The sequence below is a fragment of the Pedobacter sp. AK017 genome (genome assembly GCF_014200825.1).
Lineage (GTDB): Bacteria > Bacteroidota > Bacteroidia > Sphingobacteriales > Sphingobacteriaceae > Pedobacter > Pedobacter heparinus.
The window spans coordinates 1-48,655 of the sequence record NZ_JACHCW010000025.1 but is presented as its reverse complement, the minus strand read 5'-3'; the positions used below and the strand labels follow the sequence as shown (position 1 = coordinate 48,655).

The 48,655-nt window shown below is 41.5% G+C and carries 34 protein-coding genes and 1 pseudogene; 12 read left to right on the top strand and 23 right to left on the bottom strand.

Annotation, left to right across the window (positions count from 1 at the left end; genetic code table 11):
- Positions 1-402: 402 nt before the first annotated feature.
- The 10 genes from uxaC to HDC92_RS23685 all read right to left on the bottom strand — a co-directional run bounded on the left by uxaC (position 403) and on the right by HDC92_RS23685 (position 17,552).
- Entirely contained in the window at positions 403-1,803 is a 1,401-nt protein-coding gene (gene uxaC, locus HDC92_RS23730; protein WP_012781324.1) for a glucuronate isomerase, read from the bottom strand.
- 31 nt (positions 1,804-1,834) lie between these two features.
- Positions 1,835-3,487 (bottom strand): UxaA family hydrolase, encoded by a 1,653-nt coding sequence (locus HDC92_RS23725; RefSeq protein WP_012781323.1) that lies wholly within the window; start codon positions 3,485-3,487, stop codon positions 1,835-1,837.
- Positions 3,484-5,001 (bottom strand): tagaturonate reductase, encoded by a 1,518-nt coding sequence (locus HDC92_RS23720; protein WP_183877372.1) that lies wholly within the window; start codon positions 4,999-5,001, stop codon positions 3,484-3,486. The genes HDC92_RS23725 and HDC92_RS23720 overlap by 4 nt, the downstream gene beginning before the upstream one ends.
- A gap of 179 nt (positions 5,002-5,180) precedes the next feature.
- Positions 5,181-6,245: a pectate lyase gene (gene pelA, locus HDC92_RS23715; protein ID WP_012781321.1), complete on the bottom strand. Its 1,065-nt coding sequence runs from the start codon at positions 6,243-6,245 to the stop codon at positions 5,181-5,183.
- A gap of 18 nt (positions 6,246-6,263) precedes the next feature.
- Positions 6,264-7,928 (bottom strand): glycoside hydrolase family 28 protein, encoded by a 1,665-nt coding sequence (locus tag HDC92_RS23710; protein WP_183877371.1) that lies wholly within the window; start codon positions 7,926-7,928, stop codon positions 6,264-6,266.
- A 114-nt stretch (positions 7,929-8,042) separates the two neighbouring features.
- On the bottom strand, positions 8,043-9,047 hold the full coding sequence (locus HDC92_RS23705) for a pectinesterase family protein (RefSeq protein WP_183877370.1): 1,005 nt from the start codon (positions 9,045-9,047) through the stop codon (positions 8,043-8,045).
- A gap of 5 nt (positions 9,048-9,052) precedes the next feature.
- Positions 9,053-10,597: a DUF4957 domain-containing protein gene (locus tag HDC92_RS23700; protein ID WP_036675628.1), complete on the bottom strand. Its 1,545-nt coding sequence runs from the start codon at positions 10,595-10,597 to the stop codon at positions 9,053-9,055.
- Between the two features lie 11 nt (positions 10,598-10,608).
- A complete protein-coding gene (locus HDC92_RS23695) occupies positions 10,609-12,387 on the bottom strand; it encodes a RagB/SusD family nutrient uptake outer membrane protein (RefSeq protein ID WP_183877369.1) in 1,779 nt (592 codons plus the stop codon).
- A gap of 21 nt (positions 12,388-12,408) precedes the next feature.
- The gene (locus HDC92_RS23690) at positions 12,409-15,600 is read right to left on the bottom strand and encodes a SusC/RagA family TonB-linked outer membrane protein (RefSeq protein WP_183877368.1); all 3,192 of its coding nucleotides are present in this window, start codon (positions 15,598-15,600) and stop codon (positions 12,409-12,411) included.
- A 263-nt stretch (positions 15,601-15,863) separates the two neighbouring features.
- Positions 15,864-17,552 carry a sodium/sugar symporter gene (locus HDC92_RS23685; RefSeq protein WP_183877367.1) on the bottom strand — a complete coding sequence of 563 codons (1,689 nt, stop codon included), beginning with the start codon at positions 17,550-17,552 and terminating at the stop codon, positions 15,864-15,866.
- A 133-nt stretch (positions 17,553-17,685) separates the two neighbouring features.
- Between HDC92_RS23685 and HDC92_RS23680 the strand changes: the two genes are divergently transcribed.
- Complete coding sequence (locus tag HDC92_RS23680; protein WP_183877366.1) at positions 17,686-18,720, top strand: LacI family DNA-binding transcriptional regulator; 1,035 nt, start codon at positions 17,686-17,688, stop codon at positions 18,718-18,720.
- Here the strand turns inward: HDC92_RS23680 and HDC92_RS23675 are convergent.
- Together HDC92_RS23675 and HDC92_RS23670 are read right to left on the bottom strand one after the other, a co-directional pair.
- A complete protein-coding gene (locus HDC92_RS23675; protein ID WP_183877365.1) occupies positions 18,703-20,385 on the bottom strand; it encodes a glycoside hydrolase 43 family protein in 1,683 nt (560 codons plus the stop codon). The two genes, HDC92_RS23680 and HDC92_RS23675, sit on opposite strands and share 18 nt — an antisense overlap.
- A gap of 13 nt (positions 20,386-20,398) precedes the next feature.
- Complete coding sequence (locus tag HDC92_RS23670; protein WP_183877364.1) at positions 20,399-21,436, bottom strand: pectinesterase family protein; 1,038 nt, start codon at positions 21,434-21,436, stop codon at positions 20,399-20,401.
- A 227-nt stretch (positions 21,437-21,663) separates the two neighbouring features.
- Between HDC92_RS23670 and HDC92_RS23665 the strand changes: the two genes are divergently transcribed.
- Positions 21,664-22,677, top strand: coding sequence for a LacI family DNA-binding transcriptional regulator (locus HDC92_RS23665; RefSeq protein ID WP_183877363.1), 1,014 nt, complete (start codon positions 21,664-21,666; stop codon positions 22,675-22,677).
- Positions 22,678-22,758: 81 nt separating this feature from the next.
- Here the strand turns inward: HDC92_RS23665 and HDC92_RS23660 are convergent, their stop codons facing one another.
- Positions 22,759-23,202 (bottom strand): SRPBCC family protein, encoded by a 444-nt coding sequence (locus HDC92_RS23660; protein WP_012781309.1) that lies wholly within the window; start codon positions 23,200-23,202, stop codon positions 22,759-22,761.
- Between the two features lie 326 nt (positions 23,203-23,528).
- Between HDC92_RS23660 and HDC92_RS23655 the strand changes: the two genes are divergently transcribed.
- The 10 genes from HDC92_RS23655 (at position 23,529) to HDC92_RS23610 (ending at position 34,048) form a co-directional block, all read left to right on the top strand.
- Positions 23,529-24,254, top strand: a complete 726-nt coding sequence (locus tag HDC92_RS23655; RefSeq protein ID WP_183877362.1) for a hypothetical protein — start codon at positions 23,529-23,531, stop codon at positions 24,252-24,254.
- 322 nt (positions 24,255-24,576) lie between these two features.
- Entirely contained in the window at positions 24,577-25,506 is a 930-nt protein-coding gene (locus HDC92_RS23650) for an outer membrane protein assembly factor BamD (protein WP_183877361.1), read from the top strand.
- Positions 25,503-25,832, top strand: coding sequence for a DNA-directed RNA polymerase subunit omega (locus HDC92_RS23645; RefSeq protein ID WP_012781306.1), 330 nt, complete (start codon positions 25,503-25,505; stop codon positions 25,830-25,832). Before HDC92_RS23650 ends, HDC92_RS23645 begins: the two co-directional genes overlap by 4 nt.
- A gap of 45 nt (positions 25,833-25,877) precedes the next feature.
- Entirely contained in the window at positions 25,878-27,077 is a 1,200-nt protein-coding gene (gene coaBC / locus HDC92_RS23640; RefSeq protein WP_183877360.1) for a bifunctional phosphopantothenoylcysteine decarboxylase/phosphopantothenate--cysteine ligase CoaBC, read from the top strand.
- Positions 27,074-27,985, top strand: a complete 912-nt coding sequence (locus HDC92_RS23635; protein WP_183877359.1) for a DUF4835 family protein — start codon at positions 27,074-27,076, stop codon at positions 27,983-27,985. The genes coaBC and HDC92_RS23635 overlap by 4 nt, the downstream gene beginning before the upstream one ends.
- Positions 27,986-28,075: 90 nt before the next feature.
- Positions 28,076-28,459, top strand: coding sequence for a BlaI/MecI/CopY family transcriptional regulator (locus HDC92_RS23630; RefSeq protein ID WP_012781303.1), 384 nt, complete (start codon positions 28,076-28,078; stop codon positions 28,457-28,459).
- A gap of 1 nt (position 28,460) precedes the next feature.
- Positions 28,461-30,257, top strand: coding sequence for a M56 family metallopeptidase (locus tag HDC92_RS23625; protein WP_183877358.1), 1,797 nt, complete (start codon positions 28,461-28,463; stop codon positions 30,255-30,257).
- 90 nt (positions 30,258-30,347) lie between these two features.
- Positions 30,348-32,009, top strand: coding sequence for a DNA repair protein RecN (gene recN / locus HDC92_RS23620; RefSeq protein ID WP_183877357.1), 1,662 nt, complete (start codon positions 30,348-30,350; stop codon positions 32,007-32,009).
- A gap of 56 nt (positions 32,010-32,065) precedes the next feature.
- Positions 32,066-32,884 carry an enoyl-ACP reductase gene (locus HDC92_RS23615; RefSeq protein WP_183877356.1) on the top strand — a complete coding sequence of 273 codons (819 nt, stop codon included), beginning with the start codon at positions 32,066-32,068 and terminating at the stop codon, positions 32,882-32,884.
- 90 nt (positions 32,885-32,974) lie between these two features.
- Complete coding sequence (locus HDC92_RS23610; RefSeq protein ID WP_183877355.1) at positions 32,975-34,048, top strand: PA0069 family radical SAM protein; 1,074 nt, start codon at positions 32,975-32,977, stop codon at positions 34,046-34,048.
- A gap of 14 nt (positions 34,049-34,062) precedes the next feature.
- Here HDC92_RS23610 and HDC92_RS23605 read toward each other — a convergent pair whose 3' ends face one another.
- From HDC92_RS23605 to HDC92_RS23560, 10 genes and pseudogenes are all read right to left on the bottom strand, one after another.
- Entirely contained in the window at positions 34,063-35,001 is a 939-nt protein-coding gene (locus tag HDC92_RS23605; protein ID WP_183877354.1) for a hydroxypyruvate isomerase family protein, read from the bottom strand.
- Between the two features lie 29 nt (positions 35,002-35,030).
- Complete coding sequence (locus HDC92_RS23600) at positions 35,031-35,996, bottom strand: FAD:protein FMN transferase (protein ID WP_183877353.1); 966 nt, start codon at positions 35,994-35,996, stop codon at positions 35,031-35,033.
- 51 nt (positions 35,997-36,047) lie between these two features.
- Positions 36,048-37,376, bottom strand: coding sequence for a Gfo/Idh/MocA family protein (locus tag HDC92_RS23595; RefSeq protein ID WP_012781296.1), 1,329 nt, complete (start codon positions 37,374-37,376; stop codon positions 36,048-36,050).
- A 38-nt stretch (positions 37,377-37,414) separates the two neighbouring features.
- On the bottom strand, positions 37,415-38,380 hold the full coding sequence (locus HDC92_RS23590; protein WP_183877352.1) for a formylglycine-generating enzyme family protein: 966 nt from the start codon (positions 38,378-38,380) through the stop codon (positions 37,415-37,417).
- 218 nt (positions 38,381-38,598) lie between these two features.
- The gene (locus tag HDC92_RS23585; protein ID WP_183877351.1) at positions 38,599-41,139 is read right to left on the bottom strand and encodes an ATP-dependent Clp protease ATP-binding subunit; all 2,541 of its coding nucleotides are present in this window, start codon (positions 41,137-41,139) and stop codon (positions 38,599-38,601) included.
- Positions 41,140-41,523: 384 nt separating this feature from the next.
- Positions 41,524-44,268 (bottom strand): MGH1-like glycoside hydrolase domain-containing protein, encoded by a 2,745-nt coding sequence (locus tag HDC92_RS23580; protein WP_183877350.1) that lies wholly within the window; start codon positions 44,266-44,268, stop codon positions 41,524-41,526.
- A 12-nt stretch (positions 44,269-44,280) separates the two neighbouring features.
- Complete coding sequence (locus tag HDC92_RS23575) at positions 44,281-45,003, bottom strand: DUF1080 domain-containing protein (RefSeq protein ID WP_183877349.1); 723 nt, start codon at positions 45,001-45,003, stop codon at positions 44,281-44,283.
- A 55-nt stretch (positions 45,004-45,058) separates the two neighbouring features.
- Complete coding sequence (locus HDC92_RS23570; protein WP_183877348.1) at positions 45,059-46,039, bottom strand: amidohydrolase family protein; 981 nt, start codon at positions 46,037-46,039, stop codon at positions 45,059-45,061.
- A 31-nt stretch (positions 46,040-46,070) separates the two neighbouring features.
- A complete protein-coding gene (locus HDC92_RS23565; protein WP_036675208.1) occupies positions 46,071-47,924 on the bottom strand; it encodes a RagB/SusD family nutrient uptake outer membrane protein in 1,854 nt (617 codons plus the stop codon).
- Positions 47,925-47,944: 20 nt separating this feature from the next.
- A pseudogene (locus HDC92_RS23560) lies at positions 47,945-48,655 on the bottom strand (TonB-dependent receptor); the annotation flags it as partial.

The following is a 48,655-nucleotide window of genomic DNA, read 5'->3' as shown; positions in this document are numbered from 1 at the left end:
CTCCGAAGCGGGTTGCAAAAGTAGGAAAATTATCAACCCAATCAAACTATATCACACCATTAAATCAACTTTTATCCTAACTGCCTTAATTACAATCAGAAAAATTTAAAAAAATGCTGCCTTTTTATTGTTTTAACGCTTATGCTCCCAAAAACAACATTCTATACCCGCCAAACCAGGCAATCCCTGAAGGCAAAGCCCGCTCCTGGTAAGGCCATGTCCTCACATCATCCACACATTCTACACACTTTCTTCACAAAAAGGTACCTGTTTGTGGGTTTGGTGTGAAGGAAGGGTGAACCAGGTGTGAAGAATCACACTTCTTGTGAACAACATGGCCTAAAAAAAAGCCCCTGCAGTATTGCTACTACAAGGGCATATCTAAAATTAAAACAAACGATGTTAGAAGTTAAAATACGTTTTGGCGTTGTTGTAACAGATATCCTGTATCACCTTTCCAAGCCATTCCTGGTCATTTGGCAGTTCACCATTCTCCACATCGGCTCCAAACAGGTTACACAGTATCCTTCTGAAGTACTCATGGCGGGGATAAGAAAGGAAACTTCTGGAATCTGTAAGCATCCCCACAAAGCGGCTCAGCAGTCCCATATTAGACAAAGTATTGAGTTGTTTGATCATGCCATCCTTCTGGTCCAGGAACCACCAGCCCGATCCCCATTGTACTTTACCAGCAACTGTACCATCATTGTAATTACCAATCATGGTGGCCATCAGCTCATTATCAGCAGGGTTCAGGTTATACAATATGGTTTTTGCCAAACGGTTCTGGCTGTCCAGGTTGTTTAAAAATTTCGAAAGCTGCTTCGCCTGGCTAAAATCACCTATAGAATCAAAGCCGGTATCTGGTCCAAGCTGGGTCAGTAACCTGTTGTTGTTGTTTCTTAATGCGCCCAGGTGGTATTGCTGTACCCAACCTTTTTCATGGTCCCACAGCGCAAATTCAAACAACAGGGCCGATTTAAACTTCAACACTTCATCCATACTTAAAGCAGCTTTCGTTCTGATCTTTACAAAAATGGATTTCACTTCCTCAGCAGTATAGTCTTCTGCATAGATCTGCTCCAATCCGTGGTCTGAAACCGAACAGCCATTGGCCGCAAAATAATCATGGCGTGCTTTTAAAGCCGAAAGGTAAGTATCCAGGTCATTGATCTCCGCTCCCGATAAAGCTGCCAGCTTATCTATATATTGGTTAAGCCCGGCAGTATCATCTGCATTCATGGCCTTATCCGGCCTGAAGGCAGGCAATATCTTGATATCTACCCCGTCATTTTTTAGTTTCTGGTGAAACTCCAGATTATCCAGCGGATCATCGGTAGTGCACAATGTTTTCACATTCATTTTGCGCAGCAGGTTCAGCACCGAATATTCGGGCGTCTGTAATTTAGCGGTACATTCATGATATATACGTTCTGCATTTTCGGCAGAAAGCACCTCATGCACATCAAAATACCTTTGCAGTTCCAGGTGTGTCCAGTGGTATAAAGGGTTTCTTAAGGTATAGGGAACGGTCTCTGCCCATTTTTTAAACTTCTCCAGATCGCTTGCCCCACCGGTGATGTAATGTTCATCGATACCATTTGCCCGCATGGCGCGCCATTTATAATGGTCGCCATATAACCAGGCCTGGGTAATGTTCTCAAAATTAATGTCATTTGCCATTTGATCGGGAATCAGATGGTTGTGATAGTCAATCACCGGCATTTGTTTGGCAAAGTTATGGTACAGCATTTCGGCTGTTTTGCTCTCTAATAAAAAGTTTTCGTCTAAAAATTTCTTCATGCAAATAAGTATATAATGTATTTACGCGTTTCTATAAGGAAACGCCTCTTTTCCATGGAATAAAATCGTCCTGAATGTGACGTACTGCACTCACGGTAGTATGACCGCTGGCCACGTCGATCACATAATTCAAGATCCTGCTGCCGGCATCTTTAATGGTCTCGTCGCCATCAATAATAGGACCTGTATCCAGGTCTATAATGTCGCTCATCTTATTAAACAGCTTGGTATTGCTTGATATTTTAATTACCGGGGCAATAGGGTTGCCTGTGGGGGTACCCAGGCCGGTAGTAAACAGCACTACATTTGCACCCGAGCCCACTTCGGCCGTGGTCGATTCCACGTCGTTACCCGGGGTACAGAGCAGGTTCAATCCTGGTTTAAATACTTTTTCGGGGTAGTCCAGTACAGCAACCACCGGAGAAGTGCCTCCTTTTTTAGCTGCTCCGGCAGATTTAATGGCATCCGTGATCAAACCATCTTTAATATTTCCTGGTGAAGGGTTCATGTCAAAGCCCGAACCGGCCTCAGTTGCCCTTTTGCTATAGGTTTTCATCAGGTATTCAAAACGTTCAGCATCTTCTTTGTCCACACACCGATCGCTCAGGTTCTGCTCTACACCACAGAGTTCAGGGAACTCGGCCAGGATCACCGATCCACCCAGCGCCACCAGCAGATCGGAGGCATACCCAATTGCGGGGTTTGCAGAGATACCTGAAAAGCCATCAGAACCACCACATTCCAGTCCTATGCACAGTTTGCTTAAAGGTGCCGGCTTTCTTTCATTGGCATTGGCCTGGATCAAACCTGCAAAGGTCTGCTTGATCGCCTGGCTCAACAGTTCCGATTCTTTTCCAACGGTTTGCTGATCCAGTATATATAAAGGCTTGTCGAAGTTTCTGCTCCGCTTTTCAATTTCTTCTTTAAGGATGCTTACCTGGGCATTCTGACAACCCAAACTTAACACTGTTGCTCCCGCTACATTGGGATGGGTAATGTATCCTGCCAGCAATCCGCATAAAGTTTCTGAATCCTGACGGGTTCCGCCGCAGCCCCCCGTATGTGTCAAAAATTTAATACCGTCTACATTCGGAAACATCCGGTTTTGCTTTTGTGCCTTTTCCGAATACGTAAGCTGGGCATTTAAAATGTCGTTTACACTGGCTCCTTTTTCGTAAAGGGCCATCAGTTCTTTGGCTTGCGACTGGTAGGTCTCGTTCCGGCCGTAGCCCAGGTTGTTCATCAGGGCTTCCTGTAAAACCTCCAGGTTTCTGTTCTCACAAAACACCATAGGGATCACCAGCCAGTAATTGGCGGTACCCACCTGACCATCGTTGCGGTGAAAGCCCTGAAAGGTTTTGTCTTTCCATTCTGTTACATCCGGTTTTTGCCAGTCGACATGTGCATCTGTAGTGTTAAACTCAGTAGCGGCATGTTTGATGTTACTGGTAGTTAAAATTGAACCTACCGGAATGTCCATCTGGGCCTTACCTACCAATACACCATACATGATCACTTTATCCCCCGCAGCCAGATCGGCAGTGGTAAATTTATGCTTGGCCGGCACATTGTCTGTCAGCAAATAAGATTCACCTTCATAAATCACTTCCTCTCCCTTTACCAGATCAGTAAGTGCAACCAACACATTATCCTTAGGATGAACCTTTAATATTCTTTGTTTCATTGTTTAATTTGTAATGTCTCTTCCAGCCTGGCCAAAGCGTCGGCCACACCATGTTTCAATATATTGTTATAGTTTTCTTTTACCGTTTCATTAAAGCCCTGCAATGACGAAAGGTCAGTACCCCATAATTTACTGTCTGCCAGTACTAAATTTACGTATTCCGATTCATTTTGCTGTGCGATATTGTAAAAATAAGCAGCTTCATCATCGGTTATTGCGTATTCATGACCTTTGTAATTGCCAAAGTACTGATCACCATCTTTTCTGGCCGATTTCATGAACAGCAGGAATGCGGCAAAACCAAAGGCAATATGAGCAGGTACTTTTTGATTGAGTTTATAATAATTGAGCAGGACAGGCAAAATCCTGATTTTCATTTTCATGGTATACTGGAAGGTAATGTTGATCCAGAGGTGCTGGATACTTGGGTTTGCAAAGCGGTCTATCACCGTATTTGCAAAAGCAATAGCTTCATCAGGCGCTACATCATAAGGTATGGCACCAACAATTTCCTGCATCATCAGCTCATTTACATAATTCCTGGTCAGGCTGTTGTTCATGGCTTTGGTTACCGTATCGATACCCAGCAAATAAGCAATGCCCGAGGTCAGGGTATGCGAACCATTCAGCAGGCGTACTTTCAGTTCTTTAAATATTTCAATATCGGGCCTCACAATTACGCCGTTATCAGCAGCTTCCAGACCAAGCAGTTCAGCAACCTTTTGTCCTCCTTCAATGGCCCAAAGGCGGTAAGGTTCGGCCATAATGATCAATTCATCTTTATACCCCAGTTCCGTTTCCAGGCTAGCCAGTGTGGCTGCATCAGGTTTTCCGGGAACAATACGGTCTACCAGCGAATTGCAGAAATGGACATGGGCTTTTAACCAGGTTAAAAATGCTTCGTCCAGCTTGTTAAATGCAGCTAGCTGCAATACAATGGCCTCCAGTTTTTTTCCGTTATCCGAAATAAGTTCAGTAGCAATTACAGCTATATCGGCGGCGGCAGCTGCTCCCAATGCCTTATAGCGTGCGTACAACACCGCGAGTAATTTTGCGGGGAAAGATTGCGGGGGGCTTTGGTCTATACTTTCCTCTACCAGCTGTATCCCCACTTCGGTAGTATTGGAAACGATCACCTTTAATAAAGGTGATGCCGCAATATCCAGAATAGTGTTCCAATCCTGATCGGCAGTAAGCACTCTGCTAATGGCCGCAGAAATGATATTCTCTTCTACAGGCTGTCCGTTTTCAATTCCCCTTACACAGATGGTATATAAACCGTTTTGATCATCAAATTCTTTGGTACCGCCTTTGCTGGTCGATTTGATTACAGCTACCCTACCATTGAACAATCCTTTTTTATTGGCCTTATCGATAAAAAAATCAGGCAATCCGCGCAGCAGCACACCCGTGCCAAATTGCAGCACTTTTTCCGGCAGGTTAAATATTTTTTCATCGGGAGCAACCACTTGATTTGGTTTAATGCTATTTAAGGTATCTTTTGATAAAGTCATTTTTACAATTTATATAAGGTCGTAAAACAAGTCTACATAATTATTACTAGTAAAAAACCCTGTTATACGGTAATTATTTACGCAAACGTTCTCGATAACGTTTTCGTTAGACCGCCAGGAACAGGATTTGGAAATGGCCCTATGCCCGCTGCTATATTGCGCAGCATTAAGGGGCTGGATTAAAGGGATTTTAACCAGGCTGGATATTTCTTTTGAAGCAAATTACTGGCCCAGTTACCGTACCATGCATAACCAATGCGCCTTTCCTGTTCTATTTCGGCAACGGTCTTTTTTGGCAGGCTATCCCTTCCAACAAATATGGGTTCATTGGTATCGATGTCATAAAAACGGGCCCATAAGACTGATCCGGGTTTCTCAATAAATATACGGTCTTTACCTTTGGGCTGTTTCGCATCCTCAATAAATACAAAATCGTGATCTGTTATTTTCGACCGTTCAAACCAGGCCATGGCTGCACTCAGGGCATCTTTAATTTCTGCACCAGGGTTTTTAATGCGCATCAGGAACTCGGCAATACCAACAGATTCCATCGCACTTAAAGAAGCAAGTTCAAATGCCCTTGCCTTGGCGGGCTTTAAGGTGTGTTCATCGTATTGAGCCGCCCAGACCGTTAGTTTGCCATTTACCCTTACCTGTGTTTTTAAAATGCAGGAAATTCCTTTTTTAACTGCGTTTTCGGCTTTAGGGCGAAAAGCAGCCGGGAGCTGATCAAAATTGTTCTTCCCTTCTGCAATGTCCTGCATAATGTTCAATACATTGACCATTGCATTGTCGTTATAAGTTATCTGTCCACGATACAGGCTATGGTCGGGGTGGTACTGGGCCCAGCCCCCATTGTCGTACTGGGCATTTAACAGGTAGTTTACCCCTTTTTCCACAGCTTTCAAATAGGCCGGGTTTTGTGTATGCTTATAGGCAGTAGCCAGGTAGCGGAGTTCTTTCGAAGTTGCTTTATTGTCGATGGTAGCATCGTTATGCATAGAATCAGCCCTTATCAGGCTTTTTTCGGCATCAGACAGCACTTTATTGTATAATTGATCTGTTATTACCTTACCCACGGCCTTTGGCCATCCGCCAACACTGCGCTGGTAAACCAACATATTTTCGGCAGCCGGATCTGTTGAATGATCAGTTTTGGCGGCAACCTGTGCCCTGGCACTTAAACATGTGAAACCCGCATTTAGCAAACAGATCAATACTGTTTTAATCATTCTTTCTGACATACCTTTTATGTTTTAAGGTTATTTTATTTCCAGTACATCTGCCTGTGCCCCATGACCAAATTCAGTTTTTACTGCTGCTTTTGAAGTAGCTGTACCGGTTAATTTTATATTGCTGTTTTTTGCCCCGTTAATTCTGAACAGCAGTTCGGCATTGGTATAACTGATATTGCTGAGGGTTACAGAGCTACCATTCTGGATATAGATCAGGGGCTTTGCATTTTTTATATCGAGGTGAACATTGGACAGGCTGATGTTTTTAGCTTCCTGTATATCCAGTCCTTCTTTTGCTTTAATGGTTAAATTGTCCAGAAAAATATCGCTGATGCTCATTTCAGGCAGTCCTCTTATAAATACAGCTTTGGCTGCACCGTCGCAAACTACATTACTGATATAGAACTTCCTGAAAACAGGTGTTTCTTCGGTAACGGGCAGTAATTCTACTTTAGGTGTTTCTCTTTTTTCGCCTGTTAGCGGAACCGGGTCTACTGCGGCATAGTACATGTCAAAAAGGATGGCCTCGCCCGGAATGTCTTTCATGTTGATGTTTCTGGCGTAGATGTTTTCCACTACACCACCTCTTCCTCTTGTGGTTTTAAAACGCAGACCGATATCGGTACCTATAAAGGTACAATCGGAAATAAAAATGTTTTTTGCGCCCCCCGACATTTCACTACCGATCACAAAGCCACCATGTGCGTGGTACACCGTGCTGTGGCGGATTACTACATTTTCGGTTGGCATTGCCCGCTTGCGGCCTTCTGCATCACGGCCCGATTTGATACAGATGCCATCATCGCCTACATCAAATGTACTGCCTTCTACCAGTACATTTTTACAGGACTCTATGTCAAGGCCATCACCGTTCTGGGCATACCATGGGTTTTTGGCATATACATTTCTTATGGTAATGTCTTCCGACATCAGTGGGTGCAGGTTCCATGCGGGTGAATTCTGAAAGGTTACGCCTTCCAGCAAAACCCGTTTGCAGCGATTAAGCACCAACAGGTTCGGGCGCAGGAAATCTTTGATCTCTGCATAAAACGCAGCATCTTTATCTTTAGTAATGACACCCGCATTTTTCATCTTTGCACCTTTCATGGACTTTGCTGAGGGGTACCAGGACTTGTTGTCTTCGCCTACTACGCCGCCTGAGGCAAGGAGACTTTTCCACTGGCTTTCGGTCAGTTTATCTTTCTTTACCATGCGCCAGGCCTCGCCACCACCATCCACAATACCGTAACCGGTGATGGCAATATTTTGCTGGTTACTGGCCCAAATGGGCGATTGGTTACGCATTTGAGGTAAGCCTTCCCAGTTGCCTTCTACCAAAGGATATTGATCCATATCTTTTGTAAACTGCAGCAGCGCATTTTTTTTAAGGTGCAGGTTTACATTGCTTTTCAGTTCAATCGGACCGGTAAGCCACAGACCTTCAGGGATCACCACTACACCGCCACCACGTTTATTACAATCCGTAATGGCCTGGTTGATGCTTTTTGTATTTAAAGTGATCCCGTCATTTTTTGCTCCATATTTAAGAATATTAATGGTATCTTTTTTAAAGAATGTTTTTGCGATTACCGGCAGGTTATCGAACGAATACGCTTTTTTATTTTGTGCACCTGCCTGGAATGTGCTGATCAATAAAGGAATGGCTAATATGGCGGATACTATTTGTTTCATATTTGAAATTAGAATTTATATTTGGGTTATACTTAATAAAGCAAGTCTACATAGTTTAAAATAAGATTGGAACAAAAAGCAGGAAAATAACTGCGCAATCGTTGCCGTTTTAAATTATTGTACAGGGTTCCAGCCACGGAAAACCTGTGTTATATTATAAGTTTTGGCTTCGTCATCACTAAGCTGCTGCGACCAATCTGTTCTTTTATCGGGTTTATAACCAGGTCCGGTGTTTTTATATTCTGCATAATAGGCTGTCTGTTTATTGCTCTCTTTACCCCAATGGTCCCAGCCGGCGGGTTTGATCATATTTCCAAGTTCGCAATTGATGAAAACAGTTTTAGCATACGGTCGCCATGGACGGCCCAATGCAAAAGAGTTTTCAGGTGCATCGCCGGTTATTTTACAATTTTTGAAAACATAACCATATTTGGTGGTATCGGGGGTAGAGGCCGCGGTAAGGTATGACCCACCTTTTTTGCAAAAGAGGATACAATTTTCAAACATTGCAGTAGATGACCCAAAAATAAAATCAGTTGTCCCTTCTATATAACAGTTTTTATAATATTGCCTGCTGCCACGGCCATAGGTATAAAGTGTGTCCTGAAAACCAAGGAACCTGCAGTTTTTGAATACCGCCTGATCCGATGCGATCCATACCGCAACAGCCTGTCCGACCGGCCCTGAAGAATTGGCAAAGGTGATGTTCTCTGCAGCAAAACCATCCCCATAAATATAGAATGAGGAAGATCCTGAAGTACCCATTGCTTCTTCGAAACTGTTTTTCTTTTGTGCATAGTCATCATAAGTAAGCACAGTTTTTTCAGGGTTTTCGCCAATCAGTTTAACCATCTTTTTAGAGGCCGAAAGGTTAAGTTTTTCTTTGTAAGTGCCATTTTTGATCAGGATAACCGTAGTGGCATTTCTAAAATCGGGCACCGCGTTTATAGCTTCCTGTACCGTTTTATAATCACCACTACCATCCTGTGCAACAATGATCTTTTTATCCTGGCCGTAAATATTCGTTCCCGATAGCAGGGCTACCAGGGCTATAGTAAGGCATTTAAGACCCAATTTTGCCCTCTTATTTTTTTGAATACCTTTTTTGTTTTTTATCATTTTTTTTATCTCCATCGCGGATCTCCGATTCCATTGGCTTTTAAATCTACCTGACTGATGGTAAAATCACCAGTTGCAGGAGATTTAAACCCTGGGTCAAGCGTTGTACCACTGGCATCTACCTTAACCCCGACAGTAGCAGAAGAAACCATATTTGGTGCTGTAAAATAGTTATTTCCTGATAAGGTAACCAGATTGGTCTGTGCCTGGTTGGCCAGCAGGCCGTCGGTACTGGCAACTATATTTTTTGTAAAATATATTTCATGGCTGGCAGCAGGGATACGCACATAAAATAACCGCTTGCCACCACTTGCTACAGCATTTAATGTATTGTTACTTACAGTAATGATTACTTTAGCTGCCGGATAGCTGGCACTTGCAGAATTGTCCATACGTATAAATTCCCTGGCACCCTGTGCATATAACGTATTATTGGTAAAAGTCAGACTATTGGCAAAACTGCCACGAAAATCTATAAACTCTCCTCCTGCACCAAATGTACTGAACACATTATTGTTAATTAAAACCGATGAAATTGTACTGACTATAGTTGTGCTTGTTAAGCCCAATATACCACCACCATAATTTTTTATCACTGAACCATCAATTTCAAGATTGCCAAAATTACCTGCAGCATAAGTAATGGCAAAAGTAGGTGTAGCCCCACCGTCAATAACCAGGTTCTTGATTTTCAGGGAAGCGCCGCTTTGTACATTAAAGCTTAGGTTGTTAAGTACAGGTCGTTCTGTAGCTTGAAAAGCTACGACTGATATAGATTTTGTAACGGCAATTGTTGCCCCTGCAAAATCAAAATTCCCTGTTTTTACGGCCAGGATATCGCCGTTAACCGCTGTGGTCAGGGCGGTATTAAATTCGGCTACAGAATTGATTATTTTTGCATTTCGAATGTCAACATAGGTTTTAAATGTTATTGTGCCGCGTATTTTGTTTCCATTTAGCAGTTTTGCGGTATAATTGGTCTCGCCTGTCAGGCCTGTTACCGTAGCAGAACCGGCTGCAATTTCGGCCGGGGTTACCGTATGGCTAAGGTTACCCGGGCTAAGGGTGATGGTTGTTGCCGTTTCGCCGGCAGGCCAGGTCAATATCGCTGAGTTACCAGAAATATCTGCTAACTTAACTGCGTTAAATATCTGCTCTGCATCAGTTTTCACTGTTGCTGTTACCCACTTGGAATCCCCTACATCTTCACCAGCAGCTTTAACCCTTATGGCATATTGAGTATCGCCAGCAAGTCCTGAAACCGTATAAGGAACCTGCGTAAAGGCAATATTGCCGATTGTCTTTACAGGTGTACCAGAAAAATCTGCATTTTCAAAAATTTCTATCGTATAGGTTTTTGCGTTGTTTACGGCTTTCCAGTCGAGCTTTACCGAGATCTTATTTACCACCGTGGCAGTTAAGCCGGTAGGAGAAAATGCACGGTCTACTTTAAGGGTAGTTATTGGATCGAGCTGATCCTCTTTACAGCCTGAAAATCCGATCAAAGTTGCGAGGAAAAGAATACTGATATATCTTTTATTATTTTTCATAACCATTAAAATTATAGTCCCAGATTAGCATTATTTAACAATCCGTTAGAGGAATCTAAAAACACCTGCCATATTGGCCATACCTGCTGTGCATTTGGATCTTTTACAAAAAGGGCATCCCAGAAAGTTTTGGTATCACCGGATGAAACCATAGTCCATGTTTTATTTGAAGTATAACCCAAAGCAGCACCTGCCGCATCTGTATCGCCAAATTTTAAACCATAAATCTGTACCGTCTCCCCATCAGCAGCGGTTCTATAATAGATTTTAGCTGGCAGATTAGCATATTTACCTTGCCTGTTCTCTAGTTGTCTTAATTTATCCTTTGCTTCTGTCAGTTTGGTATTTAATAAATTCCATCGGATCAAATCGGCCTTTCTAAGCATTTCTCCAGTAAATTCCAATGCCCTTTCATTCACAATAGCATCAAAAAATGTAGGTTTAGAAGCTGTCGCCGCAGCCATAAAGGTGGTAACTTTCGCAGGATTGGTTGGGAAGGCCCTGTCGCGCACCTGTTTTAAATATGGTGCAGCAGCAGCCGGTCCATCCAGTTCATTAATGGCCTCAGCTGCCATTAACAATATATCTGAATAACGCATATACATCCAGTTTAACCCATCATCATTGGTAGAGGTAACTTTCCTTTTCATCCATTCGTAACGGTATTTTCCAAAATACAAACGCCCAAGTGCAGAAGGCACCTGTATTCCATTTGTCCATTCATATGGAACTACGGTAACGTCCCTCCTTACATCGTCTACATCATACTCATACAACATAATCGGGTTTGGACCATTGGTACCGCCTTTGTTTTGTCCGGTATACTTATCAACAGTAGTATGTCTGACACCCAGATCAAAAATTACCCTTCCCCTACCTTCACTAAATGGAATTTCCCACATCGATTCCAAACCGGCAGCACCTCCTTCTTCATTTAATTTTCTAAAGACTTCTTCAAAGCCAAGCAGTTTTAATTTACCACTGCCAATGATATCGAGACATTCCTTTTTTGCGATAGCATACATTTTGTCGCGGGCCAGGTCAGGATCTGTACTTAAATGTACCGTACCGTCCAGATGCTGGGCATAGCCCCCGGCTGCTAATGCCAAACGCGCTCTCAACCCCTTTGCAAAAGCTTTGCTGATCCGCTCTACCTTACTTGTCAAAGCGTTTTCATTAGGCCAGGGCAGATAATTTGCGGCTTCATCCAGATCAGCAAGGAGCTGTTTATATATCACATCCCTATCGTTTCTTGGCAGGTAAGCTGTTTCTGTAGTAATGGGTTCAAAACGGGCCGGCACATCTCCCCAACCCTTGATCAGGTCATTGTAAATCACAGCCCTTAAAGTCAGAATTTCACCTAATGTTTGTGCCAGCTGGGCATTGCTTTCTACTTTTCCATAAGCTCTTAGGCCCCTTATGGCCAGGTTGGCCCTTTCAATTGCCTCATAAAATTTGGCCCAGGCATTGTCGCTCGTATTCATTTGACCATTGGCTACATTGGTATTGTAATTGGATAATTTAGCTTTATCATCATCCACGGATTTTAAGGTATTGTAAACCTCAGCATCTGTATTGATCCCATAATAGACCAAGAACCTGCCACGATAAGAATTGGTTTCACCAAAGGAATGAAAGATACCTGCTACTGCCCCTTCAGCCAGGCTGGGTGTAGAAAAAATAACAGATTCATCTAAGGATGATTTGGTTGGTGCCTCCAAAGCACTTTTGCAACTACTCACCACCATCAATACGGTGAGGATATATATAATATTGACAATCTTTTTCATTTTCTTAAAATTAATAGTGTCCTAAAAATTAACATTCAATCCAAAAACAAAAGATTTGCTTCTTGGATAAGCTGAATAATCAACTCCCGGTGTTAACCCTGTTTTGCGCCTTGTCGAAACTTCGGGGTCAAACCCTGAATAATCGGTTAACAGCCATAAATTATAAGCTGATGCATATAATCTTAATTTTTGCATTTTTAGTTTAGCTGATAAATTTCTGGGTAGGGTATAACCCAGTGTTATGGTAGACAACCTTAAAAAAGATCCATCTTCTATGGCCCAGTCGCTCAACACAAAAGACCTCATATAGGGCGACCAGAGCGTGGTATTCGCGTTCATAGCAGTCAATTCGGCCGGATCGTTACTGATCGTCCCATCTGCCCGCAGGTTTGTCCAGCGATTGCCCGTTGCCATAGTTGAGATCATGTTTCTTGAATTGTACTTACTGGTAGAAGTGTATTCTATTTTATTTGCATTATAGATATCGTTGCCATAACTCCAGTTAAAGAAAGCACCTATATCAAAACTATAGATTCTGGAATTGATAGAAAAGCCACCTGTATGCAGGGGATTGGCATTCCCAATTACAGTCTTGTCGTTCTGATCAATCTTCAGGTCGCCCGTAAGATTTTTAAGTTTCATAGATCCCGGACGCAGCGTACCAATAACCGTACTTGCATCGGCTACACCATCTTTTAATGTCCAGTTCCCTGTGGCAGCATTGTATCCCGTAAAATCTGAAACTTCATACCTGCCATCGCTCTGGTAGCCGTAAATTCTGCCAATCGAGGCTCCTTCTTCTACCAGATAATCCACACCAATTTCTGTTGAGGCCCATCCGGATGTACCGTTAATGTTTTTTACTGTACCTAATGAAATTACCTTATTTCTATTGAAACTTATATTTGCATTCACAGACAGATCAAAATTGGATTTCTTTACCGCGTTCCAGCTTGCCGAGAACTCTAAACCTTTATTCTGGGTTTTTCCAATGTTCCGGAACTGAAAATCATAACCAGTTCCTGAAACCGGGAATTGAATTAAAAGGTCGTTTGTGCGATTCAAATAGGCATCAATTGTACCTGTAACTTTAGAATTAAACAGGGCAAAATCGACACCAATATTCCTTGTAACAGTGGTTTCCCATTTCAAATCCGGATTGGCCATAATTTTGGATGGTGCCCAATAGCTGTTAAACCCATTTACCCAGGTGGTGGTAGAATTTTGAAACGTTTGAGCGATTTGTCCGGGTGGAATATTGTTATTCCCTGCAGTACCATAGCTGGCCCTTAATTTCAGGTCTGCTAACCAGGATTTAGTATCCTCCATAAAGCTCTCTTCTGAAATTCTCCAGGCTGCAGAAACAGAAGGGAAATATCCCCAGCGGTTTTCAGTTGAAAATTTCGAAGAGCCGTCTGCCCTGAATGTCGCGCTTAACAAATATCGGCCCAGATAATCATAATTGGCCCTGCCAAAAAACGACAAAAGCTTATCATCAGGGGAAAAATTATTGTCTATGGAGTTTGCCTTACCCTGGGTAGACAAAACCCTGGCGTTCTGAAAAGTAAATGTTTTAGGGAAGCCATGTACTACGTTGGTCATTGTGCCTTCCTCAATTTTAATGAATTCCTGTCCGGCCAATACGGTAAGATTGTGGTCTTTTTTCAACAGTTTATTGAAGCTATAGCTCAGCGTATTTGTATTTCTCAGGCTGTTCCTGTTGGTATTGGAAAAAATAATTGCTGGAAGGTTCTGGTTTTCGCTGGTGGGTACATTTCTTACATAATAGGTTGTTGTACCGTAAAACCGGTCCTGGTCATTTCTGTAACCGTCATAACCGACTTCTGAGCGCAACTTAAGGTTATCTATGATTTCGTAGGTAAGTCCAGCACTTAAATTATAGGTTTTACGGTGGATATATTGGTCATTATCGGAAATAGATACCAATGGATCATACAAATTAAAAGTATCATCCGTTTCAGTAGTTGTAGTAAGCCCCTGTATTGGAAATGGCGGATAGATCATGGCGTTTTTTAAACGCGAATCTGCAGAAGATACCTCATTCTGTTCATTTACGCCCCCGCCTTTTGTTTTAGTATCTGCATAACGTAGTCCAACATCCAGTGTAAGCTTACTGTACAGTTTATGGTTCATTTTAAAGTTAACGTTTTGCCGTTCATAACTGGAGAGCTGCATAATGGATTTGTCTTTTACAAAACTATGGCTAAGGCTATATTTTGTTTTTTCACCTCCTCCGCTGATGTTCAGGTTCTGGTTAAAAGTAGTACCTGTCCTGCCAAAAACCAGCTCCTGCCAATCGTTGGCCGGTGTATTTCTGTAAAGGTCTATATCCTGATAGTTGCCCAGATATTTGGTATATACATCGAGTGCATTGCTCAAAAGTGCTCTTTCGTACTGCCAGGATGCATAATCAAAAGGTGTTAAAACATCCAGTTTATTGGCTAGTTTTCTGGTACCGGTAAATACATTATAGCTGATATTCGTTTTACCACTTTTACCACCTTTTGTGGTAACCAGTACCACCCCATTGGCACCCCTTGAACCATAAATAGCTGTGGAAGAAGCATCTTTTAAGATATCAACCGATTCGATATCCTGCGGTGCAATGTCAGATATAGAGGCTACCGGGAATCCATCTACAATGTAAAGCGGAGAATTACTCTGTGTAATTGAGCCACCGCCCCTTACCCTTACCACCATTTCGGCATCAGGCGAGCCTTCTGTTGAAGTAATGTTTACCCCCGCTACACGCCCTTGAATAGCTTCTAAAGCTGAAGAAACCGGCGCAGCAGCAATTACATCTGCACCTACAGAAGAAACAGCACCCGTCAGGTCTTTTTTACGTACTGTACCGTAACCAATATTGATCACCACTTCATCCAATGAGGAAATGTTTTCTTCGAGTACGAAGTTAATTTTGGATTCATTTCCTACCGTAATTTCCTGAGGTTTATAACCTACGTATCTGGCAATCAAAACAATGTTTCCGGTTGCAGGAACATTTATTTTAAATTGTCCCTTTTCATCTGTGCTGACCACATTGCCGGCACCTTTTACAGTTACAGATACTCCGGGAATAGATTGTTTGCTCGTTTTGTCTGTTACCTTGCCCGTTATTTGCCTGGTTTGCTGGGCATCTGCTAATCCGAAACATAGGATGAGCATACTAAATAATAGTAAAATTCTTTTCATACGTTAATTATATTTGGTTAGTAAAGAATACCTTACCGGTACTCCTGTAAACAAGTTACATTGTTTTCTAACACAAATTATACGTTTCGACAAGTAAATTTGTGCAATCGTTGCCGGAAAAACGGAGATCAGAGGAAGGATTTCATATTGATAATCAGCCACGTAAGAAGGATTTTCAATAAAACTAAAGCCATGGTTGTTTCCTGCTTTTAACGGAAACAACCATGGCTTATCTGGCTTTCAAGAAACTGGAAGCTAACAGCTTACCAGTAAATGGTATATAAGGCCACCAGCAAACCGCAGACAATTAATGCACCTACAGCAAAACCTTTGTTGGTTTTAAACATACTGCCATCTATTTCCAGTCCTTTGGCCACTACCCCCCTGCTGGTTTCAACTATACTGATGAGGAACATAACTACCATACAGATGATGAAGACAAAGCCCATCCGGTCCAGGAAAGGGATCTCGTAAAGCATGGTACCATCTTTCTGTTGCACAAGCTTTGAAAAGCCAGAGGCACTTAAAAATTCCAGGTTCATAACAAAAGGCAGGAACTTTAAAACTACTGACAGGGCAAAGCCACCTACAGTAGCAAATAATGCTGCATTTGAAGTGGTTTTTTTCCAGAAGAAACCTAAAATGAACATCGCAAAGATACCAGGAGAAAAGAAGCCTGTATATTCCTGTATGAACTGGAACCCTCCCTTTTTATCAATGCCTAGAAATGGTGCAATCACAATGGCAATGAGCATTGCAGAAATTACCGTCCATCTGCCAATTACGACCTGCTTATCTTCATGCGCATCCTTGTTGATTACCTTTTTGTAAATATCGAGTGTAAAAATAGTGGCAATGCTGTTGGCCTTGCCGGCAAGAGAGGCTACTACTGCGGCAGTGAGCGCTGCAAATGACAATCCTTTTAACCCTGCAGGAAGCAGGTTCAGCAATACGGGATAAGCCGTATCCGGAACAACTTCCCCACCCTGGCTCATACTGGTCTTAAAATCTCCGTATCCTTCTTTATAGAGTACATAAGCGGCAATTCCTGGCAATACGACAATTACCGGCATTAATAACTTCAGAAAAGAGGCAAACAGGATACCGGAACGGGCTGTTTTTAAATCGGCCCCCAGGGCACGTTGCGTAATATACTGGTTACAGCCCCAATAGTTGAGGTTTACAATCCACATCCCCCCGATCAGCACGGTAAGCCCCGGCAGGTCCAGGTAATTTTCATTGTCTTTTTTAAAGATCATGTGGAAATGTTCTTCTGCATGTGTTGTTAGCAGGTTAAAACCTTTTAGCACCCCGCTTGAGCCAAAATGTGTGGCAACCAGATCCAGGGCAAGATAAGTAGTGGCCAAACCACCGAGGATCAGAAAAAATACCTGAACTACATCAGTATAACCAATTACTTTCATCCCTCCGAGTGTAATGATAATGGCAAAAACCGCCAGTATATACATACAGGCCTGGGTATTGATGCCCGATATGCTGTGTATGGCCAGTGCCCCCAGGTAAAGAATTGAAGTAAGGTTTACCACCACATATAACAACAGCCAGAAAATAGCCATGATCATGGCTACCGTACCATTATACCGCTGGTGCAGAAACTGAGGCATGGTATAAATCTTATTTTTAAGGTATACGGGGATAAAGAAAACGGCCACAATAATTAAAGTTGCCGCTGCCATCCATTCGTAGGTAGCTATGGCAAGACCCATTTTGAATCCTGAACCGCTCATACCTATAAATTGTTCCGCAGAAATATTAGAGGCAATGAGCGAGGCCCCTATAGCCCACCAGGTCAGAGAATCCTTAGCGAGAAAAAAGTCTTTGGAATTCTCTTTCTGTGCCTTTTTTTGACGGTACACCCACCATCCATAACATGCAACAATTAAAAAGTAGACCAGGAATACGGCATAGTCGAGTGTTCCAAGAGTTTTCATAAATTTGTTTATTGATTTAATTTGGTTGAACGAAAATAAGTAAAGATTACTTAAAATCGCAATCGATTGCTTAAAAATAATTTCAGCATATTTGTTTGATTACATGAGTTTATAAAATTATACCGGAACAACCATGAAACAGCCAAAAAGGGCAACGATATATGACATCGCCAAAAAGCTTAATTTAAATCCGTCATCAGTTTCAAGGGCATTGAATCACAGCAAGAACATCAGCACCGCAACAAGGGAGTTAATTTTAAAAACGGCCGAAGAGTTGAACTACAAGGCCAACAGCATGGCCTCTAACCTACGCAAAGGCCATAACCGGACCATTGGTGTTGTTGTACCCAGAATTAACCAGAATTTTTTTGCCAATGTGATTGCTGGTATCGAAGAGATAACTTATCAGCAGGGCTACAACCTGATTATATGCCAGTCTAATGAATTGGCCGCAAGGGAAATCAAATGTATAAACACCCTGGTTAACCAGGATGTAAGCTGTATCATCATCTCTGTAAGTGCTGATTTCGAGAGTGATGACCATTTAAAGAACATCAAGGAACAGGGCATTTCATTGATCCAGTTTGACCGTGTAGCAGATGAACTGGATACATTTAAAGTGACAAACGACAATGAAAGTGCCTCGAGGGAAGCGGTGGAACATTTAATTGCCGAAGGGTATAAACGTATTGCCTTGCTGGAAGGCCCTCAAAACTTAAACATTTTCAGGCAGCGTAAGGCCGGTTACTTAAAGGCGCTCCGCAAAAATGGCATGCCTGTAATTCCTGAACTGATTGTTGAAAATGCCTGGACGAAGGATTTAGGGGCTATAGCTACCAGAAAGTTGCTCGGATTGCCTAACCCACCTGATGCGATATTCGCTTCTACTTCCGACTTTGCAGCATTGGGTGTATTGGAGGTAGCCAACGAAATGAACATCAGTGTGCCGCGAGATTTGGGCATTTGCGGCTATTCAAATGAATCTTTTACAGAAATTACCACTCCTATGTTAACCACTATTGATCAGCATAGCACACTCATGGGTAAAACTATTGCCCAGCTTTATTTTCAGGAACTGGGTTCAGTTACAAATGGACGTAAAGATAAAGTTGTGAACATCCAGCCGGAACTGATCATCCGAAAGTCGACGTTAAAAAGTAAGATTTAATGCCTCCACCCTGAACCAGTCATAATCTGCATACCCCGAATCATTGATCTGGTCTTCCCTTGTCGCAAAAAGACCCATTTTGGCTCCAATCCATTTGCCGGGGCTAGCCTCAAAACTAAGTCCGGAATCTATAAACCTTTCGCCATCAAGGCTATAACTAAACTTACATTTTGCCCCATTTTTTACTGTTAAGCGTAAATAAACTGTGGGTGTTTTTAATTTGGTAACCAGACTTTCCTTTTCCACATTTCCCTTATCTGCTTTTTCGCAGATTACGGTAACCAGCTGCAAGCCATCTTTCTTACTCCTGATGGCGATGTTTGCATAGGTTAACCCCATCACCACCAATCCGGTCTTTTCATTTTCCAGCTTTGGGTTAGGATTAAAAGTGAGCTTTGTGGTGGCTACAAATTCATCTGCCGGAAATTTTTGCAGCAATACATTTGGCACATCCCATAAGTTTTTGGCCTCAGCAGGAATTTGCTGGGTATATAATTTAAGGCTTCCTTTGGCAGCATCTGCAAAAGCATACGTGGTCAGGGGATTGGCTTGCCATTGCCATTGAAGGCCCAAACCGACATTGTTAAATTCATCGCTTTCTGCCGGGGTATTGATGGGGTAGACTTTGCCTACTGAAGGCTTTTTATAGCGCATAACCGGATTTCCGTTACCATCACCATCTGCATCCATACCTATTACCGGCCAGTCATTTATCCATTTCATGGGCTGAAGGTGTACTACCCTGCCATACGCATCTTTGTCCTGAAAATGCAGGAACCAGTCTTCGCCCGTTTGTGTATTTACCCAGGCACCCTGATGAGGTCCGTTAACCAGGCTTTTTCCCTGTGACATGACTACTTTACGCTCATAAGGGCCATATATATTTTTAGCACGGAGCACCAGTTGCCAGCCTGTAGCAACGCCACCCGAGGGTGCAAAAATATAATAATAACCATTGCGTTTATAAAACTTCGGTCCCTCTATGGTTGGGTCAATTTCATGTCCATCATATACAATTGTACCTTCATCTATGGCTTGGTTGCCTTCTGCATTCAGCTGTTTCACTGCAATCACACTTTTTATACCAGCACGACTTCCCGCAAATGCAAAAGCAAGGTATACCCTGCCATCCGCATCCCAAAGGGGGCATGGATCTATCAAACCTTTACCAGGCGCTACCAGTACGGGTTCAGTCCAGGGACCGGTGATCGTTTTGGCCTTAGTAAGATAGATGCCAAAATCCGGATCAGGATAATAGATATAAAATTCATCCTTATGGTAACGGATAGCAGGTGCCCATACGCCATTTCCATGCTGTGTTTTTTGAAAATGATCCAAAGGCAATTGTCTTTTTAACGCATGCCCTATAATTTTCCAGTTCACCAGATCTTTAGAGTGCAAAATGGGTAAACCCGGAACGGCATCAAAGCTGGAAGCGATCAGGTAGAAATCATCACCTACCCGAATGGCATCGGGGTCAGAATAGTCAGCATTCAGCACAGGATTTTTGTAGGTACCATCCCCCTGATCGGCCACCCATACTTTTGAAACATACCCTGCAGGAGCAGGAGTAATGTTTAAATTCTTTTTTTGCTGTGCATCAATGCCGGGTATATAGAACAGGCTAAAAAAAGCAAGAGTTAAAATAGAAAAACAAGGCTTCATAAAATTTTGGATCTTAAAATTCGGATGAATTACTATTCGGTACCCAGGCAGTTTTACCCGAAAATATATGCTTTAGTGTATATTGTTTAACTGCTTTGGTACTAAGCTGCTTAGACCAGGCTACACGTTTTGTATGGGAACTCCCTTCACCTGTACTCCCATATTCTGCATAAAAAGCGGTTTTTTCCTTGTTTGGAAACATGGCGTCGCCCGGCCATGCGTTCCATCCCTCGGGCACAATATGACCTGCCATGTTTGTCCGGATAAAAACTGTTTTGGCATAAGGGCGCCATGGCCTGCCAAGAAAAACCTTCTTGGCCGCTGCATCCACCGTTAATCTGCAATCAAAAAATACATAGCCATATTGTTGCGCCGGACTGGTGGCTGCAGCAGTAATATAGGAATTGCTCAGACTGTTAATGGTACAAGTCTGGAATACTGCCGTAGCTTCACCAAATATAAAATCGGTAGTCCCTTCTATATAGCAGTTCACATAATACTGCCTGCTGTCGGGGTTTGCCGTATATAAAGTATCCTGGTTACCCAAAAGCCTGCAGTTTTTTATTACCACCCTATCGGCCTCTACATGCAGGGCAACAGCCTGCCCCACCCTGCCGGCAGTATTGGCAATGGTCAAATTCTCGGCTGTAAAATCACTGCCCTGCACCAGTACAGTGTAGGAGTTAAAAGTGCCGAATTTATCTTTTCCAAAAGCATCAGGACCGGAAACATAAGCTTTGCCTGAATAATCCGCATTGGTAATGATCGTTGTTGCAGCATTCTCTCCTATGAGTGAAATGTGTTTTTTCCATGAAGGTATAACCAGTTTTTCATGATAAATACCTTTTTTGATTGTGATTTTTACCTGAAGCTGTCCAAGGTCCCTAACCGAATTGACTGCTTCCTGTATGGTTTTAAAGTCGCCGCTACCATCCTGCGCTACAATGATCAGCGCAGGAAATTTTTGCTGGGCCCGGGCAATATCAGGTAAAGCCATTAAAACCACCAGGCTTAAAATTTTAAGGCTCTTTTTTACGTATTCAAATTGCATGTATTAAATATTTGCTTTAGCACGCTACTTTAAATCAACAGATACAACTACAAAATATAAATGTTAACCAATAAAAACGAAGCAATCGATTGCTTTTCAAGAGGTAAGTTCTCTGGTTTAATATTTGGTATGACAATCATACGAATTTCGATTAAATAACATGTCGATCAAATTCATTATATTTATGCAATCGTTCTCGGAATTACTTGTCAACTACGCTTTAGTTTATGTTTGAGCCAGCTACTTTAAAAGATATTGCAATTGCTTTAGGATTGTCTACCTCTACCGTGTCAAGGGCGTTAAGAGATACTTACGAGATCAGCCCCAAAACCAAAAAACTGGTACTGGAATACGCAGAAAAAATTAACTATCGCCCCAATCCTATTGCACAAAGTTTAAAAGAACGCCGTACAAAATCAATTGGCGTTATTGTAAGTGAAGTAGCTAACCAGTATTTTTCTCAGGCCATCAATGGCATTGAATCCATTGCTTACGATAAGGGTTACCATGTTATCATTACCCAGACACATGAATCGTATGAAAGAGAAATGATCAATACCCAACATTTGGCCTCAAGGGGTGTAGATGGTTTACTAATTTCACTATCCGCAGAAACAAAAGATACCGGTCACCTTAGTGCTTTACACGATAAAGGATTACCTATCGTATTTTTCGACCGCATTGCGGAGGAGATACATACCCATAAAATTAGTGCAAATAATGAAAAAGGTGCCTTTGAGGCTACTGAACACCTGATCAGAGCTGGCTATAAAAAAATTGCACATTTAAGCAGTTCAGCCCATCTGTCTATCAGTATAGAGCGTCTTCGGGGATATACTAAGGCCTTAAACCAATATGGAATAGCACTCAACCCTGATTACATAAAAAATTGTCCGCATGGCGGTATGTTTCAGGAAGAAACGGAAAGTGCAGTTTTAGAGCTGCTAAACCTTAAAGAAAAACCGGATGCCATATTTGTGGCAGGCGACCGGCTATCGATGGGCTGTCTTACTGTATTTAAGAGTTTAAATGTAGATGCGCTGAATGACATGGCCATTGCCGGCTTTAGCAATTCTGATATGCTGGATCTACTGAAGTATCCGCTTACCTCTGTGCGGCAGCCGGCCTTTGAAATGGGACAGATTGCCACAACCATGCTGCTCCAACTGATAGAAAGCAAAAGGCCGGTAACAGAATTTGAGAATAAGGTACTCGATACGAAATTGTTCCTCCGCCGATGATCAGGACGCGCAGCTTTCAGTTTGCAACTCTAAATTTACTGGTGAAGGGTTATTCAGTGCAGTCGTTAAATCGACCAGGGATTAACTGCCATTTTCAGCAAGCGCTTTTACTTTTGCCATTGCCAGCGGCCAGGTATCTTCCATATATTTTACATACTCCTCATTCATATCCATATTAACCAGCCAAACGGTTTTACCCTCAACTTCTTTCAGGGTATAATTCTCCAGGGCATCTCCCCATTGCTCTCCCTGATAACCAGTAAGATCTTCCACACCGTCTTTCACTTCCCCCAGATGATGGATAGAAAGGAATTTACCAGGAATACTCTCGACAATCTCCGAGACCATTCCGTTTCCCTTACCATCCAGGAACAAAGCTTTGCTACCCTTTTTCCAATCCGTTTCTACACTTGAACCCTCAGCAAATGGTGCTGTCCAATCATTGTAAGTTTCCTTTCCAATGATAATCTCCCAAACTTTTTCGGGGCTTGCATTAATCGCAATACTAAATTCTAATTTTTTCATGATGATTTATTTTAACACTTACCTTTTTGATAGATATTATTTTGGTTGGACCATATAAAACTAGCCCTTATAGATTAAAGAAAAGCTGTGTGAAAACGACATTAAACAGGGGTTATTGCGACAGCTTTTAATATAAACCCATCCAGGGCATTGAAACCTTTGTTTTGGATAAGGATAGAGTACTTGACAGCAAATCCAGTTATTTAGAATAATTCTTATTAATACTGAAATAAAATATTAGATTTGTCACTTATTAAGATGCAGTCTAAATAAAAACCGACTTTAGGTAAATTTAACTGTGTCTGACTTCTAAATTTTAATATGATATGGTGATAGCAAATTTAAAATCATGGGCCCTGCTCATGTTAATGACGATTGGTGTAAACAGTGCTTTTGCACATGCTTTCTGGCTTAAAACAAACCCTTCAGGAAAAAAAGGACAGGCACATGAAGTGCAGGTGTTTTATGCAGAACCAGCAGAAAAACCAGAACTACTGGACAGTAAGGAAATGGCCAATGTCAAAAACTTTTCTTTATGGTTGTTGATGCCCGGAAAAGAAAAGATCAAACTACAAACCACTGCAGCAACTGACCATTATAAAGCAAGTTTTACTCCTGAACAAAATGGTGAATACCGCATCATCTTGCAAAATGACGCTATGGAAGTGCTGGAATTCCCTTCCGGATCACTCAGAATTGAATTTTATGCAAGTGCAGCGGTACAGGTAGGTACCGAAAAAGCGGTCCCCGAAACAGGAAGATTTAAACTGAACGTTTCTACGACAGCTACAACAGCCTACAAGCCTGTCCTCATCACTGTTGAACATCAGGACATCGATCTTTCAAAAGTAACGATTAGTATTTTCAACCAGGCTGGCTGGAAACTGGATACAAAAGTAGATACCAATGGAAAAGCTGAATTTAAGGCGTTGGATAAGGGAACCTATTTTATTGAAGCTGTTTATAAGGACAAAAGCCCAGGCACATTGAACAATAAGGAATACAAATCTGTTTATTGTGCGGCTACCACCATATTGGATATTACGAAATAGTTTATGTTGTTTGTAACCGGAATCCATCCCGGCTTTCTTATACTTAAGATCTTTATCATTTCTTTTCGCCTTATATTTATATTGGTATTGCAAGTGTGTTGGCTTGGTGTTGAAAGGGCTTTCCTATGGTTTAACCCCTATCCAAAGCCATCGGAATCCCCACTCAAAAACCATTGAAACTGCAGCTTATACAACGTAGAACATGGGAAAATTTGAAGATGTTAAATTATGTTAACGCCTTGCCTACATCAAAGCCTTTACATAGTTTAGCATCCTGTTATTTTTAATTGACGTTATCGTATTATTACCTTATCTTTGCACAATGTTTAAAGTTAAACACGTACTACTATTAAGTTTTACCATTATAGCCCTGACCATTGCGGGCTGCAAAAGCCAGTTTGAAAAGATCAGACTGAGCAACGATGTAGCCAAAAAGTATCAGGAGGCAATGCGTTTGTATAACAAAAAAAACTATGCAAAGGCTTTGATCTTATTTGAAGACCTTTCTCAGAAATACAGAGGCCGTGCAGAAGCTGAAGAGTTAAACTACCATTATGCTTTAACCCTGTATAAATTAAAGGACTACACTACTGCAAGGTATCAGTTTAAATCATTTGCAGATACTTACCCAACCAGTAAATATGCAGAAGAATGCAGATACATGGGTGCCTATTGCTATTACCTGGATTCTCCGGCCCCAAGCCTTGATCAGGAGAACACGTATAAAGCAATAGATGCCTTGCAATTGTTCATTAACTTTTATCCTAAAAGTGAGCGTGCCGCCGATGCTGCAAAATACATAGGACTTTTGCGTGCCAAGCTTGAAGATAAAGCATATAACAATGCCCGGTTGTATTACGATTTGGGTGGTTATGATGTAAGTAATTATAAGGCTGCTGTTATAGCATTGAAAAATGCGCAGATTGATTTCCCGGATATTAAATATGCTGAAGAAATGGATTTCCTGATTATCAAATCTCAGTTCGCTTATGCAAAGAACAGTTTGGAAACACGCCAGGAAGACCGTTACAACGAAGCCATTACTTATGCAGATGAATTTGTAGAGGCACATCCGCAAAGTAAATTGCTTGAAGATGCAAAAGCTTTAAAGAAAGATAGCGAACAAGGTATAGAAAATGCAAAACATTTTTTGGCTGAACTGGCCAAAAATCAGGAAAAATACAGAGCATTAATGGCAAAAGATGCCAGATCAGACAGTACCACTACGACAATAAAAACCCCCATCAAATGATGAACACGAATAAACCCGCTGTACCGAATACTACGGTTACTAGAAATGTTAATGATTTAGATCAGAAAACAAAAAATATCTACGAGTCTTTAGTAATTATTTCAAAAAGGGCTAACCAGATTTCTAACAACATGAAAGAAGAGTTGCACGGCAAATTGGCTGAATTCGCTTCTTCTAATGATAATCTGGAAGAGATTTTCGAAAACAGGGAGCAGATTGAAATCAGTAAGCACTATGAGCGTTTGCCTAAGCCAAGCTTAATTGCTATTGACGAGTTCCTGAACGATAAGATCTATTTCAGAAATCCTGCTAAAGAGCAACAATAAAATTACGCATAGGTATTAAATTGCATCTCTGCATTCCTTAAAACCATGCTTAAAAATAAAAAGATCATTCTTGGCGTTTGCGGCAGCATTGCAGCATACAAATCAGCCATACTGGTAAGGCTGTTGGTAAAGGCTGGTGCAAACGTCAAAGTAATTTTAACGGCTGGTGCGGCCAACTTCATTACGCCACTTACCCTGGCCACCCTCTCAAAAAATCCAGTTTATACCCAGTATTTCGAAGAAGAAACAGGTGTATGGAGCAATCATGTTGAATTGGGCCTTTGGGCAGATTTTATGGTAATTGCCCCTGCAAGTGCCAATACCCTGGCCAAAATGGCTTCCGGTTTATGCGATAACCTGCTTACTGCCGTCTACTTATCAGCCAAATGTCCGGTATATGTTGCTCCGGCAATGGACCTGGATATGTGGAAACACGAAAGTACAGCAGGCAACGTCCAAAAATTACTGACTTATGGAAACCAGGTTATCCAGCCTGGCAGCGGAGAACTGGCAAGTGGCCTGTTTGGTGAAGGCCGGATGGCAGAACCTGAAGAGATTTTGGCTTTTTTAACGGATAAGGTCAGATCTTCACTACCCTTATTGGGAAAAAAGATCATGGTTACGGCGGGCCCTACTTATGAGGCCATAGACCCTGTTCGTTTTATAGGAAACCACTCTTCGGGTAAAATGGGTTTTGCTATTGCAAACAGGTTTGCAAGCCTGGGTGCAGATGTAACGCTGATTACTGGTCCTACTACCGAAAAAAGCAATTATGAGCTCAAACGGATTGATGTCGTAAGTGCTGCCGATATGCTTAGTGCCTGCAAAGCTGAATTTGGCAAGGCAGACATTACAGTAATGAGTGCTGCTGTGGCAGATTATACACCGGTAACCAGGGCTGAGCAAAAGATAAAAAAAACCAGCAATGAGTTTAACCTGGAGCTCAAAAAAACAACGGATATTCTGGCTACCCTGGGTCAATTAAAAACTGACCGGCAAATATTGGTAGGTTTTGCACTCGAAACACAAAATGAGGAAACCTATGCCAAAGAAAAACTGATAAAAAAGAACCTGGACCTCATTATACTCAATTCTTTAAATGATAAAGGTGCCGGTTTTAAAATGGATACCAATAAAATAACTATCTTTAATAAAGCCGCCGAAAAAATAGTTTTTGAAATGAAATCGAAAACCGAGGTGGCCAAAGATATTTGCAATGAAATATTAAAGCTGGTTAATGTATGAGAAAACTTTGCGCTCTTGTCTTACTCTATATTTTGTGTGCTGCGGCACTGCAAGCCCAGGAATTAAATACAAGGGTACAATTGATGGCCCCTACTGTTCCAAACATCAACAAAAGGAATTTAGAGATTTTACAAAATACCATCAGAGAGTTTTTAAACAACAATAAGTGGAGCAACGAAACTTATACCCCACCAGAACGCATAGAATGCAACTTCGTAATTACTATAACTGCCTGGGATGGAAGTTCGGCCTATAAAGCAGAAGCACAGATCCAATCGAGCAGGCCGGTTTACAACACCGCTTACAACAGCACTTTGCTGAACATTAGTGACAAAGACTTTGATTTTAATTTCAATGAGGGCCAGTCGCTGGATTTCTCCGATCAGAATTTCATCTCTAATTTAAGTTCGCTGCTGAGCTTTTATGCTTATACCATTATTGGCCTGGATAAAGATAGTTTCAGCAAACTTGGCGGCACACATTTTTACAACAAAGCACAAAATATCTTAAATGTAGCACAGGTATCAGGGAATAAGGGTTGGAAAGCCTTTGATGGACTGCGCAACAGATATTGGTTAAATGAGAACTTGCAGAACAAAAGCTTTGAGGAACTGAGGCAGTTCATTTATGATTACCACTATACTGGCTTAGACCAGATGCAGGAAGATCCTGCTAAAGCGGCTAAAAAAATTGCAGCCCTTCTATCGGGCTTAAAACTTATGGATAAACAAAAGCTGGGCTCTATTTTCCCCAATATGTACCTGGCTACCAAAGCTGATGAGCTTGTGAATGTAATTGCCGTGCTTCCCGACCCTCAGGATGTAATCAAAGCATATAATTTACTGGCAGAAGTGGATCCGGCCAACATCAATAAATATGAAGCCCTAAGGACTAAAGGAAAGCGTTAATCCTCACCTGTTTAATTTTTTTGTTAAAATATTTTGCATCTACGAATAGATTCGTATATTTGATTACGAAACCATTCGTACTATGATATTATGACAGGAACAGCAAACTTGAAACCGACAGAAAGTGAACTCGAAATTTTGCAGATCCTATGGGAAAAAGGAGATTGCACAGTAAGGGATGTACATGAAGTTTTAGAAAAAAATAAGGACGCAGGTTATACAACTACATTAAAACTGATGCAGATTATGCATGAAAAAGGTTTGGTAGCCCGGGATACTTCCGCTAAAACACACATTTACAGTGCATTGATCAATCAGCAAAAAACCCAGCAACATTTGGTGAATAAAATGATCGATAATGTTTTTAATGGTTCAGCCGCACGCATGGTAATACAGGCCCTGGGTAACCATAAGGCTAGTAAAGATGAGATCGATTCGATAAAGAAATATCTGGATGAATTAAGTAATCAATAACATGGAAACAATTGTAAACAACCTGATCAAAGCAACAGGATGGAGTATCTTTCATTCTTTATGGCAAGCTGCAATTATTTATGGAGTACTTTTACTTCTAATTGCCTTTTTTCCAAAAATGACGGCAAAACTAAAGCACAACCTGGCTTATGGTGCCATAAGTCTGATGTTTGCAGGCTTCTGCATTACTTTTTTCTCAATTTTTAAGCTTCCTGCTAATGATATGCTTATTTCTGCAGGCAATAAAGAAATTGTGCTGATGCAATATGCATCGGAGCTGTCTGATGGGATCAACCAGAAGACAGAGCAGTTTTTTCCTTATATAGTTAATGTTTACGCCATTGGCCTGTTGTGCCAGCTGCTGATCCTTGCCGCGGGCTATAGAAAGCTGCATAAGCTTAAGGAGGCGGACAAAACATCTGTTCCCGAAGCCTGGTTAAATGTTTTTAAGGAAATGCTATCCAGACTGGGGCTCCGTCAGCCTATCAGTTTCTACCTTTCTGACCAGGTAAATATACCGCTCGTAATAGGTTATTTTAAACCGATGGTATTGTTTCCCATAGCGCTTGTGGCGCAACTGGACATCAAGCAGGTGGAAGCCATATTGATCCATGAACTTTCGCATATCCGCAGAAACGATTACCTGCTCAATCTGATTAAAACTGCCATCGAGACCTTAATGTTCTTTAATCCTTTCATCTGGTTAAGCAGCAGGTTTATCAATATAGAACGTGAACATGCCTGCGACGATCTTGTACTTAAACTTACAGGAACACCATTAACTTATGCACATGCGTTGTTAAAGCTTGAAATCCTTAAAGACAAAACAACACCTGCTTTGTCAATGGCAGCAAATGGCAGCAACCAACATTTATACCAGCGCATTAAAAGAATTACAGATATGAAGACCAATTATATGAATGCCAAACAGCAGATTTTTGCCATCACTTTGACAATAGCTACCGTAATATCGCTGGCCTGGATCAGTCCTGAAAAAACCGAACCGGCCTTCCTAAAACCTCAGGTACCTGTTTTACCTGTACCTCCTGTCCCGGCTCCGCTTTCTGAAGCAAAAATTCGACATTTCAGCAATCCATTAGTAAAATTGAATGTGCTGCCTCTCTTAAGACAGGACACAACCAGAAAGAAACACAAGTTTAAAATTGTGACCATTGATGCCAGTGGCCGTAAGCAGGAATACAATTCTGTAAAGGAAATGCCCGACAGTTTAAGAAAAGAAGTGATCAAAGATACCTTTGTAAGCAAGGGCGATTTCGATTTCAATATCGATTCGGTGGTCAATAAAAGTCTGACGTTTACCATGTCTCCGGAATGGCAGTCGGGTTTCAAAAAAATGTCTGAAGACCTGCAAAAACAGTTCAGTGCTGAAGAATGGACAAAAAACAGTGAGGACATTAAAAAGAATTCAGAAAAGATGAAAAAATTCTTTGATTCGAAAGAGTGGAAAAAACAACAGCAGGATATTAAAAAAAATTCAGAAAGAATCCAGCTGTTTTTTAATTCTGCTGAATGGAAAAATCAGCAAAAACAGCTTATTGAACATAGCCGGGAAATCGCGATAAAATTAAATTCACCTGAATTTAAAAAAGAATTGGATAAGGCCAGGTTATCAGAAAAGATGCGACTGCACTTCTCGGCCCCTATTTTTAAGCAAAAATCTGAAGAGACTAAAACACTCGAAGCCTCTAAAGCATACCAGGACCTGAAAAAAAAGTTTGATGAGGATGTAGAAACTTTGAAGAAAAAAACAATTAAAGCGGATACCACATCATTTTAACCTAACCAACATACAAGACAAAAAGGCAGTAGATAATCTTCTGCCTTTTTTTGTTGTTCATCGCTAAGTTTTCATAATTTAGCAATGTATATGCTACAAAAACTTTCCATCCGCAATTATGCTTTGATTGACAGTGTTGAGCTGGAACTTGACAGTGGTTTAAATATCATTACCGGTGAAACCGGCGCAGGTAAATCAATCATGCTAGGTGCTTTATCGCTGATACTGGGGCAGCGTGCCGAGACTAAGTACTTTTTTAATCAGGATAAGAAATGCATCATTGAAGGACATTTTTTACTGGTCAGCGCTCATTTGCAGGCTTTGTTTGAAGAAAATGACCTCGATTTCCATAAAGAAAGTACTTTAAGAAGGGAGATCACTACAGATGGGAAATCGAGGGCCTTTATTAACGATACACCAGTAACCCTTACTGTAATGAAACAGGTAGGCGAACGATTGATAGACATCCATTCACAGCATGCCACACTGGAAGTTAATGATCCTGAATTCCAATTATCAGTAGTAGATACTCTTGCCGGACATCAGCCTTTACTCCAGGATTACCGCAATCAGTTTAAGCAATATAAACAGCAACAACGCCAGTTAACCGAATTGCAGAACAAAGCAGATGAAGCACGAAACAGGCAGGATTATGAGCAGTTTTTGTTCAATGAACTGGAAAATGCAGATCTTCAGACCGGTGAACAGGAAAAACTGGAGACCGAACTGCAGATGCTGAACAATTCGGAAAGTATTAAAAGAAGCCTGCTGACCAGTTATAACCTATTAAGCGAGCAGGAAACAGCCGTACTTCCAATCCTCAAAGAAGCAGTTAATCAACTGCAAAGCATTGAGAAATTTAATCCTGCATACGGAGCATTAAATGACCGTTTACGTTCTGCCCTGATCGAGATCAAAGATATTGCTGAAGAAACATCTGCACTGGAAGAAAACATAATTTTTAATCCTTTGAGGATTGAAGAGATCAATACCCGTTTAGACCTTGTTTATAGTTTACAACAAAAGCACAGGGTAAACAGCATTGAAGAATTAACTGCCATTCAGGCACAGCTTTCAGAAAACCTGGCCAATCTTTTAAGCGGTGATGAAGAGATTGAACGTATGAATAAAGCGCAGGAAAAACTCCATCGGGAACTTGAGGAGACAGCAGGTAAATTATCCCTTAACCGCAACAAATCGATTCTTCATACGGAAAGTAGCGTTAGAGAATTGCTCCAACAGGTAGGTATGCCCAATGCTAAAATAAAAATCGAACAGCAACAAAGTGCTGAATTGAATAAGGACGGAAAAGACATTATTAGTCTGTTGTTTTCGGCAAATACAGGTCAACCTCCTGCTCCTGTGGGCAAAGTAGCATCCGGAGGTGAGCTTTCGCGTTTAATGCTCGCTATTAAATCTATTATGGCCAAATACACTTCCTTACCTACTTTAATATTTGATGAGATAGATACCGGTATTTCCGGAGAAACAGCGCTTCGCGTAGGTAAAGTTATTGGAGCGCTTGAAAAAAACATGCAGGTGATCTGTATTACCCATCTTCCTCAGATTGCAGCAAAAGGCGATGCGCATTATTTTGTTTATAAAAATGAGGAAACTGAACGCACGACCACCGGGATTCGCAAATTGAATAAAACAGACCGTATACAAGTGATTGCAGAAATGTTAAGTGGCAAAACACCTGGTGCACCAGCTATAGAAAATGCCAGAGATCTGCTTGGTTATAAAAGCTAGGCTTTTGACAAAAGAAAATTTCCTTAACTTCGGCCTGTTTTAAAAAACAAAATTTTATGTATAACTTATTAAAAGGTAAACGCGGCATTATTACCGGTGCATTAGATCAGAATTCAATTGCGTGGAAGGTAGCTGAGAAAGCTCACGAAGAGGGTGCAACCTTTGTTTTGACCAATGCACCTGTTGCCATGCGCATGGGAGAAATTAATGCACTGGCAGAAAAAACAAATGCACAAATTGTTCCGGCTGACGCTACAAATGTGGACGACCTGACTAACCTGTTTATCCAATCACAAGAAATATTAGGTGGAAAAATAGACTTCGTATTGCACTCTATTGGCATGAGCGTAAACATTCGCAAAAAAATTCCTTATACAGAATCAAACTATGATTATTTTTTGAAAGGCATCGATGTTTCGGCTTTGTCTTTTCATAAAATGCTGGCAGTAGCAAAAAAATTAGATGCCATTAATGAAGGGGGCAGTGTGGTTGCCTTGAGCTATATGGCCGCACAACGTACCTATCCTTTTTATACAGATATGGCCGATATCAAAGCCATGCTGGAATCCATTGCCCGCAGCTTCGGCTACTATTATGGATTAGAGAAAAAAGTACGTATCAATACGGTTTCCCAATCACCTACAAAAACTACCGCCGGTTCGGGCATCAAAGGTTTTGGTGATTTCTATGATTATGCTGATGCCATTGCACCACTGGGCAATGCGGATGCAGCATCCTGCGCAGATTACTGTATTACCTTGTTCTCTGACCTTACTCGAATGGTTACCATGCAAAACCTTTTCCACGATGGGGGCTACTCTTCGACTGGAGTAAGTGATGTGGTGATGCAAAAAATGGGAATTGAAGAAAAATAATGATAAAATTAGACTGATATCATAAGCCTCCCTCTATCTAAAGTTTAACACAAATTTGCATATTACTAATATTATTAGCAATTTTAACTAATGATATTAGACAACGAAAAACCTGACAATTATGTTAAAGGCCGTGGGGCCCAACTCAATCCAAATAACCGTTTTGCTAAAAATGATTATGCAAAGGAGCATAGTGAAGGAATTGATGAATGGGAGGAAGAAGACCGGAAAACTACTTTCATTTTCGGAAAATCAAAATCAATTGTCAACAAGGTAGACAGCCCGGATGTTGGCATGGCCTATTCTCTTAATCCCTATCAGGGCTGCGAGCATGGCTGCACTTACTGTTATGCACGTAACGCACATGAATACTGGGGCTTTAGTGCAGGTCTGGATTTTGAACGAAAGATCGTCGTAAAAACAGATGCTCCGGCCTTATTTAAAAAATTCCTTGAACGTAAAGGCTGGGACGCCTCCGTTATTTCTTTATCTGGCAATACAGATTGCTACCAACCTGCTGAAAGAAAATTTATGATCACCAGACAATTACTGGAAATTGCATTGGAATACCGTCAACCGATTGGCATGATCACAAAAAATGCATTGATATTGAGAGATATAGACCTGCTTGCTGAAATGGCCAAACTAAACCTCTGTATGGTTTATGTATCCATCAACAGCCTGAATGAAAAATTGCGTCAGAAAATGGAACCCAGGACTACCACAGCAAAACAGCGACTCAAAATAGTAGAACAGCTGAGTGGGGCTGGTATCCCTATGGGTGTAATGGTAGCACCATTGGTACCTGGTTTAAGCGATCATGAAATCCCTGTTATTTTAAAAACAATTGCCAATTGTGGGGCTATAGCAGCAGGATACACTGTAGTAAGGCTGAATGGTGCAATAGGCGGAATATTTGAAGACTGGCTACGAAAAAACTATCCCGACCGCTTTGAAAAAGTATGGCATGCCATCCAGTCTTGTCATGGAGGAAGCGTGAATGACAGCAGGTTTGGCGACAGAATGAGGGGAGACGGAAATATTGCCAAATTGATCAAAGATAGCTTTAAACTTCATTGCCGCCTGAACCACCTCAATGAAATTAAACCAAAGCTGGATTCCAGTCTTTTCAAAGTTCCTAAAGTTCAGCTCAATTTATTTTAACATCACTGCTATGGTTACGAAAGAAAATCATCACATTCCCTATAGGCCTGTATCACCCGCAGCTCTCCATCCTTACCGGGTTTGGAATTGCCGTGTTCCATACCCATAACACCTTTGTAACCTTTTTCATAAATGTGTTTAAACAGGTTCTTATAATTGATCTCTCCTGTTGTAGGTTCTTTTCTGCCTGGATTATCACCTATCTGTATATAGGCAATCTCCTCCCAGCAACGGTCCATATTCACCATCAGCTGTCCTTCCATTTTCTGCATGTGATAAATGTCGTATAGAATTTTACAGGACGGACTTTTAACAGCTTTACAAACCGCATAAGTTTCATGTGTTTGTTGCAAAAATAATTCCGGTGTATCACTTAGCGTTTCCAACACCATGATCAGGCCATGAGGTTCAAATAGCTCAGCCCCTGCCCGCATCGCATCTACCACATTTGCAAACTGGTTGCCATAAGGCAGCTTTCGTTCATAAAAGCCCGGTACTACGGTTAACCATTTCGCATTACATCTTTTAGCAGCTTCAATAGAAAGCTTGCAGGTCTCTATGAATTTGTCTTTAAATTCTTTTTTTCCAGTGGTTAGTGATATTTTCCAGTTGTCACCACCATCTACCACAAATACACCCATTCTCATGCCCAGCTTGGCCAGTAACTCACCTATTTTTGTTTGTTCTTCAATAGTTCTTTTCAAATAACCATTGTCTTCTATAGAACGGAAACCCTGGTCGTGCATAAACCTGATCTGATCCAGAAAGTTGTCTCCGGCATGCTGCTTAAACATCCCCTGATGTGGCGCATAATCCAGGTTAAAAATTTTACCAGCAGACCATCTGCTGCTATGCACAGCAGTCTTATCCGCTGCGATTGCTGGTATAGCAGAACCTGCAACAATTGCTCCTGCTGCCGCCAAACTGTTTTTTATAAAATCTATTCTGTTCATATTTTGGTTGTTTGGTATATAATTAAAGTTTAGTCTACCAGCATTTTCCTGAAACCACTGGTCAGTGTGTCGGCCACACTACCATCTTTCTTGTGATAAATAATGTAAGCTTCCATTCCCTTCCTTGCTTTGACAAAATCCAGGGCTTCTTTAACGCCCATTGCCATAATCGGACTATCATAACCATCGGCAGTAATGGCGTCCTTTGCATAAATCGTTACGCTGATCAATGCATTGTCTAAAGGATAGCCCGTTTTAGGATCAATAAGGTGTGCAATTTTTTTTGCCCCGTTTAGCAGGTATTTTCTATAATTTCCTGCAGTTGTTATTGCGCCATTATTAATACGGACGACATGTTTGATCACAGGTTCAGCATCCGCAGTCATTGCGGGGCCTTCAATACCAATACGTAGCGAGCTTCCGTCAGGCTTAGGTCCTTTCATTCTAAGTTCTCCTCCTATTTCCACAACAAAGGACTTTATTTTTTTTTGTTGCAGATAATTGGCAATAACATCTACACTATAGCCCTGTGCAATCCCGTTCAGGTCCAGTTTTATACAAGGCCTGCTTTTTTTAAGATAATCTCCTTTTAAACTCAGGTTATTCATACCCACACAAGCTAACAGCATTTTAACTTCCGCACTATCAGGGAATTTAATGATGGGCTTGGCACCAAATCCCCAGGCCTGTACCAACGGCTCAACGGTGGCATCAAATTTCCCCCGTGTTTCTTTGTAAACGGCAAATGACTTGCGCATTACCTTCACAAGGTGCTGGTCCAGATGCAAACCCTTATCAGCTGCATTAAACCTGCATATTAAAGAATAAGGTTTATAAAGTGACATAGAGGAATCTATAGCATTCAAAATACGGTCAATATCCGCTTTCGTAACAATGCTGTCTGCGGCAAAATATTTAACCGTATAGTCAGTTCCCTGGGCATAACCTTTAATGGTATACTCCCGCAAATCAGCATATCCAGAAAAGAAATTCATCAGCGAGAGCAAAAACAAGCTGATATATTTACCTATTACCAACACAACAGCTTAAATCACCCTGGTTTGTCCAGGAGTAGGGATAGGGTACAAACCATTTGCATCGGGCATTAATTTAGGGTTCGCATCCCAGCTCAATTGGGCAGGGAACAAACTATTGTCTGCCTTCAGGGCATCATCCCATTTAATTACACGGCCAGAGTAAGTTGCGTACCGGCCAATAATAGCAGTAAGGCAACTTTTTGCGCCACGTTCTGCATCAGCAAACTTGTATTCACCTTTAGCTATTGCGGCAAACAATTCGTCATGTTCAGTCTGATAGGGATTCGGATTATCCTTTGTAGGGTGGTTATATATTTCCTTACCCTTATGGTCCCACAATACAGCCTTATTGCCACCAGCGGCTAAATAAGAACGCCCTTTTGTACCTTGAAAAGTTTCATCAACACGGTTAGAAGTACCCTCAAAATGACGACACTGGCTATAGATCACAGCACCATCTGCGTAAGTTAACTCTACTGCATGATTGTCATAGATCTCGCCATAATCTTTTCCGGTTCTCCAGGCCCTGCTCCCTGTGCCTTGAATAGAAACCGGATACGCATTTTTCGCCCAGTTTGCCACGTCAATATTGTGTACATGCTGTTCCACAATATGGTCTCCGCAAAGCCAGTTAAAATAATACCAGTTACGCATTTGGTATTCCATTTCTGTCTGGCCCGGTTTACGTGGTTTAACCCAAACACCACCACTGTTCCAGTACACCTGCCCCCCGGTAATATCGCCAATTGCCCCGTCCTGAATCCGTTTAAGCGCCTCTCTGTAATTGGCCTGATACCTGCGCTGCAAGCCCACCACAACATTTAGTTTCTTTTGCTTCGCAAGTTCAGCAATTTCCAGTACCTTACGGATTCCCGGGGAATCTACCGCCACAGGTTTTTCCATAAAGACATGTTTATTTTTGTTGATGGCTTCTTCAAAATGCATAGGCCTGAAGCCCGGAGGCGTTGCCAGCAGTACAACATCTGCTAATGCAATCGCTTTTTGATAGGCATCAAATCCAACAAACCTGCGTTCCTGAGGTACATCAACTTTAGCTGCAAATTTTGCAGATAGTGTCTGGTAAGTTTCATCAAGCCTGTCCTGAAAAGCGTCAGCCATGGCTACCAGCTTAATATTTTGTTTAGTGCTTAATGCCTGCGTGGCGGCACCTGCACCGCGCCCACCGCAACCAATAAGTGCAATTTTAATGGTATCATCTACTGATGAATGCGCTCCGCCACCAGCAAAGGCAACTCCATTTAGCATTACGCCTCCGGCAACAAGTGCTGAGGTTTTTAAAAATTCACGACGCTGGTCACGCAATCCTTCCTTGTTCATTTGATTTAGGTTTATTTGGTTCTTTTTTGTGTTTTTCTTTAATAATCTTTTAGTGGGGCAGCATTGTAATATGCATCTATTTCCTCTTTAGCAGGTATATTTAGCGGCCTCACCAAACGCATACCTATAAAAGGTGCTTCAGGAAACCACCAGTTGCTTTTAGGTATCTGCGGATCCAGCTGCTTCCAAACAGGATCAGAAGGTAATCTTGTTGCCGAACGGCAATCCTTAGCAAGATCCTCGTAAGAGCCACCTCTGATTACGTGCGCATACAATTTATCCGGTACAGCTACAGGGTTATTTACTTTATCACCTTTCACCTTAGCATAAAAATCGGGAATGTACTGATCATAAGTCCATTCAGCAACATTTCCATACATATCATGTAAACCCCAGGCATTTGGTTTTTTCAGACCAACTTTATGTGTTTTACCTTCAGAATTGTCCTTGTACCAGGCATATTCACCGAGCATAGCAGCTCCATCCCCAAACGCATATTCTGTAATACTACCAGCACGGCAGGCATATTCCCATTCGGCTTCTGTTGGCAATCGGTAAAATACTCCTGTTCTTGCATAAAGCCATTTGCAAAACTGTATGGCATTATAATGGGTCATTGCCAAAGCAGGTTGCCCCTCTTTACCCATACCAAAAGTCATATCTAAATAAGGTTTTGTAGGCCTGGTAACTGCATCTACATTTGCAGGTATAGCGCCTGTGCTATGGTTAGCTTCATAATCTTTATATAAAAAGGGTTCAAAAATATCCCAGGTAACCTCAAAGGTACTCATCCAAAAGGGCGCAAGCTTAACAGGATGTACCGGCTGTTCATCTGCCTTGCCCTTTTTGCTCCCCATTAAGAATTCTCCGGCAGGAATGGCTTTCATTTCAAAGCTCAGCTTAGTTCCGTTGATTTGCTGCGTATAAGCTTCATGTTTTTCCTGGGCCGGCACCTGAAAGGCCAGAAAAACAAAGAATAGCACTCCCAATAATTTAGATTCCATTTTTAAGTATTGATGCAATTGATATTGTAAACTAACCTATTTTCTATCTAAAATAGAGGCATTTATGTTAAAACCAAAATCTATAGCCATATAATTTCCTAAAATGTGTAAAAATCACACTAAGTGTAAAGATCGCATCATATACTGCCAAAATCGTATCATAAAAAAACCCCGGCTGGCTTTTCGCCAACTGGGGTTTTATGCATTGTTCCGGGATATTATTCTACACTTCCCTCTTCTTTTTTCTTTTTCTTACCCGGACTTCTATTCTCTACAACTATTTCATTACTTTCTTTGTTGTAATCGATTTCGAGAATATCTCCATCATGGATCTCTCCTTTAAGGATCTCTTCAGCGATCGGATCTTCCAGATATTTCTGGATCGCACGTTTAAGCGGCCTTGCACCAAAATTAGAATCAAACCCTTTATCGGCAATAAATTCTTTTGCTTTCTCAGTAAGCTTAACCTCGTAACCTAAATTATGTACACGGCCAAATAACGATTTTAACTCAATGTCTATGATTTTGAAGATCTCTTCTTTACCCAGTGAATTAAATACCACTACATCATCTACACGGTTCAGGAACTCAGGGGCAAAAGCGCGTTTCAACGCATTTTCAATTACTCCTCTCGAATGTGCATCAGCCTGGTTGCTTTTTGCAGCGGTAGAAAAACCTACTCCCTGCCCAAAATCTTTCAGCTGACGGGCTCCGATATTAGAGGTCATAATAATGATGGTATTTCTGAAGTCAACCTTACGACCAAGACTATCCGTAAGCTGTCCCTCATCCAATACCTGCAACAGGATATTAAATACATCCGGGTGTGCTTTCTCAATCTCATCCAGCAAAATTACCGCATACGGTTTTCTGCGTACTTTTTCAGTCAGCTGTCCGCCTTCCTCATACCCCACGTATCCCGGAGGCGCACCTACTAAACGCGATACAGCAAATTTCTCCATGTACTCACTCATGTCAATCTGGATCAGTGAATCATCACTGTCAAACATGAAACGTGCAAGTTCCTTTGCAAGCTCAGTCTTACCAACACCGGTAGGCCCAAGAAATATAAACGAACCGATCGGTTTTTTAGGGTCCTTTAATCCCGCTCTGGTACGCTGAATAGCTTTTGTCAATTTTTTAATTGCGTCATCCTGTCCAATGATCTTGGTCGCAACAGTATCGTACATATTTAACAGCTTTACACTATCAGTTTGTCCAACACGTTGTAATGGAATGCCGGTCATCATTGAAACCACCTCTGCAACATTATCTTCTGTAACTGTATAACGTTTCGTTTTAGTTTCAGCCTCCCATTCTGCCTTTGCACGATCAAGCTCTTCCAACAGATTTTTTTCAGTATCTCTTAATTTGGCGGCTTCTTCATATTTCTGGCTTTTTACAACCTTATTTTTTTCAACCTTGATCTCTTCAATCTTATTCTCAATCGCAATGATGTTATCAGGAACATGGATGTTTGTTAAATGCACCCTTGATCCAGCCTCGTCCAAAGCATCAATTGCCTTATCCGGCAAAAACCTGTCGGTAATGTACCTTGAAGTAAGCGCCACACAGGCAGCAATCGCCTCATTTGTATAGGTCACACCGTGGTGATCTTCATATTTTTCTTTGATACGGTTCAGAATTTCTATGGTTTCATCAGGTGAAGCCGGCTCGATCATTACCTTTTGGAAACGACGGTCCAAAGCCCCATCCTTTTCTATATACTGACGGTATTCATCCAGCGTAGTTGCCCCAATGCATTGAATTTCGCCCCTGGCCAAAGCTGGTTTGAACATATTTGATGCATCTAACGAACCTGAAGCACCACCTGCGCCTACAATTGTATGGATCTCATCAATAAACAGGATCACATCGGTAGATTTTTCCAGCTCATTCATCACCGCTTTCATACGCTCTTCAAACTGTCCGCGGTATTTTGTGCCGGCAACTAATGAAGCCAGATCTAATGTTACCACACGTTTATTGAACAGTACCCTGGAAACTTTACGTTGAACAATACGAAGGGCCAGTCCTTCTGCAATAGCAGATTTACCTACACCAGGTTCACCAATCAGGATCGGATTGTTCTTTTTACGTCGTGATAATATCTGCGACACGCGTTCAATTTCTTTCTCACGGCCAACAATAGGATCCAAACGGCCCTCTTCCGCTGCCTTGGTCAGGTCTCTTCCAAAATTATCCAGAACCGGGGTTTTAGATTTAATGTCTGACACCTTTTTAGGACTGCTGAATGATTCTTCTTCGCGGTAGTCATCATCTCCACCTGTTGATGCACTGTTCTGCGTTTCGTCTCTAAAACCGTTCTTGTTCACTTCAACCTCCTGTTTAAATATCTCGTAATTGATGTTAAACTGTAATAAAATCTGTGAGGCAATGTTATCATCATCGCGAAGAATAGAAAGCAACAGGTGCTCTGTACCTATCAAATCGCTTTTGAAGATCTTTGCTTCCAGATAAGTGATCTTTAAAACTTTTTCTGCTTGTTTGGTTAAGGGGATGTTTCCCAGGTTAACCGTTACACTCGACGTACCCCTAACCGAATCCTCAATCGAGCGACGAAGTTTTGAAGTATCAACACCTAGTGATTTTAATATCTTAATGGCCATACCATCGCCTTCGCGAATAAGGCCTAACAAAAGATGTTCTGCGCCTATGTAATCGTGACCTAATCTCAGGGCTTCTTCCCTGCTAAAAGATATCACGTCTTTTACTTGTGGAGAAAATTTAGCTTCCATATATACCTTTCTAAATCGGGAATGCTCTAAACTATAAAATTTGTTTTATAAATGAGCACCCGCTTTTTTATTATTTTATCAACAATTACGCCACAGCAGTGGAAATAGATGTTACAACTGCCATTATTTCAGAAAACTTACCGTCTTCTGACGTTATTTGCGGCAATGTATTTAAAACAAAACGATTTAAAAACCTTTAGGAATCATTTTAAAATAGCCTGGAATGATTTAAAATCTGAATTGTCCCCAAATTGTAATCATTATGTCCCCTTTTTCCTCTCTGTCAAAAGTGGCGTTTAAACATCGCAGCCCTAGCAAAATGGCAGAAAACTTCTCCAATCTTCGTTAGCTTATATATAAAGCTACTAAATAAAAAATACTATTCTATTCTTTTGAGGGTATTATACTCAGCGCGGCATCTTTATTGGAAGCTGGCAAGGTAATCTGAAGCAGACCGGGATAAGGTGATTCGGCCTTGATAATTTTACCGTTTAACGTAACCTGATACTGGAAAGCAGGGTTCATACAGACAAGCAAACTCCTTTGACGGGCCAAAGTAGTCTGATCTAAAGAAAGGTTGGCCTTGTATTCAGATTGAGCAGGATTAAATGTTTGGTCTTTTATCCAGATTTCAAATCCTGCAGTAACTGTACCGGGCTTAAAATAAGCTGAGAACCAGGAGAGCACAGGGGCCGATAATCCACCAAACTGATGCCATCCGGCGCCCCTTCCTGTTTTTGCAGAGAAATATTCAAAAGTAGCATAAGAATTATCCACTTCGTTTTTAAAAATGTCCAGTGCCTTTTGCGCTATTCTTCTGGCCAGATCAGGTCGTCCCAGATCAAGCATCGCCTTCCACACAAACCATTGGTGGGGCATCCAAACGGAACCGTTCCAATAGCCTACGGGTTTAAAATAAGGGGCCGACTGGTCAACCACGCAAATACCGGAAGGTGTCCACATGTGCTGTGGTGAGAAAATTTTTTCTATCAGCTTTTCTTCCTGTTCCGGTGTACAAATACCGGCAAGCAATGGATAAGCACCATCCAATCCCATATTGTGGTCTTTACCACTCAGTGGATCTTTAAAATGGCCAGTTGCATTACCTTGCTCATCATGCACTACATAGCTAAAATAACCGGCCGTATCGTTCCAGGAATACTTCTGCAAGGCATCACTAAACAATTTAATGTCCTTATCATACTCCGCAATGTCACTTTCTTTCTTTAAAGCCTGCGCAACCAGCCGCAGCATTTTAGCAATACGGATGCTATAGGAATTATTGGCCACTGCAGCAACAGTCTTGGTAGCTTTTTGCTCATGCACCGTTACCTGCGGGGGATAATCGTCCCAGCCGCCAGAATTGTAAAAATAGTCCCAGGAGGTCAGCATGTTCGATTTCAGCCGCCTTGTATTGGAACTCCCGTAGCGGCCTGCCATAAACGCATAATACTTTTTCAGGCGCGGATAAAAATAAGCCAGCGCTTCCTTTGACTGAGTCTTGTTCCAGAGATCAAAAAATGCATAAACTTGTACAGGGTATGGGGTACCGTGCTGAATGAAAGCATTCTGATTCCCTTCCGGTGTAGTATAAACGTTTATACATTCAGCGGCCAGTTCAGTACTGATCTCATTTAAACCTATTGCAATAAAACCTGAATCCCAGGTATACAAAGAATTGTACCATTTTCCCGGTGTAAAATGCCTGATGTAACTATTAGCGGTATAAACCGGGTACATGATATTGGTTAGTAGGGTAGCCTTTATTATCTTCTGGCTAAATTCATATTTTTTTCCTTCCGGAAGTACTTCTGCAACAACCGGCTTCTCGTCGCCCTGCAATACCTTGTTCTTTATCTCATTTAAATTACCCAGGCGTTTTTTAACATATTCATACTTCCCTGTACATACCAATGCATAAACAGTTTTCTCCTCGTGGGCATCCAGCTCTACCGGCCTGATGTAAACATTGGCAAAATTTCCTTTATCGTTCCCGATAAATGTTTTGGTCGTATGGTTGTTTACATGCCTTTTAAAGTAATAATCCAGTTCATCATTTCTAAATTCACGTACAATACCATGGGCATCATCCCAGCTTATCCCATAATAGCCGGCAATTTCCTGGTACTTAAGTATCACATTTTTAGCATCAATATTCTCCGTTATTGCTGGTTTGAATTTCTTTTCCAGTGCAATAATTTCCGCTGATGCTTCTTTTTCAGGAATGATGGAAAAACCGTTAAATTCAACAGCACTGCCACCTTCAGCTTCAAATGACAATAACTGTGCACCCGCTTTGGCAGCATGATATGGAATGTTGATCTGCTCAAATTTCCCGGTACCCTTTAACCTTAGCGCTTCAGTCGTTAAACCACCGGTATAAAAAGTCTGGCTGCTGCCACTCTTCATTCTGTAAAGCACACTTATCCGACCTTTTAGCTGATCTTTTTTTAAGGCTATGCTATAGGTTACTTTATTGCCTTTTGTAATTCCAAATATAGGCCCAATCGCCCTTCCATCAATATATTCAGCAGCTCTGGCCTCTCCGGCAATCCAGCCATCTTGTACCAGGTTATCTCTAAGCCCTTTCTTAGCAAAATCCAGAGATTGGTAGCCGACTGCATTTTTCCATATCGAACTGCCACTTAAGCGCATCGTGTTTACAGGATAATTTTCGGGATAATCCAGATAAGACATCAGGTTTACGTCCATATATTGTGGCAATGCTGTATTGTTTACGCAACGTATTGCAACCAAAACCGTAGCAGAATCTATCACACGATAAGTTACATCCGAATAGGCCTCATCCTTCCAAAGCAGCTCGTGCCTAAACGTATATTTAGTTAAGTCGTTATTAGATTCCCAGGGAAAATAATCCGATTGCAGCAATACATGCGGTACAGATGGCTTATAACGGTACAGCCCTGGAAATACAGAAAAATCAAAGCGTATACCAGATTTAAACTCAGGGATATGCGATATCCCGGCATATCTTTTCGAATATGGGCCCCAGGGAGAAAGCAGCATATCATGTGTGTCATTTAACCGATCAAATTTTCCGGATTTCTTTTTTTGCGCAATAAGTATTGCAGGGATCAAAAGGATCCCAACAACCAGACTAATTCTCATAAATACTTAATGTTATTTTATTTCCCTGATCTTTATATTTTTAAAATAGGCCTTGTTCCCATGATCCTGAAAACCAACAGATCCGGCTTTAGCAATTCCGTAATCAGGATAATCCTTCCACTTTCCTTCTTTCTTTTGTTTATTCCATTCTTCAGTCCAGGCATTAAACTCAACAATCTTCTTTCCGTTTAGCCAATGCTCTACATGGCCCTTATTAAAGATGATTTTGCTTGTATTCCAGGTTCCCGTCGGTTGTAACTTCTTTTTGTCGTTAGGTACATTCATTGCATAATCTGCACCTGTTTTTTGCCATTCTTCCAGTTTTGCAGGAAACCCGGCATCATCAATGATCTGATATTCCGGTGCGGTTTCAGAAGCTCTATGGTATTTTGGCCCTTCTAAAATATGGTAAAAAACACCACTGTTACTCCCTTTATCTACCTTCCATTCCCAGCTCAGTTCAAAGTTTTCAAATTTAAGGTCCGACACAATATCACCAGCACCACTTGGGCCTTTAAACCCATGACACACCATTGCGCCATTTTCAACTGTCCAGTTTTCAATTTGTCCGGTTTTATTAAAAATATGCCAACCTTTTAAACTTTGCCCATCAAACAAACTTATCCAACTGGTTTTTGCTTGTACCGATTTCTTAATTGGTGGTTTAGGTGTTCCATACACAATAGTTCCTGTTATGTTTAAAACAATTACAAGGAAGCTGATTTTATTTGCCATGATTATAAATTTCGTTAACGTACACGAATATATAAAATAAACGATTAACCAGCGTTTACAATCGCAATAATTTTTTAGCATTGCTAAATAGTATTTTCCTTTCTATCTCCTTTGTTGCTGAAAACCTCCGGATAGCAGCAATGGCCTGGGCGCCTGTACATCCTTCTCCACTACCAAATATATCCGAACAATCACTGCCATAGAGCAGCTTGTCCTGATGCCTTTCTAAAAATCCACGTGCATGGTCTTCATCCCGCGTCATTGCATACAGACCAGAGAAACCGGAAAGATCACCGTATACATTTGAATAATTTCTCAATAACTGATCAGTTAGCCCTCCTGCAACTACTTTACCTTTTGGATAAAGGATATTTTCGTCTTTATGTTCTTTTCCAATATTTGCCCACCAAGTTTGTGAGTGTGCAAGAAAATTTACCTTAGGATATTTTTCCAGCATTTTGTAGAAGCGTTCAAATCCTCTGTTAAACATATTGTATTGCCAGTGCATCAGCACAGGAACATCGTAAGCCTGGGCAACCTGATAAATCTTTTGCATTCCCGGTGAATCACATTCAACCCCAAATTTCAATTCACCGATCACCGGAGCGCCTAATTTCAGATATTTCTCAATTTCCTGAATAGCACCAGGGAAATCCGGTACCTCATTTGCCCCAAACCTGTATTCTTTTGGATATTGCTGCGCCAGTTTATAGCAAACTTCATTTCCGGTAGCTTTTACCTGCAGACCGTTGGCAACCCCGTAATAGGTAGAACCATAATTTAAAGGTCTCCCCGCAGGCAAAAGTACAGTTGTAGTTATGCCCATCTTTCTTTGATGTGCAATTAACTGCTCCTGAGTACGCCCGCTGAAATCAGTATGCTGATGGATGTCAATGATGGGTTCAGGGTCATCCAGTAATCCTGCACCATTAACCTTTAAAACCGAGCCTGCAAAAAGCAAGCCCGATCCTATTAAAAAATTGCGGCGTGAAAAAGAAGTAAGACCTTTCTCACAAGTAGATTTATTATTTTTCATTTAAAATAATCATATTATAGTAATTGGACTATTACCAGCCCGAATTCTGAACCATCTTAGGATTCGCCAATACTTCGGATTCGGGTATTGGCATACGATACATCTTAGGATTCCAAAAGCGGGTCTCTATAGTATTAATGTCGTATCTCACCGTAGTGGGTGACGTCCAAACCGGTATCTGCACTTTAATAACTGTCTCCGGAGTAAGTTTCCAACGACGAAAATCCCAGAACCAATGTTCTTCATAACAAAATTCAACACGACGCTCGTGCTGTAACTTTGTTCTGAAAGAAACTTTATCTGTACCTCCTACAATAGGAGGCATACCGCCAGTATACCCCATATATTCTACTTTAGATGTAGCTGTATTTGCTGGATATTGTGCTCTTACACGCACTTCATTCAACGCAGCTCTAGCTGTTTTTGTAGCCCCAGCAATAGGTGGAACAACGTCCGGCCCGTATGCTTCATTCACAGCTTCTGCATAGTTCAACAAAACCTCAGCATATCTAAGGTATGGATAATTCTGATTTGTTTTACCATTTGCGCTTGGATTACGCGCGTCAGTGGTAATATTAAGCGTAAGGTCGCAGAATTTCACGCTATACACAAAGCTATCGTATGGACTTTCCAGCGTATTATGAGCTGGAGATTTAGCAACCCCTGGGGCTACACGACCAAATTCAGCTACCCGGTCCGTATTCGCTAATCTTAACTTAGCCCCATTGTATATATTGTCACGATAAAATCTCGGATCCCGTCTTTTAAACGGATCCTGATCATTATAGCCGGATAATGATGGCGGATCGTCAACAGTATATGCAACACCTCCATTGAGTATTTCATATTGTTTGACCATATTATATGTTACCTGGTTATTTCCACCAATAACATAGGGTGTGCTATTTACAAACAATTTAAACGGAACATGAGTGGCCGTAAAATAGGCCATGGGTTCTTGCATACGGGCAAAAATAATCTCATTATTGGTACGTGTAGTAAACAATGTTGAAATATCCGGATGAAGGCTATATCTATTCAAAGCTATTACATCTTGTGCAGCTTGCGCAGCAAGCTGCCACTTATTTTCATCGTATTTACCGTTTTCATTTGATGCAACAGGGTTTGCCGGATCGTTCCACAAAGGGCTGGCAGCATATAATAACATACGTGCCTTTAAAGCCAGCGCAGCGCCTTTAGTTACTCTGCCTAAGTCAGGATCAGGAGTAGGATCCACAAGTGGTTGTACAGGGAGATCAACTGCAGCCTCATCACAGAGTTTAACAATAAATGCAATCGTTTCATCAAAGGTGCTCCTTGCAACCTCCAGATTCTCTGAAGCATCTATCACCCTTGTGATAATGGGCATCCCACCAAACTGTTTGGCAAGTTCTGCATAAAAAAAGGCCATTATCCATTTAACTTCCGCTTTGCGGATTTTCCGTGTAGCCGCCGTAAACGGAATTGTCGAATCATCTGGGATGTTGTCAACATTTTCCAGATACATATTGCATGCACGGATACCTGCGTAATACTCTCTCCAGTCAGACTGCCAGAACATACCTGTACTACCGGGTGTAAATGAACCTGAATTAAAATCGCGAACATTCAGGCCGCCGGCAGGGTTGTTGGAAGTACCATTTTCTGTCCCGGTTTCCAAAAGTAATTGATTTCTCCAGCGTGATCCTGCATTATCGGTCCGCATTAATACAGGCAATATCTGGCGGTAAATATCCATTAAAAATGCTTCAGAATTCCGGGCATTGCCAAAAACAATTTCTTTGTTTAATCCTGTGCTGCCCGCCGGGTCCAGGAAATCTTCTGCATCTTTGCAGGCTGTACAAAAAGCAATCAGGATGCTTATGATTAAATATATCTTTTTCATATAATTTCTACTAATTATTACTAAAAAGTAACGTTAAGCCCAAAGGCATAAAATTTATTTTGAGGCGACCATGCTCCGGATCCAAGTCCATTGGCCTCACCCTGACCAGCAACCATCTGACCCGGTATATTGTTTCCAAGATATTCAGGATCGATGTGATATCTCTTTAAATGAGAGAAGGTCAGCAGATTTGAACCACTTACAAACACTCTCAGGTCTGCTATATGAAGCTTTGTGATTAGGGTTTTAGGAAAAGTATACCCAAATTCAGCTGCTTTCAAACGTAAATACTCGCCATTCAGCACATGAAAGGTAGAAAGCTCCCTGGTTTGCGGTGCGCCTCCGAGCATCAATAGGGGATATTTTGCCGTTGCCCGCGTATCCAATCCGCGGGAAGGATCATATACCCAACGATCTTCTTTATGGAACTCCTGAACATTGTATCCATAACCAGCATATTCAAGCCGCATCCCGGCAGTAGGGTTAATGACCACGTTGGATGCACCTTGCCAGAACGTATTCAAATAAAAATTCTTGTAATCCATATTCAGGTTAATGCCAAATATCTTCTCCGGAATCTGACCATAACCAGTATATGCCTTATCATCTGAGTCAATTTTACCATCGCCATTCAGGTCTTTAAACATCAGTTCGCCGGCCCAAACTTTTGCAACCGGTTTGGGAACAGCATTATTGGTCAAATCCTCTTCACTGTAAAATTTACCCGTCCA

What these genes read in the sequence shown, in the direction of transcription:
- uxaC (WP_012781324.1), bottom strand. Translation starts at nt 1,803, where the DNA reads ATGAAGAAATTTTTAGACGAAAACTTTTTATTAGAGAGCAAAACAGCC.
- HDC92_RS23725 (WP_012781323.1), bottom strand. Translation starts at nt 3,487, where the DNA reads ATGAAACAAAGAATATTAAAGGTTCATCCTAAGGATAATGTGTTGGTT.
- HDC92_RS23720 (WP_183877372.1), bottom strand. Translation starts at nt 5,001, where the DNA reads ATGACTTTATCAAAAGATACCTTAAATAGCATTAAACCAAATCAAGTG.
- pelA (WP_012781321.1), bottom strand. Translation starts at nt 6,245, where the DNA reads ATGTCAGAAAGAATGATTAAAACAGTATTGATCTGTTTGCTAAATGCG.
- HDC92_RS23710 (WP_183877371.1), bottom strand. Translation starts at nt 7,928, where the DNA reads ATGAAACAAATAGTATCCGCCATATTAGCCATTCCTTTATTGATCAGC.
- HDC92_RS23705 (WP_183877370.1), bottom strand. Translation starts at nt 9,047, where the DNA reads ATGATAAAAAACAAAAAAGGTATTCAAAAAAATAAGAGGGCAAAATTG.
- HDC92_RS23700 (WP_036675628.1), bottom strand. Translation starts at nt 10,597, where the DNA reads ATGAAAAATAATAAAAGATATATCAGTATTCTTTTCCTCGCAACTTTG.
- HDC92_RS23695 (WP_183877369.1), bottom strand. Translation starts at nt 12,387, where the DNA reads ATGAAAAAGATTGTCAATATTATATATATCCTCACCGTATTGATGGTG.
- HDC92_RS23690 (WP_183877368.1), bottom strand. Translation starts at nt 15,600, where the DNA reads ATGAAAAGAATTTTACTATTATTTAGTATGCTCATCCTATGTTTCGGA.
- HDC92_RS23685 (WP_183877367.1), bottom strand. Translation starts at nt 17,552, where the DNA reads ATGAAAACTCTTGGAACACTCGACTATGCCGTATTCCTGGTCTACTTT.
- HDC92_RS23680 (WP_183877366.1), top strand. Translation starts at nt 17,686, where the DNA reads ATGAAACAGCCAAAAAGGGCAACGATATATGACATCGCCAAAAAGCTT.
- HDC92_RS23675 (WP_183877365.1), bottom strand. Translation starts at nt 20,385, where the DNA reads ATGAAGCCTTGTTTTTCTATTTTAACTCTTGCTTTTTTTAGCCTGTTC.
- HDC92_RS23670 (WP_183877364.1), bottom strand. Translation starts at nt 21,436, where the DNA reads ATGCAATTTGAATACGTAAAAAAGAGCCTTAAAATTTTAAGCCTGGTG.
- HDC92_RS23665 (WP_183877363.1), top strand. Translation starts at nt 21,664, where the DNA reads ATGTTTGAGCCAGCTACTTTAAAAGATATTGCAATTGCTTTAGGATTG.
- HDC92_RS23660 (WP_012781309.1), bottom strand. Translation starts at nt 23,202, where the DNA reads ATGAAAAAATTAGAATTTAGTATTGCGATTAATGCAAGCCCCGAAAAA.
- HDC92_RS23655 (WP_183877362.1), top strand. Translation starts at nt 23,529, where the DNA reads ATGGTGATAGCAAATTTAAAATCATGGGCCCTGCTCATGTTAATGACG.
- HDC92_RS23650 (WP_183877361.1), top strand. Translation starts at nt 24,577, where the DNA reads ATGTTTAAAGTTAAACACGTACTACTATTAAGTTTTACCATTATAGCC.
- HDC92_RS23645 (WP_012781306.1), top strand. Translation starts at nt 25,503, where the DNA reads ATGATGAACACGAATAAACCCGCTGTACCGAATACTACGGTTACTAGA.
- coaBC (WP_183877360.1), top strand. Translation starts at nt 25,878, where the DNA reads ATGCTTAAAAATAAAAAGATCATTCTTGGCGTTTGCGGCAGCATTGCA.
- HDC92_RS23635 (WP_183877359.1), top strand. Translation starts at nt 27,074, where the DNA reads ATGAGAAAACTTTGCGCTCTTGTCTTACTCTATATTTTGTGTGCTGCG.
- HDC92_RS23630 (WP_012781303.1), top strand. Translation starts at nt 28,076, where the DNA reads ATGACAGGAACAGCAAACTTGAAACCGACAGAAAGTGAACTCGAAATT.
- HDC92_RS23625 (WP_183877358.1), top strand. Translation starts at nt 28,461, where the DNA reads ATGGAAACAATTGTAAACAACCTGATCAAAGCAACAGGATGGAGTATC.
- recN (WP_183877357.1), top strand. Translation starts at nt 30,348, where the DNA reads ATGCTACAAAAACTTTCCATCCGCAATTATGCTTTGATTGACAGTGTT.
- HDC92_RS23615 (WP_183877356.1), top strand. Translation starts at nt 32,066, where the DNA reads ATGTATAACTTATTAAAAGGTAAACGCGGCATTATTACCGGTGCATTA.
- HDC92_RS23610 (WP_183877355.1), top strand. Translation starts at nt 32,975, where the DNA reads ATGATATTAGACAACGAAAAACCTGACAATTATGTTAAAGGCCGTGGG.
- HDC92_RS23605 (WP_183877354.1), bottom strand. Translation starts at nt 35,001, where the DNA reads ATGAACAGAATAGATTTTATAAAAAACAGTTTGGCGGCAGCAGGAGCA.
- HDC92_RS23600 (WP_183877353.1), bottom strand. Translation starts at nt 35,996, where the DNA reads ATGAATTTCTTTTCTGGATATGCTGATTTGCGGGAGTATACCATTAAA.
- HDC92_RS23595 (WP_012781296.1), bottom strand. Translation starts at nt 37,376, where the DNA reads ATGAACAAGGAAGGATTGCGTGACCAGCGTCGTGAATTTTTAAAAACC.
- HDC92_RS23590 (WP_183877352.1), bottom strand. Translation starts at nt 38,380, where the DNA reads ATGGAATCTAAATTATTGGGAGTGCTATTCTTTGTTTTTCTGGCCTTT.
- HDC92_RS23585 (WP_183877351.1), bottom strand. Translation starts at nt 41,139, where the DNA reads ATGGAAGCTAAATTTTCTCCACAAGTAAAAGACGTGATATCTTTTAGC.
- HDC92_RS23580 (WP_183877350.1), bottom strand. Translation starts at nt 44,268, where the DNA reads ATGAGAATTAGTCTGGTTGTTGGGATCCTTTTGATCCCTGCAATACTT.
- HDC92_RS23575 (WP_183877349.1), bottom strand. Translation starts at nt 45,003, where the DNA reads ATGGCAAATAAAATCAGCTTCCTTGTAATTGTTTTAAACATAACAGGA.
- HDC92_RS23570 (WP_183877348.1), bottom strand. Translation starts at nt 46,039, where the DNA reads ATGAAAAATAATAAATCTACTTGTGAGAAAGGTCTTACTTCTTTTTCA.
- HDC92_RS23565 (WP_036675208.1), bottom strand. Translation starts at nt 47,924, where the DNA reads ATGAAAAAGATATATTTAATCATAAGCATCCTGATTGCTTTTTGTACA.